Source organism: Xanthomonas sp. 1678 (assembly GCF_031455575.1).
Lineage (GTDB): Bacteria > Pseudomonadota > Gammaproteobacteria > Xanthomonadales > Xanthomonadaceae > Xanthomonas_A.
The window spans coordinates 115,343-173,013 of the sequence record NZ_JAVDSZ010000012.1; the positions used below are offsets into that span (position 1 = coordinate 115,343).

The following is a 57,671-nucleotide window of genomic DNA, read 5'->3' on the forward strand; positions in this document are numbered from 1 at the left end:
GATGCGGCGAAGGACCGCAGTGCTCGCCCGACACCGTAATCCAGATGGCGCACATGAAGAAGTGGGTGAATTTGGAGAGCGTCGTGCTCCGCTCGTCGCGACTGAAGTCGCTCCCACAATGACTCGCCGGTGACGAGAGGGCACCGTGGGAGGAGCTTCAGCTCCAATGCCGGTGGCAGCCATCGGCCAGCGCTGTTCTGCCCGATTGGTTTCTGCAAAGTGCAGCGCGTTGCCGTTGTCGGTGTCTCAGTTTCCGATGAGTGCCGCACCAGGACTTCCGGCCCACCCCCCGCCACGCCCGGAATGCGATCATCGGGATCCTGTTCCCACTGCCTGTCGCCGCCCATGCCGATCGCCAAGACCCCGCTGGCCGCTTCCCTGTTGCTCGCCCTCACGTTGGCCGCGCCGGCGCTGGCCGCGCCGCCAGCCGCAGCGCCGCCAGCGGCGGCCGCCGCTTCCGCTGCCGATGCCCGCTTCCAGGCCATCTACGAGAAGGAGTGGAAATGGCGACAGGCGCAGGTCGGCCAGGCCGACGAGGACAGCGACAGCAGCGGCGACAACCGGCAGCTGCCTGACGTCGGCGCGGCGGCGCAGGCGGCACGGCTGAAGGTGTGGGAAGACGTGCTGCGCCAGCTCGACGGTATCGACCCGGCGCAGCTGTCGGCCGACAACCAGGTCAACCTGGCGGTGTACCGCCCGCAGATCGAGAACCTTGCCGCCGCGGTGCGCCTGCGTGCCTATGAGATGCCGTTCAATTCCGACAGCTCGTTCTGGTCGGACCTGGGCTTCATGGCGCGGCGCAGCTTGCGCACGCCGGCCGAGTACCGCGCCTACATCGCGCGGCTCGACGACGTGCCGCGCTACTTCGCGCAGCAGACCGACAACATGCGCGCCGGGCTCAAGCGCGGCTTCAGCGTGCCGCGCGCGGTGCTGGAAGGCCGCGATGGCTCGATCGCCGGCGTCGCCGAACTGAAGGATCCCACCGCCGCCACGCTGTACGCGCCGTTCAAGCAGCTGCCGGCGCAGATCCCGGCCGCCGAGCAGCAGGCGCTGCGCGACCAGGCGCAGGCGGCGATCCGCGACAAGGTGATCCCGGCGTACGCGCAACTGCTGCGCTTCTATCGCGAAGAGTACGTGCCGCAGGCGCGCATCACGTTGGCCGCCGAAGCGATGCCCGACGGCAAGGCCTACTACCAGCAGCAGATCCGCGAATACACCACGCTGGAAATGAGTCCCGAGCAGATCCACCAGGTGGGCCTGCAGGAAGTGGCGCGGATCCAGAAGGAGATGGACGCGATCATCCGCCAGGTCGGCTTCAAGGCGCCGGCCGGCCAGCAGACGTTCCCGGCGTTCCTGCAGTTCCTGCGCAGCGATCCGCAGTTCTACGTCAAGACGCCGCAGGAACTGCTCGATCGGGCCGCGTGGATCGCCAAGCGCGTGGATGGCGAGGTCGGCAAGTTCATCGGCACGCTGCCGCGCGGACGCTTCACCATCGTGCCGGTGCCGGCCGACATCGCGCCGTTCTGGACCGCCGGCCGCGGAGGCGTCGGCACCTACTGGCTCAACACCTACGACCTGCCGTCGCGCCCGCTGTACAACCTGCCGGCGCTGACCCTGCACGAATCCTCGCCCGGCCATTCGCTGCAGGGTGCGCTGGCCGAGGAGCAGGGCGCGCAGCCGGCGTTCCGCCGCGAGAACTACATCTCCGCCTACGGCGAGGGCTGGGCGCTGTACACCGAGAAGCTGGGCAAGGAGATGGGCATCTACGAAACCCCGTACGAGGATTTCGGCCGGCTCAGCTACGAGATGTGGCGTGCCTGCCGGCTGGTGATCGACACCGGCGTGCATCACAAGGGCTGGAGCCGCGAGCAGGCGCTGGCCTACCTGCGCGGGCACACCGCGCTCAGCGAGCACGAGGTCACCACCGAAGTGGACCGCTACATCTCCTGGCCGGGCCAGGCGCTGAGCTACAAGCTCGGCGAGATCGCCATCGTCAAGCTGCGCGCCGAGGCCGAGCAGGAACTGGGCGCGGACTTCGACATCAAGGCCTTCCACGACGCAGTGCTGAAGCAGGGCTCGGTGCCGCTGCCGGTGCTGCAGCAGGAGGTGCGCGCGTTCATTGCCCAGAGCAAGCAGCACAAAGCAGCGTCTCCGAAGCCCGCCGCAGCCGCGCCCGAATAACTGGGCAAACAAAGCGCGCCTGCTCCCTTCTCCCACCGGGAGAAGGTGGCGCGCAGCGCCGGATGAGGGTACGGCCGCCAGTACAGCATGGCGGTGCATCGGCCAGTCCCGGATGAGAGTACGACCGCCAGTACAGCATGGCGGTGCATCGGCCAGTCCCGGATGAGAGTACGACCGCCAGCACAGCGTGGGAGTGCATCGGCCAGTCCCGGCTGAGGGTACGACCGCTAGCGAGGCTTTGAGGCAATAGCCGCAATGCCGGATAGAGGTGCGACCGCAAGAATGCGACCACTCCCGAGGATGCGGTGAACCGTCAGTGCGCGAGTGCAAACGAGACGGCGACCGCCAACGCCGGATCAGGATCAGGCGACGACCATCGACGCCGCATGAAGCCACGCCGGTCGCCGCTCGATCCGCTCTCGCCTCGCCTCATCCCCCCATCTGCGATTGTGTAACCCCGCCCGCATCGCTAGGCTGGCGCCATGTCCATCCGCCGTGCCCACCTGCTGCACCCGCTGCTGCGCCTGACGGTGCTGGCGCTGCTGGCGCTGAGCGTGCTGGTGGCGCCGGTGGCCTGCGCGTTGGGCGACGTGCACGCGCTGGCGCACGGCCAGGCGCATGTGGACGAAGACGCGTCGCACCACGCCGATGGCGAGGATGAACGCGATGGCGCCGGCTTGATGCATGCGCTGATGCACAGTGGCTATTGCCACGGACAGAGCCCGGCGCTGCTGCCGGCGCTGGCCTGGCAGGGAGTGCCGTTGCCGGCGCAGCTGCGCCCGGCCGCCGGGCACCAGGACTACCGCTCGCACCTGCTGGATACCCTGTTGCGGCCTCCGATCGCGGCTTGATGCACCGCCGGCGCCTGCCGGCCCGTCCATCGATCCCCGAATCCGGAGAAGTCCCATGTGGTTGCGACTGGCGGCTGTTGCCGCCTTCGCGGTCGCGCCCTGCGCGTGGGCGCAGGCCGTGCCGCCCGATGCTGTGCTCACCCTGGACGACGCCGTTGCCCGCGTCGCCCGCTCCCATCCCGATCTGCGCCTGGCCGACGGCCAGCGCCGCGTGCTCGCCGCCGAGGCCGAGCGCGACGCGCTGCGCCCGCCGCTGCGCCTGGGCGCCGAACTGGAGAACGCCTTCGGCAGTGGCGATGCGCGCGGCCTGGACCAGGCCGAGCTGACCGTCAGCCTGGCCGGCGTGCTCGAGCGCGGCGGCAAGCTCGACGCGCGCCGCACCCTGGCGCAGGCGCGCATCGACGCGCTGGCGCCGCAGCGCGAACTGGCGCGGTTGGACCTGCTCGCCGAGGTCGCGCGCCGCTATCTGGCGATCGCCGCGGCGGCGCAGCGCCAGGCCATCGCCAGCGCCGACCTGGCCCAGCGCCAGCGCACCGTCGCCGCGGCGCGGCAGCGGCTGCAGGCCGGCGCCTCGCCCGAATCGGTGCTGTTGACCGCGCAGGCGCTGCAGGCCCGCGCGGAGCTGGACCGCGACCGCGCGCAGCAGGAGCACGATGCCGCCCGCCGCCATCTGTCGGTGCTGTGGGGCGAGCGCGATCCCGCGTTCGCGCGCGTGGTCGGCGATCCGCTGGCGCTGCCGGCGGTGCCCGACTTCGGCGCACTGGCCGCGCTGCTCGATGCCACCCCGGAACTGGCGCGCTTCGTCGGCGAGGCGCGCGTGCGCGAGGCGCGGTTGCGCCTGGCGCGCAGCCAGGCGCGGCCCGACCTGGACTGGCAGTTCGGCGTGCGTCGGCTGCAGGACGGCGACGCCACCGCCCTGGTCGCCGGGATTTCGCTGTCGTTGGGCAGCGCGGCGCGCGCGCAGCCGGAGATCCGTGCCGCCGAGGCCGAGCGCGACCTGCTCGGCGTGGAGCGCGAGGCGCAGGCGTTGGCGCTGTATTCCACGCTCGCCGACGCGCACGGCCGCTACCGCGCCGCGCAACTGGAAGTGGCGCGCATGCGCGAGGACGTGCTGCCGAAACTGACGCGCGCCGAGGCCGCCGCCGAGCGCGCCTATCGCGGCGGCGCGATCAGCTATCTGGAGTGGGCGCAGCTGCAGGCCCAGCACGGCGATGCGCGGCAGCAACAGCTCGCCGCCGCGATCGAGGCGCAGACCGCGCTGATCGAGATCCAGCGCCTGACCGGACAGCCGTTCGTGGTCGCGGGCGCGGCGCAGGTGGCGCGATGAGCCGTCCACTGCTGTTGCGCATCCGCCACGCGCTGGCTGCACTCACCGCACCGACGCGCAGATATCTGTTGCCGTGGTCCGCGCAGCAAGGCGTCGGCAGCGTCACGCGTGCCTCGTGCCGCCGGTTGCGGACCAGCGCGACCGGCCGCGTTGCAGCTGCACTATGCCGCGCGCTGCGCCAGCACCGCGAGCGGCATGCAGCGATGATGCTGCGCGTCGCGCCGGCCGATTCCGGCCGCGCTGCGGGGACGGCGAGGGCCATCGTCGATCGCAAGTGGCCGCCGCCGGTCATGCCGCGGCGCGACGGGATGCGCGGCTTGCTCGACTCCAGCAGGAACACCGTGTCGAGCGGATTGTGTCCGGCCACCGGCACCGTGCCGAGCAGCGCGCCGCGCCACGCAGCGCCGGCAAACGCCATCGCTTTCGACCCCCTTCTCCCGACGCCTGGCGCCCGCCGCCGGCGTCTTTCAGGACTGCCTACGATGAACTTCAGATCTGCCGCGCTGATCGCGCCGCTGTTGCTTGGACTGCTGCTCGGCGGTTGCGCCGGTGCTGGCGACGGCGCCAGCCACGACGACGCCGACGCGCATGGCGACGCCGGCGACGCCCACGCCGAGGAAGCGCGCAAGGGCGCGCACGGCGGCCGCCTGCTCGAGCAGGACGGCTACGCGGTCGAACTGGCGATCGCCGAGGACGGCACGCCGCCGGCCTACCAGGCCTGGCTATACCGCGACGGCAAGCCGTTGCCGCCTGGTGCCGGCAGCGTCGAAGTGCAACTCAAGCGCCTGGGCGGAATCGCCGAGACCCATCGCCTGCGCGCGCGCGACGACGGCAGCCTGCTGGCCGACAGCGTGGTGTACGAGCCGCATTCGTTCGACGTGGAGGTGCGCGCCACGGTGCAGGGCAAAGCGCTGCGCTGGACCTATCCCAGCTACGAAGGCCGCACCGAGATCGCGGCGCAGATCGCCGCCGACGCCGGCATCCGCGTCGCGCCGGTCGGCCCCGGCAGCATCGCCGACGAGCACGAGGTGCAGGGCCTGCTGACCCCGGCCGAAGGCGCGCAGGCGCAGGCCACCGCGCGCTTCCCCGGCCCGGTGCGCAGCCTGCGCGCCAACGTCGGCGACCGCGTGAGCGCGGGCCAGGCGCTGGCCACGGTGGAGAGCAACCTGAGCCTGACCAGCTACACCGTCGTCGCGCCGATCGCCGGCACGGTGCTGGCGCGCAATGCCAGCGTGGGCAGCGCAGCCAGCGAAGGCCAGGCGCTGTTCGAGATCGCCGACCTGTCCACGCTGTGGGTGGACCTGCACATCTTCGGCGCCGATGCCGGGCACATCGCCGCCGGCGCGCCGGTGACGGTGACCCGGATCAGCGACGGCACGGTCGCGCAGACCACGCTGGAACGCGTGCTGCCGGGCACCGCCACCGCCAGCCAGAGCACGGTGGCGCGCGCGGTGTTGCGCAACGACGACGGCCTGTGGCGGCCGGGCTCGGCGGTGAAGGCGCGGGTGACGGTGGCGCAGCAGCCGGCCGAACTGGTGGTGCCGGTGGCCGCGTTGCAGACCTTCCGCGACTGGGAGGTGGCGTTCGTGCGCGTGGGCGATACCTACGAAGTGCGGCCGCTGCAACTCGGCGCGCGCGACGCGCGCCAGGTGCAGGTGCTGTCCGGGCTGAAGGCCGGCGACCAGGTGGTGGTGGAGCAGAGTTATCTGGTCAAGGCGGACATCGAGAAGTCGGGGGCATCGCATGATCATTGAGCCACGCATCGCGCCCTGGCACCCCTGTAGGAGCGGCTTCAGCCGCGACAGACATCCGAACGTAAACGCGATGCCGGCATATCGGTCGCGGCTGAAGCCGCTCCTACAGAAAAGCGGCAGGTCGCGCGCTGCGCACGGAGGCCGCTATGCTCGCTAACCTCATCCGCTTCGCGATCGCGCAGCGCTGGCTGATGCTGGCGCTGACCGGGGTGCTGGTCGCGATCGGCGCGTGGAGTTTCTCGCGCCTGCCGATCGATGCCACGCCGGACATCACCAACGTGCAGGTGCAGGTCAATACCGCCGCGCCCGGCTATTCGCCGCTGGAGGCCGAGCAGCGCGTCACCTTCCCGCTGGAGACGGTGCTGGCGGGATTGCCGGGACTGGAATCCACCCGCTCGCTGTCGCGCTACGGGCTGTCGCAGGTGACCGCGGTGTTCGCCGACGGCACCGACCTGTACTTCGCGCGGCAGCAGGTGGCCGAACGGCTGCAGCAGGTGAAGTCGCAACTGCCGCCGGAGCTGGAGCCGCAGCTCGGGCCGATCGCCACCGGCCTGGGCGAGATCTTCATGTACACGGTCGAGGCCAAGCCGAATGCGCGCAAGCCCGACGGTACAGCGTGGACCGCCACCGACCTGCGCACGCTGCAGGACTGGGTGGTGCGGCCGCAGCTGCGCAACGTGCCGGGCGTCACCGAGGTCAACACCATCGGCGGCTATGCGCGGCAGATCCACATCACCCCGGACCCGGCGCGGCTGGTCGCGCTCGGTTTCACCCTGGACGATGTGGCGCGGGCGGTCGAGGCCAACAACCGCAACGTCGGCGCCGGCTACATCGAACGCAACGGCCAGCAGTTCCTGGTGCGGGTGCCGGGGCAGGTTAGCGGCATCGACGAGCTCGGCGTGATCGTGCTGGATCGGCGCGAAGGCGTGCCGATCCGGGTGCGCGACGTGGCCCAGGTCGGCGAAGGACCGGAGCTGCGCACCGGCGCCGCCACCCAGGACGGCAGCGAGGTGGTGCTGGGCACGGTGTTCATGCTGGTCGGCGCCAACAGCCGCGCCGTGGCGCAGGCCTCGGCGGAGCGACTCGAACAGGCCAACCGCAGCCTGCCGCCGGGCGTGCAGGCGGTGCCGGTGTACGACCGCACCGCGCTGGTCGATCGCACCATCGCCACCGTGGCCAAGAACCTGGTCGAGGGCGCGCTGCTGGTGATCGCGGTGTTGTTCCTGCTGCTGGGCAATTTCCGCGCGGCGCTGATCACCGCCGCGGTGATCCCGCTGGCGATGCTGTTCACCCTCACCGGCATGGCCCGCGGCGGCGTGTCCGGCAATTTGATGAGCCTGGGCGCGCTGGATTTCGGGCTGATCGTCGATGGCGCGGTGATCATCGTGGAGAACTGCCTGAGCCGCTTCGGGCAGGCGCAGCAGCGGCTGGGCCGGGTGCTCAGCGCCGCCGAACGCTTCGAGCTGACCGCGCAGGCCACCGCCGAGGTGATCCGTCCCAGCCTGTTCGGCGTGGGCATCATCGCCGCGGTGTACCTGCCGGTGTTCGCGCTGACCGGCATCGAAGGCAAGATGTTCCACCCGATGGCGATCACCGTGGTGCTGGCGCTGACCGGGGCGATGCTGCTGTCGCTGACCTTCGTGCCGGCGGCGATCGCGTTGATGCTGGGCGGCAAGGTGGCCGAGCACGAGAACCGCGCCATGCGCTGGGCGCGGCAGGCGTATGCGCCGTTGCTGGACGGCGCGCTGCGCCACGCGCGCTGGATCGGTGCGGGCGCGCTGGCGCTGGTGCTGCTGTGCGGCGTGCTGGCCACGCGGCTGGGCACCGAGTTCATTCCCAACCTCGACGAAGGCGACATCGCCCTGCACGCGCTGCGCATTCCCGGCACCAGCCTGGAGCAGGCGATCGCCATGCAGGCCACGCTGGAGCGGCGGATCAAGCAGTTTCCGGAAGTGGCGCACGTGTTCGGCAAGCTCGGCACCGCCGAGGTCGCCACCGACCCGATGCCGCCGTCGGTGGCCGACACCTTCCTGATCATGAAGCCGCGCGCGCAATGGCCCGATCCGCGCAAGCCCAAGGCGCAGCTGCTGGCCGAGATCGAGGCGGCGGTGCAGCAGTTGCCCGGCAACAACTACGAGTTCACCCAGCCGATCCAGATGCGCATGAACGAGCTGATCTCCGGTGTGCGCGCAGACGTGGCGATCAAGCTCTACGGCGACGACCTGGACACGCTGGTCGAGGTCGGCCGGCGCATCGAGGAGGTGGCCCGCCGCGTGCCCGGCGCGGCCGACGTCAAGCTCGAGCAGGCGACCGGCCTGCCGATGCTGAGCGTGGTCCCGGACCGCACCGCGCTCGCCGGCTACGGGCTCAATCCCGGCGTGGTGCAGGACACGGTGGCCGCCGCGGTGGGCGGGCAGGACGCCGGGCAACTGTTCGAAGGCGACCGCCGTTTCGACATCGTGGTGCGCCTGCCCGAAGCGCTGCGCCAGGATCCGGCGGCGCTGGCCGACCTGCCGATCCCATTGCGCGGCGACGGCGAGCGCGGCGACGCCGACGAGTCCAGCCGCGCGCCCGGCTGGCGCAGCGGCGCGCCGATCACCGTGCCGCTGCGCGAGGTGGCCAAGGTGGAAACCGTATTGGGGCCGAACCAGATCAACCGCGAGGACGGCAAGCGCCGCATCGTGGTCACCGCCAACGTGCGCGACCGCGACCTGGGCGGTTTCGTCGCCGAGCTGCAGCGGCGCGTGCAGGCCGAGGTCGAACTGCCCAGCGGCTACTGGATCGGCTACGGCGGCACCTTCGAGCAGCTGATCTCGGCTGGGCAGCGCCTGGCCTGGGTGGTGCCGGCCACGCTGCTGTTGATCTTCGCGCTGCTGTACTGGTCGTTCGGCTCGCTCCGCGACGCGGCGATCGTGTTCAGCGGCGTGCCGCTGGCGCTGACCGGCGGCGTGGTCGCGCTGGCGTTGCGCGGCATCCCGCTGTCGATCTCCGCCGGGGTCGGCTTCATCGCGCTGTCCGGGGTGGCGGTACTCAACGGGCTGGTGATGATCGCCTTCGTGCGCAAGCTGCGCGAGGACGGCCTGGCGCTGGAGCAGGCGCTGCGCGAGGGCGCCTTGGCACGGCTGCGGCCGGTGCTGATGACCGCGCTGGTGGCGGCGCTGGGCTTCGTGCCGATGGCGTTCAACGTCGGCGCCGGCTCGGAAGTGCAGCGGCCGCTGGCCACGGTGGTGATCGGCGGCATCGTCTCCTCCACGCTGCTGACCCTGCTGGTGCTGCCGGTGCTGTACCGCTGGCTGCATCGGCGCGACACTGCCGAACCGGCGTCCGCGGTGGCCGCCGCCCCGACCCTCGCGAGGTGAGCCATGGCCGACAGTTGCTGCGGGTGCGGCAAGACCGTGGACGTGGCGGCGCTGCACGCCCGCCAACGCCGCGTGCTGTGGTGGGTGCTGGCGATCAACGCCGGCACCTTCGCGATGATGCTGGGCAGCGCCTGGCACAGCGGCTCGGCCTCGCTGCTGTCCGGCAGCCTGGACAACCTCGGCGACGCGTTGACCTATGCGCTGAGCCTGGCGGTGGTGGGCGCGAGCCTGGCGGCGAAGGCGCGCGTGGCGCTGCTCAAGGCCGCGCTGATCCTGGCCGCGGCGCTGGCGGTGGCCGCCGGCATCGGCTGGAAGCTGCTGCACCCGCAGCTGCCGCTGTTCGAGAGCATGGGTGTGGCCGCGGCGTTGAACCTGGCCGCCAACCTGCTGTGCCTGCGCCTGCTGTGGCCGTATCGCCGCGGCGACATCAACCTGGCCTCGGCCTGGGCCTGCTCGCTCAACGACGTCTACGAGGGCGGCGCGGTGATCCTGGCCAGCGTCGCGGTGTGGGCGTTCGGCGCCGGCTGGCCGGACCTGCTGATCGCCGCGGCGCTGTTGCTGCTGTTCCTGCGCTCGGCCTGGCGGGTGGCGCGGCGCGCCTGGGCGGAACTGCGCCAGGCCCGCGCGCTGCCGGTAAGTGCTTGCGACACAAGGGAAAGCCGTGCATAATGCGCGGCTCGCTGTGCCCGGCTCCGGTCGGAACGGCGGCCGGATACGCGATCTCCGGCCGGCCTTCCCCAGCGTAACTGCTTGATTTCCCACGTCGCGTGGTGGCCGCAAGGCTGCCGGGGCCGCCGTCTCCCAGGCTATGGGCGACTCAAACTTTCTATCGAGGTGCGTAATGTCCCGCGTATGCCAAGTGTCCGGCAAGCGTGTGCAGACGGGTAACAACGTCTCCCACGCCAACAACAGAACCCGTCGCCGCTTCCTGCCCAACCTGCACGAGCGCCGCTTCTGGGTCGCCAGCGAGAACCGCTGGATCAAGCTCCGTGTTTCCGCGCATGCGTTGCGCACCATCGACAAGAACGGGATCGATGCCGTTCTGAAAGAGCTGCGCGCGCGCGGCGAAAAGGTCTGAGGAGTAAGCAATCATGGCAGGCAAGCGTGACAAGATCCGTATGATTTCCTCGGCCGCCACCGGCCACTTCTACACCACGGACAAGAACAAGAAGAACACTCCGGGGAAGATGGAAATGATGAAGTACGACCCGGTCGTGCGTAAGCACGTGATGTACAAGGAAGGCAAGATCAAGTGATCGACTGATCGCTGGATCGCGTTTTCGAGGTCGACACGGAACCCGCCGCAAGGCGGGTTTCGTGCGTCTGGGGTCCGCACATGTTGTCCTGCTGCACGCCGTCGCCGCTGCGCGAGGCACACGCCCGGCGCGCGCCGCCGGCCGCGGCACCGCACGCGACGGTTGCGTTTGCCGCCGCAGCCCGCAGAATCGGGCGACTTGGCTTGCGAAGGGTCGCGATGCTGCCGTTCTGGTTGGAAGGCACCTGGTTGCTGGCGTTGGACTGGCTGATCCGGCTGGTGGCGTTGCTGTGGATCCCGGCGCGGACCACGCCCGGCGCGGCGCGCAGCTGGCTGCTGCTGGTGGGCTTCGTGCCGGTGCTGGGACTGCCGCTGTACCTGCTGCTCGGCCATCCGTGGCTGTCGCGCGAGCGCATCCAGCGCCAGGCGCAGGCCTCGCAGGTGATCCGCGAGCAGCAGGTGCCGCTGACCGCGTTGCGCTGGACTGCGCCCGCCGATACCGCGATCGCCGAGGTGGTGCCGCTGATCGAGCGCCAGGGCGACTTCATGCCGACCCATGGCAACACGGTGGAACTGCTGGACCGCTATGCGGTGTCGCTGCAGGCGCTGATCGACGACATCGACGCGGCCGTGGAGCGCGTGCACCTGCTGTACTACCTGATGTTCGACGATGCGGTCGGCGAGGCGGTCGTGGCCGCGTTGCTGCGCGCCGCCGCGCGCGGCGTGCGCTGCCGCCTGCTGCTCGATGCGCGCGGCGGACGCCGCGGGCTGCACCGCTACCGCAAGCGCCTGCGCGCGGGGGGGGTCGAGGTGCAGGCGCTGCTGCCGGGCGGGCTGCGCTGGCGCCGCAGCGGGCGCATGGACCTGCGCAACCACCGCAAGATCGCGGTGATCGATAACCGCGTCGGCTACATCGGCTCGCAGAACCTGGCCGCGGCCGAGTTCGTGCGCGGCCATCCCAACCGCGAGCTGGTGGCGCGGGTGCAGGGGCCGGTGGTCGCGCACCTGGAGGCGGTGTTCGCCAGCGACTGGTTCATCGAGACCGGGCAGCGCCTGCGGGTGACCGAGGTGACCGCGGTGCACGGTGCCGACACCGCCACGCAACTGCTGCCCAGCGGCCCGGCCTATCCGTTCGAGAACGCGCGCGATGCGGTCAATGCGCTGATCCACCTGGCGCGGCGGCGGATCGTGATGGTGACGCCGTACTTCGTGCCCGACGAGGCCACGCTCAGCGCGTTGCGCATCGCCGCGCTGTCCGGGGTGGACGTGCAGCTGATCCTGTCGGAGAGCAGCAACCAGCGGCTCACCGCCTGGGCGCAGGAGGCCTACTACGACGAACTGCTGCGCAGCGGGGTCAAGATCGCGCTGTACCGGCCGTGCTTCCTGCACGCCAAGCACCTGAGCGTGGACGAGGGCATCGCCTTGGTTGGCTCGATCAACCTGGACATCCGCTCCTTCGCGCTGAACGCGGAGATCGGCGTGCTGTGCTACAGCGCCGAGGTGGTGCAGCGGCTGCGCGTGGTAGAGGCGGACTATCTGGCCGATGCGCGCACGCTGTCGCTGGAAAGCTGGCGCAAGCGGCCGACATGGCGGCGCAGCCGCGAAGGCATCGCGCGCCTGGCCGATGCGTTGATGTGAGTCGCGCACATGGACGTGACGGCATGATGTCGCGGCCATGCGCGATCTTTGTCGCGACATGCGCGATGGTTCTCAGCCGCAGGCCGAGCCGGCGAGGGCATCCCTTACAATCGCCGATATGAGCGAACTCCTGCCCACCGCGTCCGATGGCGACTGCGACTGCGATATCGCCATCGTCGGCGGCGGTGCGGCCGGCACCCTGGTCGCGCTGCAGTTGCTGCGGCAGGCCACGCGTGCGCTGCGGCTGCAGCTGATCGAGCCGCAGGCCGCGCTGGCGCAGGGCGTGGCCTATGCCACGCCCTGCGCGGAGCACCTGCTGAACGTGCCGGCCGGGCGCATGAGCGCTTTCCCCGAGCTGCCCGACGATTTCCTCGACTGGTTGCAGCAGCAGGCGCTGTATCCGGCGCTGCAGCGCGCCGCGCTGGCGCAGGCCTACGTGCAACGCCGCCATTACGCCGAGTACCTGCGCGCGCGCCTGACGCAGGCGCAGGCCGCAAGTCCGGCGCAGCTGCGATGGCGGCAGGCGCGGGTGGTGGCGCTGGATCGCGACGATCGTGGCCAGGCGTTGCGGCTGCAGGACGGCCCGGCGCTGCGTGCGCAGGCGACGGTGCTGGCGCTGGGCAACAGCCTGCGTCCGCTCCCGGCGCGCGGCGCGTCCAGCCTGCCCGCGCAGGCGCGCGTGGACGCCTGGAACCACGCACAGCTGCGTGCGATCCCGCGCGAGGCCACGGTGTGCATCGTCGGCGCCGGCCTGAGCATGGTCGACAGCGTGCTGACCCTGCTCGCCAATGCGCATCGCGGCCCGGTGCACGTGATCTCGCGGCATGCCTTGCTGCCGCTGCCGCATGTCGCGCACGGCGAGCACGCAGCGGCCGATTTCGACCCGCAACCGTTGCTGGCCTTGCCGTTGCGCCAGCGCCTGCGCGCGCTGCGCCGGCATGCGGCCGCGGCGCAGGCGCGCGGCCTGCCGTGGCAGAGCGTGATGGACCGGCTGCGGCCGTTGGGTCAGGCGCTGTGGCAGTCGCTTTCGGCTACCGAGCAACGCCGCTTCCTGCGCCATGCGGTGCGCTACTGGGACGTGCACCGGCACCGCATCGCCGCGCCGGTGTTCGCTCAATTGCAGGCGATGCGCCAGGTCGGCCAGCTGCGCGTGCACCGCGCGCGGCTGGACACGGTGTTCCCGGTCGGCGCCTGCGTGCAGGTCAACGCGGTCGGTCCCGACGGCTTGGCGCTGCAACTGGACGCCCATTACCTGGTCAACGCCACCGGTGTGGAACTGCGCGCGCAGACCATGCGCAGCCCGCTGCTGCACCAACTGCTGGGCTGCGGCCACGCCATGCCCGGCCCGCACGGCATCGGCGTCGCCACCGCGCCCGACGGCGCCCTGCTCGACGCCGACGGCCATGCCGATGCGCGCATCCGCGTGCTCGGCAGCCTGCGCATCGGCAGCCTGTGGGAAAGCCTGGCGATCCCGGAACTGCGCGTGCAGGCGCAGCAGCAGGCGCAGGCGTTGTTGGGCGAACTGCCGGCCAATCCCGACGCGCAATGACGGCATGCCGGGCTGCCGTTGTGGCGCCCAAGCGCTGCAGGCAGACGCGTCACTGTAGGAGCGGCTTCAGCCGCGACAGGCGTTACCAGTGATGCCTGTCTAGGCCCTGACCTCCACGGAATGTCGCGTCGTCCGCCCCAGCAGCAGATAGATCGCGACCGCCGACATCGCCGTGATCGCCGCCAGCGTGCGCGCCAGCACCGCGAACCCGTCGACATAGGCCTGGCGCAACTGCGCCATGGACGCGGCGCTGCCCGCATGCGCGGCTTGCGCCAGGTCGCCCGCGGCCAGGCGTTGCGCGGTCTCGGCCAACGCGGCGCTGGTCGCCGCCGGCGCCGTGGCCGCCAGCTGCCACTGGATCAGTCCGGCCAGTAACGCGGCCACGCTCGCCAGTGCGATGCCTTCGCCGGCCACGCGCAAGGTGCCGAAGATGCCGGCCGCCATGCCGGCGCGTTCCTTCGGTACCACGCTGACCGACAGTGCGTCCATCAGTCCCCATGGCAGCGCGGTGCCGGCGCCGATCAGCAACAGTGCCGGCAGCGCCTGCGCGGGAGGGCGTGCGCTCAGCCAGTACAGCCCGACAGCGGCCAAGGCCAACCCGGCCGCGGACAGCAGGCGCGGGGCGATGCGCTGCGCCAGCGCCGCCGCCACGCGCGGCACCACCAGCATCGGCGCCGACAGCGCCAACAGGGTCAGCCCGGCGTCGCTGGCGCGCTGGCCGTCCACCCCGATCAGCCGCAACGGCAGCAGCACCAGTAGCACCACATAGCTGTAGCAGGTCGCCACCGGCAACAGTTGCACGCCGACGAAGCGCCGGTAGCGGAACAGGCTCAAATCCAGCATCGGCCGATGACAGCGCCGCTCGATCCGCACGAAGCCGAGCAACAGCGCCGCCGCCGCCCCCAACAGGGCCAGGGTCGGCACGCTGTGCCAGCCGCTGTGCGGCCCCTGGATCAACCCCGCGGTGAACGCTGCCAGCGCCGCACTGAAGCATAGGGCACCGGCGCGGTCGGCCGGTCCCGGGGCGGGATCGCGCGACTCGCGCAGACAGCGCGCACCGACCGTCCAGGCGAGCGCGGCCAGCGCCGCCAGGCCGAAGAAGATCGCGCGCCAGCCGACGCGTTCGATCAGCACGCCGGCCGCCAGCGGGCCGAACGCCAGGCCGGTGCCGAAGGTGGTGCCGAGCAGGCTGAACGCACGCGCCCGCGCGGCGCCGTCGTACAGCTGCGCCAGCGCCGCGGTGCCGCCGGCCAGCGCGGCGGCCGCGCCCACGCCCTGCAGCGCCCGCAGCAGATCGATCGCGACCACCGAGCCGGCCAGGCCGACGCCCAGCGAGGCGGCGGCGAACAGGCCCAGCCCACCCAGGAACACGCGCTTGCGGCCGTGCCGGTCGGCCAGGGCGCCGGCGGCGAGCAGCAGGCTGCCGAAGCTGAGCATGAAGGCATTGGTGATCCAGGCCAGCGCCAGCGCGCTGCCGCCCAGCGCTGCGCCGATCGCCGGCGTGGCGACCGCGCCGCCGGAGAAGTTCAACGGCAAGACCAGGGCGGCCAGGCACACCGCGGCGAGCGCGGCGCCGCGTCGCGCGGGAGCGGCAGGGGAGGAATCGGAGGAATCGGAGGAGCGGAGGGTCATCGCGAGCGGCTCGGCCGGCGGCTGCCGGGATAGCGACTAGAGATAACGCGGCAGGAGTGATCGAAAAAGGCCGTCGATCTCCACGGATAGCGGAGAAGAATTCCGTAATATCCCTATATGGATCGTTTGACCGGCATCGTCGCCTTCGTCCGCGCCGCCGAACAGCTGAGTTTCGTCGGTGCCGGCCGCGTGCTCGGCATCTCGGCGTCGGCGGTGGGCAAGAGCGTGGCTGCGCTGGAACGCGAACTGGGCGTGCGCTTGTTGCAACGGACCACCCGGCGCATCGCGCTGACCGCTGAAGGGCGCCTGTTCTTCGAGCGCTGCCAGCGCGTGCTGGAGGAACTGCGCGAGGCCGAGAGCGTACTGGCGCAGACGCTGCAGGCGCCGCGCGGGTTGCTGCGGCTGGGCCTGCCGACCATCGGCTACCGCTTCCTGCTGCCGCTGCTGCCCGCGTTCCGCCAGCGCTATCCCGAGGTGGAGCTGGAACTGGAATTCGACGACCGCCTGGTCGACGTGGTCGAGCGCGGCCTGGACGCGGTGATCCGCAGCGGCACGCAGGCCGATTCGAGCCTGATGTCGCGGCGCCTGGGGCCGTTCCGCTTCTGCATCTGCGCCGCGCCGGACTACCTGCGCCGCCGCGGCGTGCCGCAGACGCCGGCGCAGCTGGCCGCGCACGACACCCTGCGCTTCCGTTTTCCCACTACCGGCAAGCTGCACGAGTGGCCGTTGTCCACGCCGGCGCCGCTGCCGCGGGCGGTCCTGACCTGCAACAACATGGAAGCGCTGCGCGCGGCGGCGATCGGCGGCATGGGCATCGGCTGCATGCCGGAGTTCCTGGCCCGCGAGGCGCTGGCCGACGGCCGCCTGCAGGCGCTGCTCGATGCCGAGTTGAACGACAGCGGCCAGTTCTTCGTGTTGTGGCCGTCCAGCAGGCAACTGTCGCCGAAGCTGCGCGCGTTCGTGGATTTCGTAGCCGAACGCCTGTTCCCGGCGGCTTGACCGCGCGCTGGCGAAGTTTTTGCGGCGCCGCGCCTGCCGTCGCAGCCGATGCGCCGCCGCAACCGGTAAAATGTCCGGGTGGATGTCTCCCATTTGCTCGATGATCTGAACCCCGCCCAGCGCGAGGCCGTCTCCGCACCGTCCGGCCATTACCTGGTCCTGGCCGGCGCCGGGTCCGGCAAGACGCGCGTGCTCACCCACCGCATCGCCTGGCTCAACGAAGTCCATGGCGTGCCGGTGCACGGCATCTTCGCGGTCACCTTCACCAACAAGGCGGCCGGCGAGATGCGCCACCGCACCGACCTGCAGCTGCGCAACGGCAGCCGCGGCATGTGGATCGGCACCTTCCACGGCCTGGCGCACCGCCTGCTGCGGCTGCACTGGCAGGACGCGAAGTTGCCGGAAAGCTTCCAGGTGCTCGACTCGGACGACCAACTGCGGCTGGTCAAGCGCGTCGTGCAGCAGCTGGAGCTGGACGAGGGCAAGTTCTCGCCCAAGCAGATCGTGTGGTGGATCAACCAGCAGAAGGACGAGGGCCGGCGCGCGCAGCACATCCAGCCCGAGCCGCGCGACGAGTGGACCACCACCCTGCGCAGCGCCTACGCGCTGTACCAGGAGCGCTGCGACCGGGCGGGCCTGGTCGACTTCGCCGAACTGCTGCTGCGCGCGCACGAACTGCTGCGCGACAACCCGGCGCTGCTGGCGCATTACCGCAGCCGCTTCGGCGAGATCCTGGTCGACGAGTTCCAGGACACCAACGCCATCCAGTACGCGTTCGTGCGCGTGCTCGCTGGCGACAGCGGGCGTGTGTTCGTGGTCGGCGACGACGACCAGGCGATCTACGGCTGGCGCGGCGCCAAGGTCGAGAACGTGCAGCGCTTCCTGAAGGATTTCCCGAACGCGCAGACCATTCGCCTGGAGCAGAACTACCGTTCCAGCGCCAACATCCTCAACGCCGCCAACGCGGTGATCGCGCACAACCCGGACCGCATCGGCAAGCAGCTGTGGACCGATTCGGGCGACGGCGACCCGATCGACCTGTACGCGGCCTACAACGAGATCGACGAGGCGCGCTACGTGGTCGAGCGCGTGCGCCAGTGGGTGCGCGACGGCGGCAGCTACAGCGAGGCGGCGGTGCTCTACCGCAGCAACGCGCAGTCGCGCGCGTTCGAAGAATCGCTGATCGCCGAACAGGTGCCGTACCGCGTCTACGGCGGCATGCGCTTCTTCGAGCGCGCCGAAATCAAGGACACCCTGGCCTACCTGCGGCTGGTCGCCAACCGCGCCGACGACGCGGCGTTCGAGCGCGCGGTGAACACGCCCACCCGCGGCATCGGCGACCGCACCCTGGACGAAGTGCGGCGCCTGGCGCGCGCGCAGTCGCTGTCGTTGTGGGCCGCCGCGCAGCAGGCCGCGCAACAGGGCGGCGACCTCGCCGCGCGGGCGCGCAACGCCCTGGCGCAGTTCCTGGGCCTGATCGAGCAGCTGTCCGCCGAAGTGGCCGGGCTGCCGCTGCCCGAGCAGATCGACCAGGTGCTGGCGCGCTCGGCATTGCGCGACCACTGGAGCAAGGAAAGCCGCGGTGGGCTGGATTCGGAATCGCGCACCGACAACCTCGACGAACTGGTCTCGGTGGCCTCGCGCTTCGTGCGCGCCGACGGCGACGAGGACGCCGACGAAGGCCGCCAGGCGATGACCGAGCTGGTCGCGTTCCTGGCCTACGCCTCGCTGGAGGCCGGCGAAGGCCAGGCCCAGGCCGGCGAGGACGGCGTGCAGCTGATGACGCTGCATTCGGCCAAGGGCCTGGAATTCCCGCTGGTGTTCCTGGCCGGCATGGAAGACGGCCTGTTCCCGAGCGCGCGTTCGCTGGAAGAGAGCGGGCGGCTGGAGGAAGAGCGGCGCCTGGCCTACGTCGGCATCACCCGCGCCCGCCACAAGCTGGTGCTCAGCTATGCCGAATCGCGGCGCATCCACGGCCAGGACAACTACAACGTGCCCTCGCGCTTCCTGCGCGAGATCCCGCGCGAGCTGCTGCACGAAGTGCGGCCGAAGGTGCAGGTGTCGCGCAGCGCCTCGCTCGGCGCGCAACGCAACCTCGGCCACAGCGTCATCGAGGCGCCGGCGATCAAGCTCGGCGCCAACGTGCAGCACCCCAAGTTCGGCGGCGGCGTGGTCGTCGACTACGAAGGCAGCGGCGCCCACGCGCGCGTGCAGGTGCAGTTCGACGAAGTCGGCGCGAAGTGGCTGGTGATGGCGTACGCGAATCTGACGGTGATCTGACGCGCGCTGCTCGGCGGAGGGCTGGGATAGCGGCACGCCTGTCGCAGTATCGCTTCACCTCATACCTGTCTCTCCGAAGCGGAGCTGTGTTGTTCGGCCTGCGGCATCCATGCGTGCCGCGTACCGCCATCGTTGCCGCCGTCATCCTTTTTCCGTGGCAACAGGGTCCGAACCGGCCGCCACCGGGTCGACTGATCCGCTGATGGATCAATGCTTCATGGTGAGTCGATCGCCGCTATGGTTCGGCACGAGACACGACGAAATGCGGTGATGATTCGAAGGACCGGATGCGGTCGGAAAGATGCACGTGATCGTAGGTGGCGGCCATCCTCTCCATCTCCTCCGCACAGTCCAAGAGGAAGCGGGCAATTTGTTTCAGTTCGCTTGGATCGGCGCACAGGGTGATCTCCGCAAGCTCTTCCGGCCGAATGCTTTCGACTGGCGCATTCGTGGGGGCGTATCCATAAAGTTTCATGCGATGAACCGAGCGTTGGGCGAAGTGGCGTTCGGTCCTAGCTTATCTGAGCAGTGCTCTCTAAATTTCATGCTCAGATGGGGCATGACTTGAGCGGCGCCCAAGCTTGGCGCCAACGTGCAGCATCCCGAGTTCGGCGGCAACGGCGCCTACGCCGGTGTGCAGGTGCAGTTCGACGAGACGTCGTAAAGTGGCTGGTGATGGCTTGCGCGAATCTGAAGGTGATCTGACGCAGCGGGTGGCAGCGCTGTCCCCTGATGGCCTTCAGGGAGTGCGCGTGTAGCGATGCAGATGCCGTTAGTATCTGCGTTGTCCTGATCGCACAGCGTCGAACAGCGCTCGCCGGGCACCGACCAAGCCTCGGCGATGATCGCGCATTGTGCGATGGTCTGCTGCAGATCGCTCGCCGAGTGCCACCCGCACCCCATCGTCGGCGGCCCGACGCGGTATAGCGCGATCGCGTCGTCACCTGCCACCAGGATGGCTAGCTGGTCCTGCTCACTTTGGAAGAAGGCACTGGCCTGCTGCGGGGACGTGCAACGCAATTCCAGCGCCGTGACGCCGACTGCATCGGGAACGATGCGAAGCGCATCCTTGCGGTAGTCGATATGCGCCGCGCCGCGGTCCACGCAGGTCGTTTTCGGGCCATGTCGGGTCGAGGAAACCAGAATCCGGTCTTTTTCCCGCGTCGCAGACGTACAGGAAAGCCCCGTCCAGACCTGGGGCGGATCGGTGCGCGACCCGGCTGATGGCGGTGGCGCCAAACCACACGCGCAAAGCAGGCTTGTCAACGCGAGCGCGATCGACATCCGCTGCAAGGGACGCATCGGATCGGCCGCCGCCATCACTGCCCCGCAGGCGGTTCCCAAAGCTCCACCTTGTTGCCTTCCGGGTCGATGACCCAGGCGAATTTCCCGTATTCGGAATCGTCCACGCGATCGAGCACGTTGCAGCCTTCCTCGCGCAATACCTCGACCAGCGCGTGCAGATCCTCGACCCGGTAATTGATCATGAAGGGCGCCGTGCTGGGTGCGAACTGCTCGCCTTGCGCCGAGCCGATCGACCAGATGGTGCTGCCGGCGAGCGGCTCGCCCGCGGCGTCGGTCCAGGCGAACGCGGTGCCGCCCCATTCCTGCACATCGATGCCCAGATGGCGCTTGTACCAGGCCTGCAGCGCCGCAGCGTCGTTGGCCTTGAAGAAGATGCCGCCAATGCCGGTGACGCGCTTCATGTCATGGTGTCCTTCGCCGATGCATGCGCGCGACGCTATCACCCGGCGCCCACCGCCAACAAGCGCTACGCCTGGGGCGGTGCGGCCGGTGCCGCGCGCCGCCGGCGCACTTCCAGTGCGGCGTAGCCGGCAGTCGCCAGCAGCAGCGGCCCCAGGTAGTAGAACGCGCGATAGGCGAGCAGGGCGGCGAGCAGTTGCGACTGCGGCGCCTGGTGGCCGAGCATGGGCAGGAACACCGCCTCCATCACGCCGATGCCGGCGGGGATGTGGGCGATGGCCGAGGCGACCGCCGCCACTAGCAGCGTGCCGAGCACGGAGACGTAGTCCACGCCGGGGGGCATCAGCACGAACAGCAACGTGCCCATCAGCGTCCAGTTGGCGGCGCCCAGCGCCAGCTGCAACACCGCCAGCGGCAGCGGCGGCAGATGCAGGGCGTGACCGCGGACCTCGAGCGCGCGTCCGTGCGCCAGGTGGCACGCCAGCAGATACCCGGCCACGGCCAGCAGCATCGCCGCGCCCAGCCACGGCAGGCTCGCGCCGCTCACCGGCCAGTGCGGCGGCGTGCGCAAGCGGCCGGAAGCGAACAGCGCGCCGGCCAGCAGCAGGTAGCCCATCCAGTTGGTGCCGATGGTGAAGGCGACGATGCGGCCGATGGTCCCCAGCCGCAGCCCCTCGCGTGCGTACAACCGATAGCGGAAGCCCGCGCCGCCGACCAGCGCGCCGACATTGAGGCTGAAGGCGTAGGCGATGACCGCGATCGCCATCACCCGCGGCGTCGCCAGCGGGTGCCGGGTGTAGCGGCGTGCGCCCAGGTCGTAGCAGGCGTACAGCGCGTAGCTGGCCAGGGTCAGGCCGGCCGCCAGCGCCAGGGTGCCGCCGCCGTAGCCGGCCAGCGTCGCGCCGACCTGCGCCCAGTCCACCGAGCGTCCATAGCGCACCAGCAGGAACGCCACCAGCGCCAGGAATGCCAGGTACGCGATGCGGCGCACGCGGCGCCAGCGCCGGCTGCGGGCGGGCGCGGCCGTCACGGCGACGGCCCGCGGTGATGCGGTGGACGCAGCAGCGCCGTGCGCGGCGTGCGTGCGGGCAGGCGGCTGGCCCATTGCGGGAAATTGCGCAGCACATGGAACAGCACCGGGCGCAGCAACGGTTGCCAGAAGCGCCCCCGCGGCACGCTCGCCGGCTCGACCCGGCGGCAGTGCGTCTCCATCAGGCGGTGCAGGCAGCCGTGCAGTTCGCGCGCGAACGCCGCGTCGCGGATCAGCAGGTTGGCTTCCAGGTTGAGCGACAGGCTCAGCGGATCCAGGTTGCTGGAGCCCACCGTGCTCCATTCGCCGTCGATCACCGCCACCTTGCCGTGGAACGGGCGTTCGCAGTATTCGAAGATGTGCACGCCCGCGTCCACCAGGTGGCGGTACAGGGCGCGCGCGGCGATCAGCGCCAGCGGCGTATCCGGCTGGCCCTGGAACAGCATGCACACGGTGACCCCGCGCCGGGCGGCGGCGCACAGGTCACGCAGGAAGCCGTAGCCGGGGAAGAAGTACGCGTTGGCGATGACGATCTCACGCTGCGCCTCGCGGAAGGCCTGCCGGTAGGCGCGTTCGATGCTGCGCGAGCGGCGCCCGTTGTCGCGCGGCAGGAAGCACACCTCGGCAGGGCCGGCGGCGCGGTGCGGCTCAGGCAGTTCCTGCGGCTCCCAGCCCTCGCCGGTGCCGTGGGTCTGCATCGCGCGGCGCATGAACGAGACCATGTCCGCCACTACCGGGCCTTCGACTTCGACGGCGTAGTCCTGCTTGGCCTCCGGGCCGAAATCGGTCAGGTGATCGGCCGAATAGTTGATGCCGCCGACCATGCCGATCGTGCCGTCGACGACCAGCAGCTTGCGGTGCATGCGCCGGAACACATTGAGGCGGACGCCGAGCAGGGTCGGCTGGCGGTCGAACATGCGCAGTTCGACGCCGGCCTCGATCAGCTCGCGCACGAATTCCGGCGACAGGTCCGGCGAGCCGAACGCGTCCACCAGTAGGTGCACGCGCACGCCGCGCCGCGCCGCCGCGACCAGGCGCTCCTTGAGCGGAATGCCCACCTTGTCCTCGAACCAGATGAAGGTCTCCAGCAGCACTTCGTGCTGCGCGGCGTCGATGGCCGCGTAGACGCGCGCGAAGTAGACGTCGCCATTCTCCAGCAGGCGCAGGCGGTGGCCCTGGCGCCAACGCGAATCGATCGCCTGCGACCGCTTCACAACGCGATCCTCGCCAGCAGCGGCGCGTGGTCGGACAGGTGCGACCACGGCCGCCCGGTCAGTACGCGTGCGGCGTCGATGCGCGCGTTGCGCAGGTAGATGCGGTCGACCGGCAGCAGCGGCCAGCGCGAGGGGAAGGTCCGCGCCACCCGCCCATGCAGGTGATCGAAGGCTTCCACCAGCCCGCAGCGGCGCAACAGCCGATGGCCGCGCACGCGCCAGTCGTTGAAGTCGCCGGCCACGATCAGCGGCGCCTCCGGCGGGATCTCGTCGGACACGATGCCGCACAGCAGCCCGATCTGCTTGCGCCGGTGCGCCTCGCGCAGGCCCAGGTGCACGCAGACCGTGTGCACGTCGGCATCGAAACCGGGCACGCGCACCACCGCATGCAGCAGCCCGCGCTGTTCGTGGCCCTGTACCGACACGTCGCGGTTGACCGACGAGGCGATCGGGAACCGCGACAGCATCGCGTTGCCGTGGTGGCCGTGCGGATAGACCGCGTTGCGCCCGTAGGCGAACTGCGGCCACAGCGTATCGGCGAGGAACTCGTACTGGGTCTGCGCCGGCCAGTCGGCGTGCCGTCCCGCATGCAGTACGTGTTCGCCCAGCACCTCCTGCAGGAACACCATCTCGGCGGACACGGAGCGGATCGCCTCGCGCAATTCGGGCAGCACGAAACGGCGATTGAGCAGGTTAAAGCCCATGTGCACGTTGACGGTCAGCACGTTGATCGAGGGCATGCGCGATGCGGACGGAGAAAACCGTCCTCCATTCTGCCCACGCCGTGCGTGCGGCGCGTGAGGGTGCGGGGAACGATGGTGCGTCGCGACGGGCCGATGAACGGGTTGGTGTCGGCTTCGCCGATCAAGGCCGCCGGTGGGGCCACCTCCGGTTCCGCCCGATGCCGCGCTTGGGTGAGCGCTGCGCGACTCCTGCCGGGTCGTGCGCCGGCGCCGAATGTTCGCCGCATCGACGCGGCCAATGCCGGTCGCGCGTCGAAGGACTCGCTGTGCCTAGGCGGTGCGGTTCGCACTGTCCGGCGACCCATCAGGCGGGAACTGGGCGGCGGCTGGAGCCGCCGGCCAGAACATGCCGCCCGGAATCTGCCTCACTCCTTCAGCGTGCCGTCGCTCGGATCCGTGGCGGCATACATGGAGGAGTGCAGTTCGGCGTCGTGCGGGTGGCGCAGCGCTTCGCGGACCTGTTCGGGCAGCCGCTCCACGGCGAGGAGCACCTTGCCGGAGTGAATGTCCTTCACCGCGTCCAGCGGCAGCACGAAGTCGCCGCCGTTCTGGATGTTGACGACGAATTCCCCTGACTCGGTGCGCACTTCGCGCACGGCGCCGACGCCGAGTTCGCCGTCGACGACGAACACCATCTGCCCCACTTCCACTCGCTCTGACATCGCGCACCGCCTTGTTGGGAGAAAACGTCCGCATGGGCTGGCTGCTGGGCTCACGCCAGCGGACACGGCGCATGATGCGGCGCGGCGTCGTCGAGGAGGGGTGAATGTGCGTTACCACGTCTTGCCATCGCCACGCCGCACCGCCGCTCAGCGCGCAGCGACCAGCGCTTCGGCCGGCAGCGCGGCGGAACGGCCGCTCAGGCGTTCGAACTCGCCGACGTCGTGCGAGCAGAACATCGTGACCGCGCCGGCGTGCTGCCGGTTCAGTTCGCGCAGGCGGCGCTGGTTGTGCAGGCGCGACCTGCGGTCCTTCTCCATCATCCATTGGTAGAAGCGCAGGCCGGGCGTGCAGTGCGGCCGCAGCGAGTCCATCTCTCCCGGGTGGAAGTAGGCGTCGCCGGCCAGCAGGTGCCAGCGTCCGTCGCTGCGCACGGCCACGCCGGCATGGCCGAAGGTGTGCCCGGGCAGCGGCACCAGCAGGATCTCCGGCGGCAACCCGTGCAGGACGCGGATGCAGTCGAAACCCATCCATGGGTCGCCTTCCGCGGCGGGATAGGTGCGCCAACGCGAACGATCGTTCCATTGCTGGGGACGGAAACGCTGGCGGTCCAGCCACGTGGCCTGGCGCAGGGCGTGGTCGCGCTCGCTGGTGAGCAGATGCACCTGCGCGTGCGGAAAATCGTCCAGGCCGCCGGCGTGATCGAAATCCAGGTGGGTCAGCACGATGTGGCGCACGTCGCGCGGATCGAAGCCGAGCCGCTGGATCTGCCGGATCGCGGTCATCTCCTCGCGGAACTCGGGTCGCACCAGGCCCAGGAAGAACGCGCTGAGGCGGCTGCGCGGGTCGGCCACGTCGCGCAGGCCGAACCCGGTGTCGACCAGCACCAGGCTGTCGCCGGTTTCGATCAGCAGGCAATGGCAGGCCAGGTGGCCGCGCTGCAGGATGCTCGCGCTGCGTCCATCCATCAAGCGGCCGCCGAGTGGGCAGGTGGAGATGCAATTCAGATGATGCAGGCGCATCGCTGATCCTCGCCACGGCGGTCCAGCGTTGCAGGGGGGCGGTGGTGGCCGGGTGACCCGGGCGTCAACGGCACGTTGTCGCCCGGCAGTGCAACTGGACATCCGCCACGCCAGGCCGGCCGACGGCATTCGCTGGCCGTGGCGGCGACGTGCAGCGGTCGCCGCGGCACACGTGCGGCGCGGCCGGGCAGCGCGGTGCGCCAGTGCGGTTTCGTGCCGCGGCGCTGGCGCGTCGCCATCGGCGGATGGCTCGCCATCGCCGCCAATGCGATGATCCGTCTCTTCCAGACCAAGCGGGAGCGCACGATGCGCAGCGAAAAAGACAAGATGCTGGCCGGCGAGCCGTATCGCCCCGGCGATGCGCAGCTGCAGGCCGACCAGGCCGCGGCCAAGGCATGGATGGTGCGCTACAACGCGGCGCTGGCCGAATCGCCGGCGCAGCGGCGCGCGTTGCTGGGCGAGCAGTTGGGTGCGGTCGGGCGCGGCGCGGTGGTGCGGCCGCCGTTCCATTGCGACTACGGCTACAACATCCACTTGGGCGAGGACGTGTTCCTCAATTTCAACTGCGTGATCCTGGACGTGGCGCCGGTGCGGATCGGCGACGGCACGCAGATCGGGCCGGCGGTGCAGCTGTATGCCGCCGATCATCCGCGCGATGCGGCGCAGCGCGCGGCAGGACTCGAACTCGGGCGGCCGCTGACGATCGGCCGCAACGTCTGGATCGGCGGCGGCGCGATCGTGCTGCCCGGGGTCACGATCGGCGACGACGCGGTGATCGGCGCCGGCAGCGTGGTCACCCGCGACGTGCCCGCCGGCGCGCGCGTGGCCGGCAATCCGGCGCGGCCGTTGGCGCCGCAACCGCCGGGAGATTGATCCGGGTCAAGGCGCGGGATTCGCGCCGGGTGTGCAATGTGCCGGTGCCGCCGCGGGCGGCGTTACCGGAGCACGCACATGTACCAGCGCATCCTGATCGCAATCGATGGTTCCGAATTGTCCGCCAAGGGCTTGCAGCAGGGCCTGGCGCTGGCCGCCAGGCTCGGCGCGGAAGTGGATATCGTCACCGTGTCCGAGCCCTGGGCGATGGGCATGTACGACGCGATGGGCTGGAGTGTGGGCTACGAGGCCACACCCGAATACCGCCAGGACCGGGAAGAAGGCGCGCAGAAGATCCTGGCGCCGGCGCTCGCCGCCGCCGCGGCCACCGGCGTGACCGCGCATGGCTGCCATGTGCTCGATCGCTACCCGGCCGAAGGCATCATCGACATCGCCACCTCGCACCGCAGCGACCTGATCGTGATGACCTCGCACGGTCGCCGCGGCATGAGCCGGGTACTGCTCGGCAGCCAGACCGCCGAGGTGCTGGCGCGCAGCCAGGTGCCGGTGCTGGTGATCCGCTGAGATTGGACGCGTGCCGGCGGCGGCGGCGCCTGCAGGAGCGGCTTCAGCCACGACAGGATCTTGCCGGGAACGGTCGCGCGGGGAAGATTTCGGTCGCGGCTGAAGCCGCTCCTACAGGGAGCGGCGGCGGCTATTGCGCCGTCGCCGATTCGGTCGGTGCGTACACCGGCGCGTCGTCGACCATCGAGGTGCGGCACAGCTCGCGGATGATCCGCCACATCGGGATATAGGGTCCGCGACGCTCTTCCTTGGGCTGGCATGGCGCCGCCCGGCACGCCTTGCGCCACTGCGCCGGCGACATGCCGAAGCGCGCCTGGAACGCGCGCTGGAACTGCCGTTCCGAGGCGAAGCCCATTTCGTACAACAACCAGGTCAGGCTGCACTGCGGGTGCAGCTGCAGGTAGCGGTGCGCGGTGCGCAGGCGCTGCTCGCGAATGTAGCTGGCCACGCCGCCGCGTGCCTGGAACAGCCGGTACAAGGTGGCGCGCGATAACGGGAACGCGGCCAGCAGCATGTCGCTGCCCAACTCCGGTTCGCCGATGTTCTCTTCGATATAGGCCAGCAGGTCGATCAGCAGCGGTTCGCCGGCGTCGGCCAGGAGCGCGCGCGTCTGCATGCGCGCCGGTACGGTGATGCTGCGGGACGTGGTCATCGGCGGCGGTCGCGGCCCACCCCACGGGGCCTGTCTCCGATACAACCGGAAGAAGCGGGGCGAACCCATCACCCTTTTCACGTTTTGTGCACAGGCGTAGACGCGGCCGTGGCTGAGACGAAATGTCGGGTGGCCGTTCGGCGCCATTCCTAGACTCGCCGCATCGCTGAAAAGCGTCGTGCAGGGGATGCGCCGGGGAATCGGCGCCACGCACGGCATGCGATGCCCGGTGTGCGGCGATCTGCCCGCGCGCCGACGGCGCAAGGGGAACGTGGAGGCGGAACGGCGGCGAGCGCGCGATGGGGGAGCGCCGCCGGCGTTTCGCGTCGGCGTCCCGGGGATCAACCGGCGGCAGGTGCGCGGCCGGTCTGCACGGCATTGCGGGCAGGCCGGATCGAAAAGCTCAATCGGAGACGAGGCAATGGCAAACAGTCAGAAGTTCATCGCGCGCAATCGGGCGCCACGGGTACAGATCGAGTACGACGTGGAGGTCTACGGCGCGCAGAAGAAAGTGCAGATCCCGTTCGTGATGGGAGTGATGTCGGACCTGTCCGGCGCCAATGCCGGCGAGCTGCCGTCGCTGGAGGAACGCAAGGCGCTGGAAATCGACGTGGACAACTTCGACAGCCGCCTGCAGTCGATGCGCCCGCGCGCCACCTTCAAGGTGCCCAACACGCTCACCGGCGAAGGCGAGCTGGCGGTGGACATCACCTTCGAGAGCATGGACGACTTCTCGCCGGCGGCGGTGGCGCGCAAGGTCGAGCCGCTGGCCAAGTTGCTGGAGGCGCGCACCCAGCTCGCCAACCTGGACACCTACATGGACGGCAAGGCCGGCGCCGAGAACCTGATCGCGCAGGCGCTGCGCGACCCGGCCCTGCTGCAGTCGCTGGTCTCGGCGGCCAAGCCTGCCGACCCGAAGGAGGGCTGAGCCATGGCGAGCGAACAACTGGCCGAAGCCGGCAGCGGCACCCAGGTCCTGGAAGCCGGCGATTTCGCCGCGCTGCTGAACCGCGAATTCAAGCCCAAGAGCGAACGCGCCAAGGAAGAAGTGGAGTCCGCGGTGCGCACGCTGGCCGAGCAGGTGCTCAGCCGCAGCGACGTGGTCAGCGAGGACGTGTCGCAGACGATCAAGGCCTACATCGCCGAGATCGACCGCAAGCTCAGCGAGCAGCTCAACCACATCCTGCACCACGCCGACATGCAGCAGCTGGAAGGCGCCTGGCGCGGCCTGCACTACCTGGTCAGCAACACCGAGAGCGACCAGCAGCTGAAGATCCGCGTGCTCAACATCTCCAAGAAGGAGTTGGGCAAGGTGCTCAAGCGCTACAAGGGCACCGCCTGGGACCAGAGCCCGATCTTCAAGAAGGTCTATGAGCAGGAATACGGCCAGCTCGGCGGCGAGCCGTATGGCTGCCTGGTCGGCGACTACTACTTCGACAACAGCCCGCCGGACGTGGAGCTGCTCAACGGCATCGCCCAGGTCGCCGCCGCCGCGCACGCGCCGTTCATTTCCGCGGCCGCGCCCAAGCTGATGGGCATGGACAACTGGAACGAGCTGTCCAACCCGCGCGACCTGGCCAAGATCTTCTCCACGCCCGACTACGCCGCATGGCGTTCGCTGCGCGAGTCGGAGGATTCCAAGTACATCGGCCTGGCGATGCCGCGCACGCTGTCGCGGCTGCCGTACGGGGCCACCACCAATCCGGTGGAGGAGTTCGATTTCGAGGAAGAGACCACCGGCGCCGATTCGGCCAAGTACACCTGGCAGAACGCGGCCTATGCGATGGCGGTGAACATCAACCGTTCGTTCAAGCAGTACGGCTGGTGTTCGCGGATCCGCGGCATCGAATCCGGCGGCGCGGTCGAAGGTCTGCCCACGCACACCTTCCCCACCGACGACGGCGGCGTGGACATGAAGTGCCCGACCGAGGTGGCGATCACCGACCGCCGCTCGGCCGAACTGGACAAGATGGGGCTGATGCCGCTGGTGCATCGCAAGAACTCGGACATGGCCGCCTTCATCAGCGCGCAGTCGCTGAACAAGCCCGACGAGTACGACGACCCGGACGCCACCGCCAACGCCGCACTCGGCGCGCGCCTGCCGTACATGTTCGCCTGCTGCCGCTTCGCGCATTACCTGAAGTGCATCGTGCGCGACAAGATCGGCTCGTTCAGCGATCGCGAGCAGATGCAGGCGTGGCTGACCCGCTGGATCACCCAGTACATCGATGGGGATCCGTCCAACTCCAGCGAAGACACCAAGGCGCGCAAGCCGCTGGCCGCGGCCGAGGTGGTGGTGGAGGAAGTGGAGGGCGCGCCCGGCTACTACACCTCCAAGTTCTTCCTGAAGCCGCATTACCAGCTGGAAGGGCTGACCGTGTCGCTGCGACTGGTGTCGCGGCTGCCGTCGGCCGCCAAGGCCTGACCGGCGCCACCGTGCCACGGCGTCGGCGCGCGATGCGCGCCGTACGCCGACCATCGTTGTCCGTTTTTCACTAGAGGAGCAGTTCCATGGCGTTCGACATGCATATCAAGTTCGGCAGCGGCAAGGTCAAGATCGAAGGCGCGTCCAACCACAAGAAGCACAAGGGCGAGGTGCCGATCCTGGCGTGGTCGTGGGGCGCGAGCAATTCCGGCGACCTGCATACCGGTGGCGGTTCGGCCAGCGGCGGCAAGGCGCACATCCAGGACATCTCCATCACCAAGTACGTCGACGGCTGCTCCAACGCACTGCTGGATGCCGTGTGCACCGGCGCGCGCGTGGACACGGCGTGGCTGTACGTGACCAACGCCACCGGCGAACAGACCGACTTCCTGACCCTGGAACTGAGCGAAGGCGTGCTGATCACCTCGCTGTCCACCGGCGGCTCGGGCGGCGAGGATCGCCTGACCGAGAACGTGACCCTGCACTTCGGCAAGTTCAAGTACAGCTTCCAGCCGCAGGACGACAAGGGCATCGCGCAGGGCGGGGCGAAGGAATTCACCTACGACATCCAGGGCGTGGCCAAGGCCTGACCGCGGCGGCGGCTACGGCCGCCGCCCACCCGGCGCCGTCGTTGCGACGGCGCCGCACCATTCCCTTCGTGCGGACAGGCCATGGACACCACTCCCGAACTGCTGCTGCGTCACGGGCGTCCGGACGAAGCGCTGAAACTGCTGACCCAGCGCGTGCGCCAGCATCCGGCCGACGCGCGCCAACGCGTATTCCTGTTCCAGCTGCTGGCGGTGCTCGGCCAATGGGACCGCGCCCGCGCCCAGCTCGACGCCTGCCGCGAACTCGATGCCGACAACGCCGCGCTCGCCGCGACCTACGCGATCACCGTGCAGGCCGAGCGCCAGCGCGCCGCGGTGTTCGCCGGGCAGGCGTTGCCGACCGTGCTGGGCACGCCCGAGCCATGGCTGGCGCTGCTGTTGCAAGCGCTGCGGCTGTCGGCCGAGGGCGCCACCGCGCAGGCCGCCGAGCTGCGCACGCAGGCGTTCGAACAGGCCCCGGCCAGCGCCGGCGAACTCGACGACGCGCGTTTTTCCTGGATCGCCGATGCCGATCCGCGCTTCGGCCCGTGCCTGGAGCTGGTGGTCAACGGCGGCTACGCCTGGGTGCCGTTCGCGCAGATACAGGCCTTGCGTTTCGAGGCCCCGGCCGACCTGCGCGACATGCTGTGGGCGCCGGTGGCGGTGACCTGGCGCAACGGCGGCGAGGCCTTCGGCTTCGTGCCGGTGCGCTACCCCGGCACCGAGCGCAGCGACGACGGCCAGCTGCTGCTGGCGCGGCGCACCGACTGGAGCGGCAGCGACGGCGACGTCGGCCTGGGCCAGCGCCTGTGGGCCACCGACGCCGGCGAGCACGCGCTGCTGGACGTGCGCCAGATCCTGTTCGATCCGGCCTGAGCCGAGCCGCTGCGATGGCCGAACTCACCACCCAGGAACGCCTGCAGCCCTCGCTGCTGGACCGGCTCAGCGACGACGAGCCGCTGCGCCAGGAGGAGAGCCGCGACAAGCGCGTGATCTCCGCCGCGCGCCTGCGCGAGTGCGTGATGCGCGACCTGTCGTGGCTGCTGAACTGCGTCAACCTGGCCACCGACCAGCCGCTGGACGCGTATCCGGACGTGCGCCGCTCGGTACTGAACTTCGGCATCCCCGACCTGGCCGGCGTGGCCATGTCCGGCATCGACGCGGCGGCGCTGCAGCTGCGCCTGCGCGAGGCGATCCTGGCGTTCGAGCCGCGGCTGATCGCCGACACCCTGCGCGTCACCGTGCAGGCCGACGCGCGGCGCATGGACCGGCGCTCGCTGGTGTTCTTCATCGAATCGGAGATGTGGGCGCAGCCGCTGCCGCTGAACCTGTACCTGAAGACCGAACTGGACCTGGAGACCGGGCGGCTGGACCTCAGCGAGGGCTACGCCTGATGGATCCGCGCCTGCTCGGCTACTACAACCGCGAACTGCAGCACGTGCGCGAGATGGGCGGCGAGTTCGCGCGCGAGTTCCCCAAGATCGCCGGACGCCTGGGCCTGGAAGGCTTCGAATGCGCCGACCCGTACGTGGAGCGCTTGCTGGAAGGCTTCGCGTTCATGGCCGCGCGCGTGCAGCTCAAGCTCGACGCGCAGTATCCGGTGTTCACCCAGCACCTGTTGCAGATGGTGTACCCGCACTACCTGACACCGATGCCGTCGATGGCGGTGGTGCAGCTGCAGCCGGAACTGAAGGAAAGCGCGCTGGCCGCGGGCCACACCGTGCCGCGCCACACCACGCTGCGCAGCCTGGTCGCCGGCGGCGAGCGCACCGCCTGCGAATACCGCACCGCGCATGCGCTCACGCTGTGGCCGCTGGCGCTGCGCGAAGCCAAGTACCTGGAGACGCCGGCGGCGATCGCCGCCGCCGGGATCGGCCTGCCGCCGGCGCAGGCCGCAGCCAGGCCGGTACGTGCCGCCTTGCGCCTGCGTTTCGAAACGCTGGCCGGGGTGCAGGCCAACATGCTGGCACTCGACACGCTGCCGCTGTTCCTGGCCGGCGCCGACGACCTGCCCACGCGCCTGTACGAACAGCTGCTCGGCCACGCCGCCGGCTTCGTGATCCGCGGACAGGACGCGGCCGGCGCGGCGCTGGAGGTGCAACGCGGCCGCAGCGAGCTGCGCGCGCGCGGTTTCGCCGACGACGAGGCACTGGTGCCGTACGACGGCCGTGCCTTCAGCGGCTATCGCCTGCTGCAGGAATACTTCGCCTGCCCGCAGCGCTTCCTGTTCGCCGAACTGGGCGGGCTGCGCGCGGCGCTGCGCAAGCTCCACGGCACCGGGTTCGAGATCGTGGTGCTGCTGGAGCGCAGCGTGGCCAGCCTGGCGCAGGCGGTGAGCGCGGACAACTTCCGCCTGTTCTGCACGCCGGCGATCAACCTGTTCCCGCGCCGCGCCGACCGCCTGCACCTGGCGCCGGGCAAGACCGAATATCACGTGCTCGCCGACCGGACCCGGCCGATGGATTTCGAGATCCACAGCCTGGGCGAGGTCGAAGGCTTCGGCGACCGCCAGGAACCGGAGCAGCGCTTCCTGCCGTTCTACGGCGGCGACGCGCACACCTGGCACGCGCGCCATGGCGCGTTCTACACCATGCGCCGCGAACCGCGCCTGCTGTCGGCACGGCAGCGCCGCCAGGGCGCGCGCTCCAGCTATGTCGGCAGCGAGGTGTACGTGAGCCTGGTCGATGCCGACGACGGCGCCTACGCCACCTCGTTGCGCCAGCTCGGCCTGCAGCTGCTGTGCAGCAACCGCGACCTGCCGCTGCACATGCCGGTCGGCAAGGGCGCCACCGATTTCACGATGGATGCCGGCGCGCCGGTGCACAGCGTGCGCTGCGTGGCCGGACCGACCAAGCCGCGCCCGGCGTTGAGCGATGGCGAGACCGCGTGGCGCCTGCTCAGCCATCTGCAACTGAACTACCTGTCGCTGTTCGAGGACGGCCAGGACGGCGCCGCCGCGCTGCGCGAGATGCTGACCCTGTACTGCGATCCGTTCGACGCCGCCGCGCTGCGCCAGATCGAGGGCATCAAGCAGGTGCGCGCGCAGCCGATCGTGCGCCGCATCCCGGCGCCGGGCCCGATCACCTTCGGCCGCGGCCTGGAGATCACCCTGACCTGCGAGGACAGCGCCTTCGAGGGCAGCGGCGCGTTCCTGCTCGGCGCGGTGCTGCAGCACTTCTTCGCCCGCTACGTCTCGGTCAATTCCTTCACCGAGACCGTGCTGCGCACCAGCGAGCGCAACGAGATCGCGCGCTGGCCGGCGCAGCTCGGCAAGCGGGCGCTGCTGTGAGCGCCGCCGACCTTCCCGCACTGGAGCGGGCGCTGCGCGAGCGGCCGCAGGACTTCGAGTTCTTCGCCGCGCTGCGCGCGCTGGAACGCGCGCATCCGCAACAGCCGCGGCTGGGCCGTTCCACGCGCCCGTCCGACGATCCGGTGCGGCTGCGGCATACGCCGTCGCTGGCGTTCGCGCCGCGCTCGATCGACCGCTACGTGGCGGGCGCCGGTACGCAGCCGGGCAAGCTGTACGGGCTGTTCCTGGGCCTGTTCGGGCCGAACGCGCCGCTGCCGCTGCACCTGACCGAGTACGCGATCGAGCGCCAGGCGCAGGCCAAGGACCCGACTTTGGCCGCGTTCGCCGACCTGTTCCATCACCGCATGCTGAGCCTGTTCTACCGCGCCTGGGCCGATGCGCAGCCGACCGTGCATGCCGACCGCCCGCACGAGGACCGTTTCCGCGGCTACCTGGATGCGCTGAGCGGCATCGCCTCGCCGCACCTGCGCGACCGCGATGCGCTGCCCGACGACGCGCGCCGGCATTTCGCCGGGCGCCTGCTGCCGGTGGCGCGCAATGCCGAAGGCCTGCGCGGCCTGCTCGAGCAGCTGTTCGCGGTGCCGGTGCAGGTGCTGGAATTCGTCGCCGAATGGATGCGCCTGCCCGACGATGCGCACCTGCGCCTGGGTGCCTCGCCCGAGGTCGCCACGCTCGGCCACAGCACCGTGCTCGGCGCGCATGCGCGCGGCGCGCAACAGCGTTTCCGCTTGCGGCTCGGGCCGCTGTCGCGCAGCGCCTTCCAGCGCTTCCTGCCGGGCGGAGAAGCCTTGCGCCAGCTGGCCGCGGCGGTGCGCAGCTACGTCGGCGACGAAAAAGGCTGGGATCTGCAACTGCTGCTGCAGTCCGACCAGGTGCCTGCGACCACGCTGGCGCGCGGCGGACGCCTGGGCCTGGACACCTGGCTCGGCCAGCGCAGCTGGGACATCGCCGACGCCGACGACGTGGTGCTGCGGCCGTCCGGCTGACCGCGCCCTCCACTTTTCCTCTTCCGCATTCGCACAAGGAATCACCGCCATGGCCGAGATCAGTCGCAGCGCCCTGTTCGGCAAGCTCAACAAGCTCGCCTACCGCGGCATCGAAAGCGCCACCGTGTTCTGCAAGTTGCGCGGCAACCCGTACGTGGAACTGGTGCACTGGCTGCACCAGATCCTGCAGCTGCAGGACTCGGACCTGCACCGCATCGTCAAGCGCTTCGAGCTCAACCCGTCGAACCTGGCGCGCGACGTGACCGAGGCGCTGGACCGGCTGCCGCGCGGCTCCAGCGGCGTCACCGACCTGTCCGGCAACGTCGAGGAAGCGGTCGAGCGCGGCTGGGTGTACGCCTCGCTCAGCTTCGGCGAAGCGCAGGTGCGCACCGGCTACCTGATCGTCGGCGTGCTCAGCGTGCGCACCTTGCGCCAAGCGCTGCTCGGCATCTCCAAGGAGTTCGAGAAGATCAAGCCCGAGGCGCTGAGCGAGCGTTTCGCCGAGATCGTCGCCGGCTCGCCGGAGGATGGATTGCTGCCCAGCGACGGCTTCCAGCTCGGCCAGGCCGGCGCGCCGGGCGAGGCCAGCGGCGCGATCGCGCCGGCCGCGCTGGGCAAGCAGGAAGCGCTGAAGAAGTTCACCACCGACCTGACCGCGCAGGCGCGCGACGGCAAGCTCGACCCGATCATCGGCCGCGACGACGAGATCCGCCAGGTGGTGGACATCCTGATGCGCCGCCGCCAGAACAATCCGATCCTGGTCGGCGAGGCCGGCGTCGGCAAGACCGCGGTGGTCGAGGGCTTGGCGCAGCGCATCGCCCGTGGCGACGTGCCGCCGGCGCTGAAGGACGTGGAGCTGCGCACGCTGGACGTGGGCCTGCTGCAGGCCGGCGCCAGCATGAAGGGCGAGTTCGAGCAGCGCCTGCGCGCGGTGATCGACGAAGTGCAGGCCAGCGCCAAGCCGATCATCCTGTTCGTCGACGAGACCCACACCCTGGTCGGCGCCGGTGGCGCCGCGGGCACCGGCGATGCGGCCAACCTGCTCAAGCCGGCGCTGGCGCGCGGCACCTTGCGCACGGTCGGCGCCACCACCTGGGCCGAGTACAAGAAGTACATCGAGAAGGACCCCGCGCTGACCCGCCGCTTCCAGGCGGTGCAGGTGGACGAGCCGGACGAGGCCAAGGCGGTGCTGATGATGCGTGGCGTGGCCAGCACCATGGAGCAGCACCACAAGGTGCAGATCCTGGACGAGGCGCTGGAGGCGGCGGTCAAGCTCAGCCATCGCTACATCCCGGCGCGGCAGCTGCCGGACAAATCGGTGAGCCTGCTCGACACCGCCTGCGCGCGTGTGGCGGTGAGCCTGCACGCCACCCCGGCCGACGTGGACGACAGCCGCCGCCGCATCGAATCGCTGCAGACCGAACGCGGCATCATCGAACGCGAGCGCGCGATCGGCATTCTGGTGGACGAGCGCGATCTCGCCTGCCGCGCCTTGCTCGACGCCGAGCAGCTGCGCCTGGCCGATCTGGAGCAGCGCTGGAGCGCAGAGAAGGCGCTGGTCGACGAACTGCTGGCGCTGCGCGCGCAGCTGCGCGCCGGCATTGCGCCGATCGAAGGCACCGGCAGCCCGCTGGAAGCGGCGGCACAGACGCTGGCGCAGCAGGAGCCGGCACAACAGATGCAGGACATGCCGGCACCCGGCGCCACCGGCAACGAACGCGACGCGCTGCTGGCGCGCTTGCGCCAGGTGCAGGCGGAGCTGAGCGCGCTGCAGGGCGAGAACCCGCTGATCCTACCGACCGTGGACTACCAAGCGGTGGCCGCGGTGGTCGCCGACTGGACCGGCATCCCGGTCGGGCGCATGGCGCGCAACGAGATCGACACCGTGCTGCGCCTGCCCGAACTGCTGGCCAAGCGCGTGATCGGCCAGGACCACGGCATGGAGATGATCGCCAAGCGCATCCAGACCACCCGCGCCGGGCTGGACAACCCGCACAAGCCGATCGGCGTGTTCATGCTCGCCGGCACCTCCGGCGTCGGCAAGACCGAGACCGCGCTGGCCCTGGCCGAAGCGCTGTACGGCGGCGAGCAGAATCTGATCACCATCAACATGAGCGAGTACCAGGAAGCGCACACCGTGTCCTCGCTGAAGGGCGCGCCTCCGGGCTACGTCGGCTACGGCGAAGGCGGCGTGCTGACCGAGGCGGTGCGGCGCAAACCCTACTCGGTGGTGCTGCTGGACGAGGTGGAGAAAGCGCACCCGGACGTGCACGAACTGTTCTTCCAGGTCTTCGACAAGGGCGTGATGGAAGACGGCGAAGGCCGCCGCATCGATTTCCGCAACACCCTGATCATCCTCACCACCAACGCCGGCACCGAGCTGATCGCCAGCCTGTGCAAGGACCCGGAACTGATGCCGGACCCGGACGGCATGGCCAAGGCGCTGCGCGAGCCGCTGCTGAAGATCTTCCCGCCGGCCCTGCTCGGCCGCCTGGTCACCATCCCGTACTACCCGCTGAGCGACGCGATGCTGGGCGAGATCGTCAAGCTGCAGTTGAACCGGATCAAGAAACGCGTGGAAGCCCGCTACAAGATCCCGTTCGATTACGACGAGGACGTGGTGAAGCTGGTGGTCAGCCGCTGCACCGAGAGCGAATCGGGTGGCCGGATGATCGATGCGATCTTGACCAATTCGATGTTGCCGGAGATTTCGCGGGAGTTTTTGAATCGGATGATCGAAGGAGTGCCCATCGAGCGCGCGCGAATGAGCGTGGAGGGCGGCAACCTCTCCTATCAGTTCTGATGCGGCTTGGTGTGGCGTTATCCCAAGGAGGTGACACGTGGCAAGGTGTTCGGAATGCGGCCAGGATCTGACCCTCGATGGCATCGGGCATGCGCGCGGCTGCGCGAAGCTGGAGCTGCAACGATCGGCTAGGCGCCGCGTGACTCCAGAGCAGGCGGAAGTGCTACGTGCGCAGCAGCGCAATCGCGAGGCCGCGCAGCGCGAGCGCGATGCCGAGCTACGCCGGGAGGTCGTGCGCAGCGCGCGCGAGGCGTTGCTAGGCAAGGCTCCCACGACCAATGCCCGGCGCTCTGAACTGGACGACGTGGCCTATAACATCCATAACGCCTACAACTGGCAAGGACGCGGCGACCAATGCGTTACCGCGGTGGTCGAGAAGCGCAACGGGCGCCGTGTGGTGTTCCCCCAGCGCTTCATGTCGGTGATGGAGGAATACGCGTTGCTTCATTACGCCGGCCATGGCCTCGTATTCAGGCCAGGCGGAGGTGCCCATCTGCACGCGGAAATGTACGTAGTGCTGCACTACCTGCTGCGTGAAAAGAACCCAGGTCTGGAAATAAAGCGCATCGGCGTCAGCAAGCCGATCTGCCCGTTGTGCCAGGCGGTGCTGGCCTACCTGGGCATCGGCTTCTCGGAAGGATGGGTGACCAGCGAGCCGAGCACCTTCTGGATCGACCCCTGGAGCCTGCTGCCCAGCACCTGCAAGCCTGCCGTCGATCATTGGCGGAAAAAAGGTGGCCCGGATGACGATGCGGGGGTGGGAGGCGGGGGGGGATCCTCCAGAGCGTCGATTGCCGTGTGAGGTTCATCCTCGGCTGGGCCATCGCTGACCGGACGCCGCCGCCTGCCATGGGGTCGCGTCCTGCAGCGAACGAACACGTTCCGCTCTGTCGCTCGCCGAGCCGGAATCGGAAGTTGCCGCCCCGCAGGGTTCTGGGGCGGTTGATCAGTCTGCCGAAGACCATGGAGTCCCCGCATCATGATGTTCCTAGCGATCGAGAATATGGCAAGCGCCTATGGGTACAAGCAGAACAATACGCACGGTGGCGGCAAGAAACATAAGAAGAACAAGAAGAAGGGTCAGGCGGCAGCGCGGAAAGACGGCAAAGACAAAGTATACGAAGCCAGGCGGGCGCTGGCCAAGGCTGTGGACTTCGATCCGGAGAATGACGATTCGGTCGGGGACTTTCTCTTTCGCGTGAAGATGTTTGCAGAAAAAAACCAGGACAGGTGCCGCTACGGCATCGCCGGTTCATTAAATAGCCTTCTCAAGCGGATTGCGATCGAATGTGAAAATGGCGGGATGACGTTCGACACGCTGGTATTCGCCGGGCATGGAAATACCGGGGTGATGACCGTTGGCATGGGATGCACACCGCTCGGAAAGATGGAGCAACTGAAGCAGTCCAACCATCAGAAAGCGCTTGCCGGATTGGAAATGGACCGACGCATGATCAACGTGCAGAACATCCAAACCTGGCAAGACATGTTCAGAGCCCATCGCGAGTGCTTCGCTCCTTCCAGGTTGGATGAAACATTCCACGTGATATTCGCCGGATGCAGCACGGGCAACATGAGCGAATCAAGCTGTCGGCACCTCACGCACGTGGTAGCGGAACAGCTGTCGTCGGTGCTCGGATGCAAAGTGAATGCTTACGGTACGGACAACGAAATAGTCAATGACGACATCGACGATATTCTCAAGAACATGAAGGCGATCAAGGCATCCGCGACGGGTGCTAACGGATCGTACCTACTCCAATCGCGTGTGTCGTTGGACTGGATAAAGAAGGGATAGGGCCCGCCAGCGGCATGTTGAGCACAGATCGAAAGCCGTCGGCGTCGATGTACGCCGCGGCCAACCGACCGGATGCTCGCTCGGGTAGATCGGTTACGGATCGTCGGTTGCCACGCATGCACGCAGCGTGTGGCGGTCATCGTTAGCGGGAAGGTATCTATATCGCAGAGATAGGGAGACGGGATATGGGAAGGACGCACGCAAAAAAGATCAAGAATCGCGCCCGCAGGCTGGGCGCCAGGTTTCGCTCCTCAAGGGTGCGACTGAAGGATCTGGAGAGGAAAAAAGTCAGCTGGCTGTCGAAGAAGATCCTGACCTCGATGGGTGTTCCGGCCAAACCGGGACCCGGATCGATCTGCCCCAGGTGCGGGGCCGCGTCCGCGGCGTTCGAGCTGGACCATATGGGGCCCTGGCGGCAATACGTGGCTGCGATGGCCGGTCCCCATCTGATCAATGGCAAGATCAAGCTCTCCTATGTGCGAGCGCTCTACAATGATCCGGAGAACCTCTGGTGGATCTGCAGGTCTTGCAACGGAAGGAAGAGCGACTACATATCCGAGGACGGTAGCTTTCCCGTATCCGGCGTGAGGGGACGGGATGTGGATCTGGATGATATCGCCTCCTAGCGAACGAGCGCCCGCTCACCCGGCGGGAGCCGACGCGAGCGCGGATGCTCGCGCCGAGTCCCACGTGTCTCCGCGGCAGGGCTAGGAGTGAAAGCATGGTTGTCCCGGCTTGCGTGGGGGAGCGCGCCTCGGCGCTCCTGCGCCGATGCTACGGAGGTCGTTCGGTCTGCTTGCCCCCTCGCGCCGGGAATGAGCGCGGGAGTGACGCAATCTCGCCGACATGCGTGATACTGGGCCGTCATCTTCGCCATGCGGCCGGCCATGCCTCACGTCCCGCTCAGTCCGATCCTCGCCGGTCGGCCTGCTTCGATTGCGCGCTTTCCGCCCCCAAAGCGAAGGGGCGCTGCCCGGGCCGGCATTGCGCCGGACCGTAGACCGACCGTCCCCCCATGCCCCTGAATCCCGCCACCTGGCAACGCCTGCAGGCACTGTTCCACCAGGCCTGCGCACTCCCCGAGGCGCAGCGCACGGCCTTCGCGCAGGCGCAGGCCGGTGACGATCCGGAGCTGCTGCACGAGCTGCTGGGCCTGCTCGAGGCCGACGTGCGCGCCACCCAGTTGCCGCGCCCGGGCCTGCTCGGCAGGCTGCTCGGCGGCGAGGCCAACGCCGCGGAGTTGCCGGCGGGCACCCGCTTCGGCCCGTGGGCGATCGATCGGTTGATCGGCCGCGGCGGCATGGGCCAGGTCTATCTGGGGCACCGCGCCGATGGCGCCTACGAGCGCCAGGTGGCGATCAAGCTGATCGCGGCCACCGCGTTGGATGCGCAGCAGCGCGCGGTGTTCGAGTTCGAATGCCGCCTGCTTGCGCAGATGCAGCATCCGGCGATCGCGCAGATCCACGATGCCGGCACCGATGCGCAGGGCCGGCCGTACCTGGTGATGGAGTACATCCGCGGCGAGCCGCTGACCCGTTGGTGCGCGCAGCGCGGGTTGCCGCTGCGGGCGCGGATCGAACTGCTGGTGCGGGTCGGCGAGGGCGTGCAGCACGCGCACCAGAAGGGCGTGATCCACCGCGATCTCAAGCCGAACAACGTGTTGGTCGGCGAGGTCGATGGCCGCCCGGCGCCGAGCATCATCGATTTCGGCATCGCGGTGGAAACCGCGCAGCCCTCGCGCAATCCGGCCGGCGCGAGCGGTACGCCCGGCTATATGAGCCCGGAGCAGGCGCAGGGCGACGACGGTGGCGTGGACGCGCGCAGCGACGTGTATTCGTTGGGCGCGCTGCTGTACGAGCTGATCTGCGGGGTGCGCCCGGAGCTGTTCGAGGCGGGCGTGCCGGAAGCGCCGTCGCGCTGGATCCAGGCGCAGCCGCAGCCGCAGCAGCGCGAACTGGCGCTGCTGCGCGGCGTGTCGCCGGCGCAACTGCTGCGTGGGCTGCACGACGGCCTGGATGCGATCGTGCTGCAGGCGATGGCGCCGGACCGCGCGGCGCGCTATGCATCGGTGTCGTCGCTGCTGGACGATCTGCGCCGCTGGCTCGGCGACTATCCGCCGCGGGCGCTGCGCCGCTCGCGGCGGCGCGAGGTGCGCAAGTTCGTGCAGCGCAACCGTGGTGCGGTGCTGGCTTCGCTGCTGGTGCTGATCGCGCTGTGCGGCGGCCTGGCCAGCACGCTGTGGTCGCTGCGCAACGCGCAGCGTGAGGCGCAGCGGGCGCAGGTGACCGCGGACTTCCTCGGCTCGCTGCTGTCCAGCGTGGACCCGGCGGTGGCGCAGGACAAGGACAAGACCCTGCTGCTGCAGGTGATGGACCAGGCGTCGCAGCGGGCCACGCGCGAACTGGCCAGCCAGCCGCAGGCGCTGGTGGAGGTGGAGCTGACCATCGGTACCAGTCTGATCGCGCTGGGCGAGTACAAGCGCGCGGTGGCCCAGTTGGACGTGGCGCGGCGCCATGCGCGTGCGCATCTGGGCGCGTACAGCGCGGACGAGTTGCAGATCATGCGTCTGCTCGGCGAGGCGCTGGTGAACCTGGGCCAGCCGCAACGGGCAGCCGCGATCCTGCGCGAAGGGATCGTGCAGGTACGCCTGCACGGCGGCGCCGATGCGCCACTGGCCTACGACATGCAATCGCGCCTGAGCTGGGCGCTGCGCGCGCAAGGCGAAGCGAAGGCGGCGCTGCGCGAGAGCCGGGAGGCCTACGCGGGCATGCTGCGGGTGTTGCCGGCCGACGACCAGAGCGTGCTGAGCGCGGGAGATCGCTACGCCGCCATGCTGGCCGATGGCGGCGACTACGACCAGGCGATCGCCTTGATCCGCAGGCTGATCGCGCGCCGCGCCTCGCGCCTGGGCGCGGAGCATCCCTTGACCCTGTCGATGCGCAACAGCCTGGCGGTCTATCTGCTGATGAAGCGCGACTACCCGGCCGCGGAGCGGGAGTTGAAGGCATTGCAGCCGGTCATGATCCGTCTGTACGGGGTGAACGGCGCCGATACCCAGATGATCTACAACAATCTGGCCGGGGCGCTGCGCCAGCAGGGCAAGGTCGCCGAATCCGGCCCGTACTACCGCAAGGCGCTCGACAATGCGCGGGCGCTGTACCGCGAGGACCATCCCACCACCATCATGGCCCGCACCAACCACGCGTTCTGGTTGCTCGACGACGGCCAGGCGCGGGCCGCCGCGGCCGAGCAGCAGGCGGTGCTGGCCGATGCCGAGCGGGTCCTAGGAGGCAAGCACGAGGTGACCGCGGAGATCCTGCGTGGCCTGGCCGAGGCGGAGATCGCGCAAGGCCAGCGCGTGCAGGCGCGCACGCATGCCGAACGCGCACGCGACATCCTGACCGGCCTGTACGGCGATGCGCCCGGGCCGCTGGCGCAGGTGCGCGAGACGCTGGCCAAGCTGGACGCGCCGGATGCGCCGCGCTCGGCGTTGGTGGCTGAGACGAAATGACGGGTTGCGCGCCGCGGGGCGCGCCAAGCTGGATGCCTGGCCACTGCGCTATCGGCTCCGCATGCAACCTGCTGCCCGCCTCACCGATCTGCACGTCTGCCCGATGGTCACGGGGGTGGTGCCGCATGTGGGCGGACCGATCCTGGCGCCCGGCGCGCCGACGGTCCTGATCGGCGGGTTGCCGGCGGCGCGGATCGGCGACATGGCGGTGTGCGTGGGGCCGCCGGACAGCATCGTCTCGGGGGCGCCGACCGTGCTGATCGCGGGCATGCCCGCGGCGCGGCTGGGCGACAGCACCGCGCATGGCGGGGCGATCGTGCTGGGGTGTTTCACCGTGTTGATCGGATAAGGGGAGCGGGGCGATGCAGCAGGCGGGGGCCGCGGTGGCGCGGCGCGGGGAAGCGGAGGCGGTCGCGGCCGGCATGGGGATGCCGGTCGCGCCGACGCTGGCGCTGACGATCGCCGCGCACCGGGCCGGGGACCTGGACGCGGCCGAGCGCGGCTATCGCGCGGTGCTCGCGCAGCAGGCCGCGCACGCCGACGCGCTGCACTTCCTCGGCGTGCTGTGCCACCAACGTGGGCGCAGCGACGAAGCGCAACAACTGATCGAGCGTGCATTGGCACTGGTCCCGGCCTACCCGGACGCGCACAACAATCTCGGCAACGTGCACAAGGAATGCGCGCGCCTGGCCGAGGCCGAAGCCTGCTACCGGCGCGCGCTGGCCTGCGCGCCGTCGCACCACAACGCGCTGAGCAACCTGGCGGTGGTGCTGGAAGCGCAGGCGCGCCTGGACGAAGCCTTCCTGGCCTATGCGCAGTTGTTGCAGCAGGTGCCTACGTTCGCCCACGGCCACTACCTGCTCGGCGTGTTCCTGCGCAACCATGCGCAGCACCACGAACACCTGGAGCAGTCGGCCGAGTGCTTCCGCAGCGCCTGCGAACTGGACCCGGCCAACCTGCGCGCGCTGGAGGCGCTGGGCACGGCCTGGTACCTGCTCGGGCGCCACGACGAAGCGGTGGCGGTGTATCGCGACTGGCTGGCGCGCGATCCGCACAATGCGGTGGCGCGGCACATGCTGGCCGCCTGCGGCGGCAGCGACGCGCCTGCGCGTGCCGACGATGCCTATGTGCGCGAAGTGTTCGACGGCTTCGCCGAGAGCTTCGACGAGCAACTGCTGAACAACCTCGATTACCGCGCGCCGCAGCTGCTGGCCACGGCGCTGGCGCAGGTGCTACATGCGCCGGACGCGACGCTGGACGTGCTCGATGCCGGCTGCGGCACCGGCCTGTGCGCGCCGCTGCTGCGGCCGCACGCGCGGAGGCTGGCCGGCGTGGACCTGTCCGGCGGGATGATCGACAAGGCGCGCCAACGTGGCGGCTACGACGCGCTGGTGGTCGGCGAACTGACCGCGCATCTGCAGGCGCAACCGCAGGCGTGGGACGTGGTGGTCTCGGCCGATACCCTGGTGTATTTCGGCGACCTGCGCGAAGTCTGCGCGGCCGCGCACGCCGCCTTGCGCGGCGACGGTTGGCTGGCCTTCACCGTGGAGGCGCTGGACGAGGCGGACGACAAAGTGCAACTCGGCTCCAGCGGGCGCTACCGGCACAGCCGTGCGCACGTGCAGGCCGCGCTGGCGCAGGCCGGCTTTGCCCGCGTGCAACTCCGTGCCGACCAACTGCGCAAGGAAGGCGGCATGCCGGTGCAGGGTTGGGTGGTGCTGGCGCGGCGTTGAGGCCATGCCGCGCTCGGCGCGGACGTAATCCTGATGGTTTTTGATGCGCCGGCTTCGGGTGCGGCGCAAGCCTGCCGGCGGCGTCCGGCATGGCCGTGGCGCGCGCTGCCAGACAAGGCCGGGACGCGCATCGGCAGCGGCCGAAACGCTGAGACGAAATGTCGGCTTTCGCTTCCGGCGCCATGTGAGTATCGCCTTGCCGGCGGCGCACAGGGGTGGCGGGGCCTGCGTTGCACACCGCTCCGCGAACGCCGCTTGCGATCGCCGGCCAAGGTCCGCATTGCGCGGCGATCGACTTCCCGGACACCACGATGCCCACGCCCATGATCACGCTGCACTCGGACCTTGGCGATGCGCTGCTGTTCTGGCGCATGCAGGCGACGGAAGCGTTGGGCGAGCTGTTCGACTATCGTTTGACCGTCCTCAGCACGCAGCCGCGGCCCGACCTGCGCGCGCTGCTCGGCACCTCGATGGCGGTGCAGCTGAAGGCCGGCGAGGGCCATGTGCGCTGGTACCACGGCATGGTCGCGCACGTCGCGCAGACCGGCTTCCATGTCGTCGACAGGCTCAGCTACGCGGTGCTGGAGGTGACCCTGGTGCCCAAGCCGTGGCTGCTGACCCAGCGCCGCGACTGCCGCATCTTCACCGGGCAGAGCGTGCCGGAGATCGTGCGCACGGTGCTCGACGGCATCGGCTATGGCGACGTGACGCTGAGCCTGAGCGGCACCTATCCCAAGCGCGACTATTGCGTGCAGTACCGCGAGGACGATTTCAATTTCATCAGCCGCCTGCTTGAGCAGGAAGGCATCTATTACTTCTTCACCCATGGCCAGGCCGTGCACACGCTGGTGCTGGCCGATGCGCTGGGCGCGCATGCGAGCAGCAGCGGCTTCGAGACCCTGCCGTACGTGCCGCCGGGCCAGCATGCCAACGTGATGGGCGCCACCGTCAGCCAGTGGCAGCTGGCACGCAGCGTGCACACCGGCGCGCACCAGCTCACCGACTACGATCCGCTGCGCCCGCGCTTCTCGCTGGCGGTGGACGAAGAGATCGGCCACGGCGGCGACCTGCATGCGATCAGCGGGCTGAACGCATTCGACTATCCCGGCACGCACGTGCAGCTCGCCGACGGCAAGCGCTATGCGCAGGTGCGTGCGGAAGCGCACAACGTGCAGCGTTCGCGCTATCGCGGCGATACCGATGCGCTCGGCCTGCGCGTGGGCGCGCTGTTTTCGCTGAAGGCGTTCCCGCGTCCGGAATGGAACCAGGAATACCTGGTGACCGGCGCGCGGACCGCGCTGGAAGCGCCGGGCTATGCCTCCGGCGCCGGCAGCGGCGCCGCGCCGTTCGCGTGCAGCTTCGAGGCGATCGAGAGCAAGTTGCCGTTCCGCAATGCGGCGCGCGCGCGGCAGCCGCTGATCGCCGGCCTGCAGACCGCGGTGGTCACCGGCAGCGACACCGACGAGGACATCGTGGTCGACCAGTACGGCCGCATCCAGGTCACCTTCCACTGGAACACCTCGGCGCGCGACGGCAACAAGCCGTCGTGCCCGGTGCGGGTGGCCTCGTCGTGGGCCGGCAAGGGCTGGGGCGCGATGAGCCTGCCGCGGGTGGGGCAGGAAGTGGTGGTGAGCTTCCTGGAAGGCGATCCGGACCGTCCGCTGGTGATCGGCAGCGTCTACAACGCCGACCACATGCCGCCGTTCGCGCTGCCGGACAACAAGACCCAGAGCGGGGTGCGCAGCCGCAGCGCCGGCGGCGGCGCCGCCGACTTCAACGAGATCCGCTTCGAGGACAAGCTCGGCAGCGAGGAGCTGTTCGTGCACGCGCAGAAGGACCTGCGCGAGGAAGTCGAGCACGACCACTTCGCCACCGTCGACAACGACCAGACCAGCACCGTCAAGCACGACCGCAAGCACAAGGTCGACAACGACGAGACGCTGGACGTCGGCAACAACGCCACGCACACGATCGGCAAGACGTTCAAGCTCAGCGCCGGCACCCAGATCGAACTGGTCACCGGCCTGTCGAGCATCGTGATGAAGAGCGGCGGCGAGATCGAGATCAAGGGCGTCACCGTCACCGTCACCGGCAGCAACGCGGTCAACGTGGAGGGCAAGGTGCAGGTGGCGATCAAGGGCGGGGCGACCGTGGACATGGGCGCCGGCGCCAGCGTCAAGGTGCATTCGGACGCGATGCTGGCGCTGGAGGGCGGGGCGATGGGCACGCTGAAGGCGCCGATGCTCAGCCTCAAGGCCGATGCGCTGCACCAGATCGGCGGCGCGCTGATCATGATCGGTTGAGGACGCGGCGATGAATGCGATCGAGAAGGCCTGCGTGGAAATGGAACTGTCGGCGCCGGCGCGCGCGCAGCTGGACACCGCGCAGCCGGCGCAGGCCGCGGTGCGCGTGCTGCTCGACGGCGGCCAGCCGCAGGATGCGCTGAAACTGCTGGCGCGGCTGCTGCCCAAACGCTACGTGGTGGCCTGGCTGTGCCAGTGCGCACGCGGCGAGACGCTGTCGCCGGAAGACCGCGCCGGCGCCGCGCTGGCCGAGAAATGGGTGCGCGAGCCGAACGAGGCCAATCGTCGCGCCGCGTTCGCCTTCGCCCAGGCCGGCGGCTATGCCTCGTTGGGCGCGTGGCTGGCGGCGGCGGTGGCCTGGTCCGGCGGCAGCCTGGCGCCGCCGACCCAGGACACGCCGGTGCCGCCGGCCGAGCACCTGACCGCACGCGCGGCGGTGGCGGCGATCAACCTGCTCGCCGCGCAGCAACCGGCGCAGTTCGAGGCGCGGCGCCATGGATATGCGCTGCATGCGCTGGAACTGCTGGCCGGCGGAGCGGCGGCATGAGCGCCATCGTGTCGCGGCAGCGCATGCGCGCCGCCTCGCATTGCCCATCCGTAACCGCGCGGTCGCGGCCGCGCCGCGCCATTCGAGTCGAAGGAAGCGCCACGTGTCCCTACCGTCCAAACTGACCCTCACCGTCGCCGGCCAGGCCGCCGCCCAGTTCGGCGCGCGTGCGCAGATGGCGTTCGCCCAGCGCGGCGGCAGCATCGGCCGCGCCGACGACAGCGACTGGGTGCTGGCCGCGCCCGGCGTGTCGCGCACGCATGCGGTGGTGCGCTATCTCAACGGCATGTATTTCATCGAGGACCGCAGCACCAACGGCATGTTGCTCAACGGCGCCGCCTTGCAGCGCGGCGATCCGGCCGCGCTCGGCGACGGCGACCGTCTGCAGCTGGACAGCTTCGAGATCCAGGTGCAGCTGCAGGCCGAGGCGCCGGCCGCACCGCCGCCGCCTGCGGTGGCGATGCCCGACGATGCGTCGGACCTGACCCAGGTGGTGCCGGCGTCGTTGCCGCCGCGCGCGGCCAGCAGTGCGCCCGGCGCCGGCGGCGACGCGTTCGATTTCGATTTCGGCCTGCCTGGCTTCGGCAGCGCCGCCGCGCCTGCCGGCGGCGCCTACGACGACGCGCTGCTTGGCGATCTGGGCGTGCCCGGCGCCGCCGGCGAACTGGACCCGCTGCGCCTGCTCGATCCGTTGCCGGCGCCGTCGGTGCCGCCGCAGCCGACGCACAGCTGGAACCACAGCGATGCGGGCCACGACCATTTCCGCGTGCCCGCGCCGCCGGCCGCGGCCGCGGCGCGCAGCTTCGAGCTGCCCGAAAACTGGGATCTGACCACCGGCGATTTCGCGCCGGCGACGCCGCCGGCGGCGAGCGCACCGGCAGCGCCGACAACGTTCGCGACGCCACCCGCGCCGCCCACGCCATCGACGCAGATGCCGGACGAGATGGCGCGGATCTTCGAGATCGTCGTCGATGGCGTGATGGAGGTGCTGCGCGCGCGTGCCGAGATCAAGAACACCTTCCGGCTGCCGGTGACGGTGATCCAGCGCTCGGAGAACAACCCGCTCAAGTTCGCCGCCACGCCCGAGGACGCACTGCAGAAGCTGCTGGCGCCGCCGAGCCCGGCATTCCTGTCCGGCGTGGCCGCGTTCGACGACGCGTTCGACGACATCCGCTGCCACCAGATGGCGATGCTGGCCGGCATGCGCGCCGCGTTCGAATCGATGCTGTTCCACTTCAGCCCCGACCGGCTGGAGCAGGAGGTGGACGCCAGCGGCAAGCGCCTGGCCTTCGCCGGCAAGGGCCGCTACTGGGAGCGCTACCGCGACAACTTCCAGGTCCTGGCCAAGGATCCGGACGAATGCTTCCGGCGCCTGTTCGGCGACGAGTTCGCGCGCGCCTACGAGGCGCAGCTGGCGCGGCTCAAGTCGGCGCGGCGCGCGGGGAAGCGAGGCTAGCCGGATGCGTTCGCGGTCCAGGTAATGCCACTTGTGGGAGCGACTTCAGTCGCGACGGGCCTTCCCGGTAAAGCGCGTCGCGACTGAAGTCGCTCCCACAAAAGCGGCATCACGACATCCCTGCCGCCCTGAGACGAATTGTCGGGTAGCGCACCGGCACGCTGGCCACACTGCATCCCGCCAGCCTGGACTGCGCGCGCCGCGCGCCGCGTCCGGGCCGTCGGCAAGGGGATCGCACATTGGGGTCGGCTGCTGCGTCCAACGCCGCGGCCGCATCGCCATCGACAGCAGCGGACACGGCGGATCATGCACAACAACAAGGTCGTCTGGAGCGAGGGGCTGTTTCTGCGCCCCCAGCATCTGCAGCAGCAGGAGCGCTACCTGGAGCGCTACGTGGAACTGCGCGCCGGCGGCCTGCAGGCGCAGGCCTGGGGCTTCTCCGAACTGGAACTGGAAACCGACCTGCTGGCGATCGGCAAGCTCGGCATCCGCCGCGCGCGCGGCGTGTTTCCCGACGGCACCCCGTTCGCGATGCCGGGCGACGATCCGCTGCCGCCGGCGCTGGACGTGGAGCCGAACTGGCGCGACCAGACCGTGTACCTGACCCTGCCGCTGCGCGCCGCCGCGCAGGCCGATGTGGGCCGCGCCGAAGCGCCGCCGGACCAGCTGTTCCGCTACCGGGTGCGCGAAACCGAGGTCGACGACGCGTCCGGCAGCATGCAGGGCGCGGTGCTGATGGAAGTGGGCGGGATGAGCACGCGTCTGTTGCCGCAGTCGCAGCCGCTGGAAGGGCTGACCCGGATCCCGCTGGCGCGCATCGTCGAATCGCGCGCCGATCGCCAGGTAACCCTGGACGAGGCCTTCGTGCCGACCGCGCTGGCCTGCCAGGCGGCACCGCGGCTGGCCACGTTCCTGGTCGAACTGCTCGGCCTGCTGCACCAGCGCGGCGAAGCGCTGGCCGCGCGGGTGTCGGTGGGCGACCGCGGCGGCGCGGCGGAGATCGCCGATTTCCTGCTGCTGCAGGTGGTCAACCGCTGGCAACCGCTGACCGCGCACTGGTCGTCGGCGCCGCTGCTGCATCCGCAGGACCTGTACGCCGCGCTGCTGGCGCTGGCCGGCGAACTGAGCACCTTCACCACCCCGGGCAAGCGCCCGCCGGCATGGCCCGCGTATCGCCACGATGCGTTGCAGCCGAGCTTCGAGCCGGTGATCGCCAGCCTGCGCAGCAGCCTTAGCGCGGTGCTGGAACAGACCGCGCTGCCGATCCCGGTGCAGGCGCGCAAGTTCGGCGTGTGGGTGGCGATGGTGCCCGACGCGGCGCTGTTCGACAGCGCCGCGTTCGTGCTCGCGGCCAAGGCCGACGTGCCGGCCGAAGAGCTGCGCCGGCAATTGCCGCTGCAGGCCAAGATCGGCCCGGTAGAGAAGATCCGCGACCTGGTCAATCTGCAGCTGCCCGGCATCGCGGCGATGCCGATGCCGGTGGCGCCGCGGCAGATCCCGTACCACGCCGGCTACCTGTATTTCGAATTCGACAAGCAGTCGCCGCTGTGGCGCACGTTGAAGGGCTCCGGCGGCATCGCGTTCCACTTCGGCAGCGAGTTCGCCGGGCTGGACCTGCAGCTGTGGGCGATCCGGAGCTGAGCGCATGAATCCACGACCGCCCGCCGATCCGTTGAGCGATGCCACCATCATGCGTCCGCAGCGCGGCAGCGCAGCGCCGGCCGCGGCCGCGGCCGCGAACGCGGCGACGCCTGCGCCCGGCGACGCCGACATCAGCGAATTTCTCGGCCGCAGCGTCAACCCGCTGGTGCAGGCCGCGAGCCCGCTGTTGCTGCTGGCGGTACAGCTGCGCCACAGCGCGGCGCTGCCGGACGTGGCGCGGCTGCGCGAGCAGGTGACCGCGCAGGTGCGGCGCTTCGAGCAGCGCGCGCGCGACGGCGGCGCGGCGCCGGAGGCGGTGACCGCGGCGCGCTACGTGCTGTGCGCGATGCTCGACGAGGCGGTGCTCAATGCGCCGTGGGGCGAGCACAGCGGCTGGTCGCAGAAGACCTTGCTGGTGGTGTTCCATGGCGAGTCCTACGGCGGCGCCAAGTTCTTCCAGATCCTGGAGCGCCTGTGCGCGGACGTGCCGCGCCACGTCGACCTGATCGAGCTGATGTACCTGTGCCTGGCGCTGGGTTTCTGCGGCCGCTACCAGATCGAGGCCGGCGGCCGCGCCAAGCTGGCCGAGATCCAGGACGACCTGTACCGGCGCATCCGCGCCCAGCGCGGCGCCGCCGCGGAGACGCTGGCGCCGCATTGGCAGGGCGTGGACGACCGGCGCCGGCGCCTGGCGCGCTATCTGCCGTTGTGGGTGGCCGCGCTGGGCATGGCCTGCATCGTGCTGCTGGCGTTCGCGTGGTTCAACGCGCGGCTCAATGCGCTGTCGGCGCCGATCAGCGCCGCCGCCGCGCAGATCGGCCTGCAGCGCGGCACGCCGCCGGACGCGCTGCGCCCGCCGCCGCGGGTCACGCTCAAGCAGTTGCTGGAACCGCAGGAGCGCGCCGGCCTGCTCGGCGTCGAGGAGCAGGCCGACGGCCAGGCGCGGGTGCGGCTCAACGCCAACGCGATGTTCGCCTCCGGCGGGGTCGAGGTCGATCCGGACCAGCTGCCGCTGCTGGGCAAGATCGCCGCGGCGCTGGAGCAGTTGCCGGGGCGGGTGATCGTGGTCGGGCATACCGACGACCAGCCGCTGCGTTCGCTGCGTTTCAAGGACAACTACGCGCTGTCGGCCGCGCGCGCCGAGGCCGTGGCGCAGTTGCTGGGCCAGCGCCTGTCGGTGCCGGGCCGGATCGAATCGGCCGGCGCTGGCGATTCGCAGCCAGTGGCCGTGCCGCCGGACCTGGCGGCCAACCGGACGCGCAACCGCCGCGTCGAAATCCTGTTCCAACCGGGGGAGTGAGCGCCGTGGGCAAGCTGCTGGGAATGCTGCGATCCGGCTGGGTCGTGACCATGGTCGGGCTGCTGCTGGCGGCGCTGCTGATCTGGCTGATCGGCCCCTACGTCGCCATCGCCGGGCACCAGCCGCTGGCCGGCGCGGTGCCGCGGCTGCTGCTGATCCTGCTGCTGGTCGGCGCGTGGGCCGGCTGGCTGCAGTGGCAGCAGCTGCGCGCACGCCGGCAGAGCCGCCAGCTGGCCACCGAGATGGCCACGCCGTCGGCGCTGGACGCGCTCGGCGACGACCGCCAGGCGCGCGGCGCCGACGAACGCGAGCAATTGCAGGCGCGCTTCCACGAGGCGGTGCAGATCCTGCGCAAGCGCCGCGGCGGCGGCGACCTGTACACGCTGCCGTGGTACGTGGTGATCGGCCCGCCCGGCTCGGGCAAGAGCACCTTGCTGCAGCATTCCGGGCTGCATTTCCCGCTCGCCGCGCGCTTCGGCCAGCAGGCGCTGCGCGGCATCGGCGGCACCCGCAACTGCGACTGGTGGTTCACCGACGAAGCGGTGTTCCTGGACACCGCCGGCCGCTACACCACGCAGGATTCCGACCGCCAGGTCGACGCCGGCGCATGGATCGATTTCCTGCGCCTGCTGCGCCGCTATCGCCGCCGCCGCCCGCTTAATGGCGTGCTGGTGACGATGAGCATGTCCGACCTGCTGCTGCTCGACGACGCCGAGCGCGACCTGCACGTGCAGGCGATCCGGCGCCGCCTGGACGAGCTCAGCGAGCAGCTGAAGATGAGCGTGCCGGTGTACCTGGTGTTCACCAAGTGCGACCTGATCGGCGGCTTCGGCGAGTTCTTCGACGACCTCAATCCGGAACAGCGCGCGCAGGTGTGGGGCGTGTCGTTCCCGCTGCCGCGCAGCCTCGACGGCACGGCCGCGCGCGGCTTCGCCGACGAGTACGCGCTGCTGCAGGAACGGCTCAACGCGCGCCTGTTCGAACGCATGCACGTGGAGCGCGACCGCGCCCGGCGCGCGGCGATCCTGTCGTTCCCGCAGCAGTTCGCCGCGCTCGGCGAAGCCGCGCGGCAATTCGTCGAAGGCGTGTTCGCCGGCACCGCCTACGGCACGCCGCCGCTGTTGCGCGGCGTGTACCTGACCTCCGGCACCCAGGAAGGCACGCCGATCGACCGCATGATGGGCGCGGTGGCGCGCACCTTCGGCCTGGCCGAGGCCAGCGTGCAGGCACCGGGCGCGCAGCGCCGCACCTTCTTCGTCGAGCGCCTGCTGCGCCAGGTGCTGCTGCGCGAATCCGGCCTGGCCGGGCGCGCGCCGGCGCTGGAGCGGCGCCGCGCCTGGCTGCAGGCGGCCGGGTATGCCGGCATCGCGCTGCTCGGCGTGCTGCTGCTGGGCGGGCTCACCGGCAGCTATCTGGGCAACCGCGCCTACCTGCAGCAGGTGCGCGCGGCGCTGGATGCGCGTCCGCACAGCCCGGATCCGGACAGCGCGGCGACCACGCCGCAGTACTTCGCGCTGGCGCTGCAGCAACTGGAAGGCACCCGCGCGCTGGCGCAGGTCGCGCAGCAGTACCGCGACGGCGCGCCGTGGTCGATGCGCATGGGCCTGTACCAGGGCGATGCGGTCGGCGAGGAACTGCACGACGCCTACCTGCGCCAGCTCAACGGCACCCTGGTGCCGGGCGTGGCGCTGCGCCTGCGCCAGGGCATGGCCGAGAACGCCGGCGCGCCGCAGGCGCTGTACTACTACCTCAAGGGCTACCTGATGCTGGGCCAGCCGCAGCACCTGGACGCGCAGCAGCTGACCGCGCTGAGCGCGATCGAATGGCGCAAGCTGTTCCCCGGCGACAGCGTGCTGCAGCAGGCGCTGGCCGGCCACTTCCAGGCGCTGCTCGACGCGCCGGGACGGCTGCGCGCCTTGTCGCTGGATCCGGCGCTGCTGGAGCAGGCGCGCAACACGCTGCGCTCGGCCGACCTGGCCACGCTGGTGTACGGCAACCTCAAGCTGTCGCAACCACAGGCCGGCGCCGAGCCGTTGCAGCTGGACAAGGCGCTGGGCCTGCTCGGCAACGTGTTCCAGCGCAAGAGCGGCGCGCCGCTGTCCGAACCGCTGCCGGCGCTGTACACGCAACCGGTGTTCGCCGCGCTGGCCGCGCAGGGCATCGGCGAGGCGGTCGAACAATTCGTGCGCGACGACTGGGTGTTCGGCCCGCGCCGCATCGACGCGCTGGGCAAGGCGCGGCTGGCGCAGCAGGTGCGCGTGCTCTACGAACAGGACTACATCCGCTACTGGGACGGCCTGCTCGTCGACCTGCAACTGCAGCCGGCCGCGGACCTGCAACAGGCCAGCACGATCGCGGCCAAGCTGGCCGGGCCGAGTTCGCCGCTGCGGCTGCTGCTCGGCGTGGTCCGCGACAACACCCAGCAATTGCTGCGCGCGCCGCCGCCCAAGCCCGGGCAGGACGCCGCCACCGCGGCGGCGAGCAAGGCCGGCGCGAAACTGGCGGCCAAGCTGCCCGGCGGCAACGCGGCCATGGCCGCGGCGCTGGCCGCCAGCGGCGACGCCGGCGCTGCCGCGGCCACACCGCCTGGCGCCGCCATCGCCAGCCACTTCGCCGCGCTCAACGCCCTCGCCGACGGCGCGCCCGGCGCCACGCCGCTCGACCACTTGCTCGGCGTGCTCGACCAGCTCGGCAAGACCTTGCTGACCATGACCGATCCGGCCACCGCCCCGGCGCAGCCCAATGCGCAACTGCTGCTGGCGCAGCAGGAAGCGGCGCAGTTGCCGCCGCCGCTGTCGACCTGGCTGCAGGCGCTGGCCGGCAGCAGCGCCGCGCTGATGGCGCGCGGCGCGCAGACCGCGCTGGACGCGCAGGTGCAGCAGGCGGTGGGCGTGGTCTGCGGCGAATTCGTCAAGGGCCGCTATCCGTTCGATCCGGCCAGCGCGCAGGAGATCCCGTTGCAGAACTTCGGCGAACTGTTCGGCGTCGGCGGCCGCTTCGACGCGCTGTACCGCGACGCCTTGCAGAAGCTGCTCGACACCAGCGGCCGCGACTGGCGCTGGAAGCGCGGCCCCGATGCGCTGGCCGGCGCGCCAGGGTTGCCGGCGCAGCTGCAGCTGGCCGAACGCATCAAGCAGAAGTACTTCCGCGGCGCGGCGCAGCCGGAGGTCGGCTTCACCGTGCTGGCGCCGACCCTGGACCCGGAGGTGACCCGGCTGACCGTGGACATCGAAGGCCAGCGCTTTGACTACACCGCCGGCGGCATGGACAGCATGCCGATGAAGTGGCCCGGGCCCACGCCCGGCCACGTCAGCATCGCCGCCTTCGGCGCCGACGGCGCCGCACTGGGCCGGCTCGACTACCAGGGCGACTGGGCGCTGTTCCGCGCCCTGCAGGCCGGCGACCTGCAGAACCCGTCGGACCTGCGCTTCGTCGCCCATTTCGACGTCGGGGGGCACGCGGTGCAACTGCCGTTGCGAGCCGGCAACCTGCGCCATCCCTTCCTCGACGCCGACGTGCGTCGTTTCGCGTGTGGAGGTTGAGGATGCAGCCGATGGCATTGCCCGGATTCTTCGGCAAGCTGCCCAGCGCCGGCGATTTCGTGCAGCGGCGCTTGCCGCCGGCGTTCGTCGAACCGTGGGACCGGCACTTCTCGCAGCTGATCGCCGGCGCGCGCGCGCAGCTCGGCACGCAATGGGCGCCGGCCTACCGCGGCAGCGGCCTGCACGCGTTCGTGCTCGGCAGCGGGCTGTGCGGCGGCGTGGCCTGGGCGGGCGTGCTGGGGCCGGGCGAGGACCGCGTCGGCCGTTGCTTCCCGCTGGCGATCGCGCTGCCGCTGGCGCAGGCCGCGCCGGACCGCAGCTGGTATGCGCGTGCGGCCACGCTGCTGGGCCAGGCGCTGGCCGATCGCACCATGGGCGTGGAGGCGTTCGACGCGCAGCTGCAGGCGCTGGCGCCGGATCCGGACGCCACCGCCATTCCCAATGCGCCGCGTGCGTTGGCCGGGCAAGCGTTGTGGTGGAGCGGCGACGGCGTGGTGCAGCACAGCGTCGGCCTGTTGTCCGCGCACGACTACCTGGGCTGGCTGGCGCCGGCCGCGCTCGCGCTGCCGGAGGCCGCGCGCTGATGGCCGCGCTGCACTACCGTTCCGCCGGGCGAACCGAAACCGGCAAGGTGCGCCGCCACAACGAGGACGCGTTGCTGCTGCGCGACGACGCCGGCCTGTGGGTGGTCGCCGACGGCCTCGGCGGGCATGCCGCCGGCGACTACGCCAGCGGGCTGATCGTCGAGCGCCTGGCGACGCTGCCGCGCGCGACCGACGTGTGCGACTTCATCGAGGCGATCGAGGACGCGCTGGCGCAGATCAACACCGAACTGCTGCACTGCGCCGAGCAGCGCCAGGTCGACATGATCGCGTCCACTGTGGTGCTGCTGGTGCACGATCCGGACTTCATGCTGTACGGCTGGGTCGGCGACAGCCGCGGCTACGGCCGCGTCGGCGGCGCGTTGAGACAGCTCACCCGCGACCACGTGCACGGAGTCAAGGACGACGCCACCCAGTTCGGGCAGGCCGGCGCCGGCGCCGAGCCGGCCGCCAACGCCGGCGTGCTGACCCGCGCGGTCGGCGCGCAGGAGCCGCTGTTCGTGGACTGGGTGCTGGCGCCGAGCGTGTCCGGCGCGCAGTTCCTGCTGTGCAGCGACGGCATCAACAAGGAAATCCCCGACCCGGAGCTGGACGTCGAGTGCCGCCTGCATGGCGAGCCGCAGGCGCTGCTGGCGCGGTTGTTCGAATTGGCGATGGGCCGGGCGGCGCGCGACAACGTCACCGCCGTCGTCGTCCGCCTGCAGGAGTGAAGGACGTGCATGAAGATACCGCTACCGTCGTCGAGCTGGTCGCCGCGATGCGCACCGGCGAGCTGGACCTGAAGGCCGTGCTCGACGCATTGGCCAAACGCAGCGCCGTGCCCGAGGCCGACTACCGGGCCGGGGTGGAAACGCTGTGGCAGCTGCGCCAGCAGCAGGTGCTCGACGACGTCACCGTGACCACGCTGGTGACCCGCCTCGACGCCTTGCGCGCCGACGCCGGCGCCGCGCCGGCCGCGCCGATCGACGACGACGCCACCGTGGTGATGCCGCGCCGCGCCGTGCCGCCGCCCGCGGCCGTCGAGGACGACGCCACCCGCGTGCAGCCGGCGATGCCGCTGCCGCAGGCCGGTACCGACGGCAACGCGGCGACCGGCACCGGCGGCGCGACCGGCACCGCGGGCACCGCCAGCCTGTCCAGCTGGCAGCGCCTGGCCGATGCCGCCGGCGGCGATTACGCCACCGTCGGCACGCTGCTGAAGGGCCGCTTCTACCTGGAGCGCGAACTGGGCCGCGGCGGCATGGGCGTGGTCTATCTGGCGCGCGACGAACGCAAGGTCGAAGCGCGCGACCGCGACCCGTGGCTGGCGGTGAAGGTGCTCAGCGACGAGTTCCGCCGCCATCCCGATTCGCTGGTGGCGCTGCAGCGCGAGGCGCGGCGCTCGCAGAAACTGGCCCACGACAACATCGTGCGCGTCTACGACTTCGACAAGGACCGCACCCTGGTCTTCATGACCATGGAGTACATCGACGGCTGCGACCTGAAGACGCTGATCCGCGAACAGGCCTACAACGGCATGTCGCTGGCGCGCGCGCGATCGCTGATCGAGGGCATGGCGCGCGCCCTGGCGCGGGCGCACGCGGCCGGCGTGGTGCATTCGGATTTCAAGCCGGGCAACGTGATGGTCACCCGCGACGGCGTGGCCAAGGTGTTCGACTTCGGCATCGCCCGTGCCGGCAAGCACGCCGCCGACATGGCCGGCGAGCAGACCGTGTTCGACGCGGCCACGCTCGGCGCGCTGACCCCGGCCTACGCCAGCCTGGAGATGATCCGCGGCCAGGAACCCACGCCGGCCGACGACATCTACGCGCTGGGCTGCGTGTGCTTCGAACTGCTCACCGGCAAGCATCCGTTCGACAAGCTCAGCGCCGAAGTGGCG

47 protein-coding genes and 1 pseudogene (2 of these 48 running past the window's edge) are annotated in these 57,671 nt (G+C 70.2%); 38 read left to right on the forward strand and 10 right to left on the reverse strand.

Translation table 11 applies throughout. From position 1 onward, the window contains the following. The 11 genes from J2Y70_RS18755 to J2Y70_RS18805 all read left to right on the forward strand — a co-directional run. Positions 1–39: the final stretch of a transposase gene (locus J2Y70_RS18755; RefSeq protein ID WP_309921101.1), read on the forward strand. Its footprint begins 459 nt before the window's first position; only the last 39 of its 498 coding nucleotides appear in the window; the start codon falls outside the window, past its left edge; its stop codon occupies positions 37–39. 306 nt (positions 40–345) lie between these two features. Further along, on the forward strand, positions 346–2,181 hold the full coding sequence (locus J2Y70_RS18760) for a DUF885 family protein (protein WP_309920973.1): 1,836 nt from the start codon (positions 346–348) through the stop codon (positions 2,179–2,181). Between the two features lie 482 nt (positions 2,182–2,663). Then, entirely contained in the window at positions 2,664–3,032 is a 369-nt protein-coding gene (locus J2Y70_RS18765) for a hypothetical protein (RefSeq protein WP_263396628.1), read from the forward strand. A 55-nt stretch (positions 3,033–3,087) separates the two neighbouring features. Further along, entirely contained in the window at positions 3,088–4,359 is a 1,272-nt protein-coding gene (locus tag J2Y70_RS18770; protein ID WP_309920976.1) for a TolC family protein, read from the forward strand. Positions 4,360–4,841: 482 nt separating this feature from the next. After that, the gene (locus J2Y70_RS18775) at positions 4,842–6,113 is read left to right on the forward strand and encodes an efflux RND transporter periplasmic adaptor subunit (protein ID WP_309920980.1); all 1,272 of its coding nucleotides are present in this window, start codon (positions 4,842–4,844) and stop codon (positions 6,111–6,113) included. 146 nt (positions 6,114–6,259) lie between these two features. Further along, on the forward strand, positions 6,260–9,472 hold the full coding sequence (locus tag J2Y70_RS18780; protein ID WP_309920983.1) for a CusA/CzcA family heavy metal efflux RND transporter: 3,213 nt from the start codon (positions 6,260–6,262) through the stop codon (positions 9,470–9,472). Positions 9,473–9,475: 3 nt separating this feature from the next. Further along, positions 9,476–10,141, forward strand: a complete 666-nt coding sequence (locus J2Y70_RS18785; RefSeq protein ID WP_263396632.1) for a cation transporter — start codon at positions 9,476–9,478, stop codon at positions 10,139–10,141. 172 nt (positions 10,142–10,313) lie between these two features. Further along, positions 10,314–10,550 (forward strand): 50S ribosomal protein L28, encoded by a 237-nt coding sequence (gene rpmB / locus J2Y70_RS18790; RefSeq protein ID WP_003467012.1) that lies wholly within the window; start codon positions 10,314–10,316, stop codon positions 10,548–10,550. A gap of 10 nt (positions 10,551–10,560) precedes the next feature. Continuing rightward, positions 10,561–10,728: a 50S ribosomal protein L33 gene (rpmG, locus tag J2Y70_RS18795; RefSeq protein WP_170874102.1), complete on the forward strand. Its 168-nt coding sequence runs from the start codon at positions 10,561–10,563 to the stop codon at positions 10,726–10,728. Between the two features lie 218 nt (positions 10,729–10,946). Then, positions 10,947–12,365, forward strand: a complete 1,419-nt coding sequence (gene cls / locus J2Y70_RS18800) for a cardiolipin synthase (RefSeq protein WP_309920988.1) — start codon at positions 10,947–10,949, stop codon at positions 12,363–12,365. 118 nt (positions 12,366–12,483) lie between these two features. Next, positions 12,484–13,914: an FAD/NAD(P)-binding protein gene (locus tag J2Y70_RS18805; protein ID WP_309920991.1), complete on the forward strand. Its 1,431-nt coding sequence runs from the start codon at positions 12,484–12,486 to the stop codon at positions 13,912–13,914. Positions 13,915–14,013: 99 nt separating this feature from the next. On the opposite strand, the gene J2Y70_RS18810 is transcribed toward J2Y70_RS18805, so the two are convergent. After that, the gene (locus J2Y70_RS18810) at positions 14,014–15,546 is read right to left on the reverse strand and encodes an MFS transporter (RefSeq protein WP_309920994.1); all 1,533 of its coding nucleotides are present in this window, start codon (positions 15,544–15,546) and stop codon (positions 14,014–14,016) included. Positions 15,547–15,663: 117 nt separating this feature from the next. Between J2Y70_RS18810 and J2Y70_RS18815 the strand changes: the two genes are divergently transcribed. Next, positions 15,664–16,545: a LysR family transcriptional regulator gene (locus J2Y70_RS18815; protein WP_309920997.1), complete on the forward strand. Its 882-nt coding sequence runs from the start codon at positions 15,664–15,666 to the stop codon at positions 16,543–16,545. A 78-nt stretch (positions 16,546–16,623) separates the two neighbouring features. After that, positions 16,624–18,825, forward strand: a complete 2,202-nt coding sequence (uvrD, locus tag J2Y70_RS18820) for a DNA helicase II (RefSeq protein ID WP_309921000.1) — start codon at positions 16,624–16,626, stop codon at positions 18,823–18,825. A gap of 235 nt (positions 18,826–19,060) precedes the next feature. Here uvrD and J2Y70_RS18825 read toward each other — a convergent pair whose 3' ends face one another. From J2Y70_RS18825 to J2Y70_RS18860, 8 genes are all read right to left on the reverse strand, one after another. Beyond that, positions 19,061–19,300, reverse strand: coding sequence for a hypothetical protein (locus tag J2Y70_RS18825; RefSeq protein WP_309921003.1), 240 nt, complete (start codon positions 19,298–19,300; stop codon positions 19,061–19,063). Between the two features lie 149 nt (positions 19,301–19,449). Beyond that, complete coding sequence (locus J2Y70_RS18830; RefSeq protein WP_309921005.1) at positions 19,450–20,145, reverse strand: hypothetical protein; 696 nt, start codon at positions 20,143–20,145, stop codon at positions 19,450–19,452. Beyond that, positions 20,145–20,531 carry a VOC family protein gene (locus J2Y70_RS18835; protein WP_309921008.1) on the reverse strand — a complete coding sequence of 129 codons (387 nt, stop codon included), beginning with the start codon at positions 20,529–20,531 and terminating at the stop codon, positions 20,145–20,147. Before J2Y70_RS18835 ends, J2Y70_RS18830 begins: the two co-directional genes overlap by 1 nt. A gap of 65 nt (positions 20,532–20,596) precedes the next feature. Then, complete coding sequence (locus tag J2Y70_RS18840) at positions 20,597–21,559, reverse strand: lysylphosphatidylglycerol synthase domain-containing protein (RefSeq protein ID WP_309921009.1); 963 nt, start codon at positions 21,557–21,559, stop codon at positions 20,597–20,599. Next, positions 21,556–22,773, reverse strand: coding sequence for a cardiolipin synthase ClsB (gene clsB / locus J2Y70_RS18845; RefSeq protein WP_309921012.1), 1,218 nt, complete (start codon positions 22,771–22,773; stop codon positions 21,556–21,558). Before clsB ends, J2Y70_RS18840 begins: the two co-directional genes overlap by 4 nt. Next, complete coding sequence (locus J2Y70_RS18850; protein ID WP_309921013.1) at positions 22,770–23,513, reverse strand: endonuclease/exonuclease/phosphatase family protein; 744 nt, start codon at positions 23,511–23,513, stop codon at positions 22,770–22,772. Before J2Y70_RS18850 ends, clsB begins: the two co-directional genes overlap by 4 nt. 368 nt (positions 23,514–23,881) lie before the next feature. After that, positions 23,882–24,151 carry a hypothetical protein gene (locus tag J2Y70_RS18855; RefSeq protein WP_309921016.1) on the reverse strand — a complete coding sequence of 90 codons (270 nt, stop codon included), beginning with the start codon at positions 24,149–24,151 and terminating at the stop codon, positions 23,882–23,884. Between the two features lie 174 nt (positions 24,152–24,325). Then, entirely contained in the window at positions 24,326–25,198 is an 873-nt protein-coding gene (locus J2Y70_RS18860) for an MBL fold metallo-hydrolase (protein ID WP_309921018.1), read from the reverse strand. Between the two features lie 306 nt (positions 25,199–25,504). Between J2Y70_RS18860 and J2Y70_RS18865 the strand changes: the two genes are divergently transcribed. After that, positions 25,505–26,071, forward strand: coding sequence for a maltose acetyltransferase domain-containing protein (locus tag J2Y70_RS18865; RefSeq protein ID WP_309921021.1), 567 nt, complete (start codon positions 25,505–25,507; stop codon positions 26,069–26,071). A 78-nt stretch (positions 26,072–26,149) separates the two neighbouring features. Further along, complete coding sequence (locus J2Y70_RS18870) at positions 26,150–26,596, forward strand: universal stress protein (RefSeq protein WP_309921024.1); 447 nt, start codon at positions 26,150–26,152, stop codon at positions 26,594–26,596. Positions 26,597–26,786: 190 nt separating this feature from the next. Here the strand turns inward: J2Y70_RS18870 and J2Y70_RS18875 are convergent. Continuing rightward, positions 26,787–27,212: pseudogene (locus J2Y70_RS18875) on the reverse strand (helix-turn-helix domain-containing protein); the annotation flags it as partial. Positions 27,213–27,669: 457 nt separating this feature from the next. On the opposite strand from J2Y70_RS18875, the gene tssB reads away from it, so the two are divergent. The 23 genes from tssB to J2Y70_RS18990 form a co-directional block, all read left to right on the forward strand. After that, on the forward strand, positions 27,670–28,176 hold the full coding sequence (tssB, locus tag J2Y70_RS18880; protein ID WP_145704028.1) for a type VI secretion system contractile sheath small subunit: 507 nt from the start codon (positions 27,670–27,672) through the stop codon (positions 28,174–28,176). A gap of 3 nt (positions 28,177–28,179) precedes the next feature. Then, on the forward strand, positions 28,180–29,673 hold the full coding sequence (tssC, locus tag J2Y70_RS18885) for a type VI secretion system contractile sheath large subunit (protein ID WP_185821500.1): 1,494 nt from the start codon (positions 28,180–28,182) through the stop codon (positions 29,671–29,673). A gap of 86 nt (positions 29,674–29,759) precedes the next feature. After that, a complete protein-coding gene (locus tag J2Y70_RS18890; RefSeq protein WP_263396648.1) occupies positions 29,760–30,263 on the forward strand; it encodes a type VI secretion system tube protein Hcp in 504 nt (167 codons plus the stop codon). An 81-nt stretch (positions 30,264–30,344) separates the two neighbouring features. Beyond that, on the forward strand, positions 30,345–31,136 hold the full coding sequence (locus J2Y70_RS18895; RefSeq protein WP_309921033.1) for a type VI secretion system accessory protein TagJ: 792 nt from the start codon (positions 30,345–30,347) through the stop codon (positions 31,134–31,136). A gap of 14 nt (positions 31,137–31,150) precedes the next feature. Beyond that, complete coding sequence (tssE, locus tag J2Y70_RS18900) at positions 31,151–31,654, forward strand: type VI secretion system baseplate subunit TssE (RefSeq protein ID WP_309921036.1); 504 nt, start codon at positions 31,151–31,153, stop codon at positions 31,652–31,654. Continuing rightward, positions 31,654–33,549, forward strand: coding sequence for a type VI secretion system baseplate subunit TssF (gene tssF / locus J2Y70_RS18905; RefSeq protein WP_309921038.1), 1,896 nt, complete (start codon positions 31,654–31,656; stop codon positions 33,547–33,549). The genes tssE and tssF overlap by 1 nt, the downstream gene beginning before the upstream one ends. Next, positions 33,513–34,556 (forward strand): type VI secretion system baseplate subunit TssG, encoded by a 1,044-nt coding sequence (tssG, locus tag J2Y70_RS18910; RefSeq protein WP_309921104.1) that lies wholly within the window; start codon positions 33,513–33,515, stop codon positions 34,554–34,556. Before tssF ends, tssG begins: the two co-directional genes overlap by 37 nt. A 49-nt stretch (positions 34,557–34,605) precedes the next feature. Further along, complete coding sequence (tssH, locus tag J2Y70_RS18915; RefSeq protein WP_309921041.1) at positions 34,606–37,359, forward strand: type VI secretion system ATPase TssH; 2,754 nt, start codon at positions 34,606–34,608, stop codon at positions 37,357–37,359. A 37-nt stretch (positions 37,360–37,396) separates the two neighbouring features. After that, positions 37,397–38,161, forward strand: a complete 765-nt coding sequence (locus J2Y70_RS18920) for a hypothetical protein (RefSeq protein WP_309921045.1) — start codon at positions 37,397–37,399, stop codon at positions 38,159–38,161. A 177-nt stretch (positions 38,162–38,338) separates the two neighbouring features. Further along, positions 38,339–39,157, forward strand: a complete 819-nt coding sequence (locus J2Y70_RS18925) for a hypothetical protein (RefSeq protein WP_309921048.1) — start codon at positions 38,339–38,341, stop codon at positions 39,155–39,157. Between the two features lie 185 nt (positions 39,158–39,342). Beyond that, a complete protein-coding gene (locus tag J2Y70_RS18930) occupies positions 39,343–39,783 on the forward strand; it encodes a hypothetical protein (RefSeq protein WP_309921050.1) in 441 nt (146 codons plus the stop codon). A gap of 389 nt (positions 39,784–40,172) precedes the next feature. Beyond that, positions 40,173–42,668: a serine/threonine-protein kinase gene (locus tag J2Y70_RS18935; protein ID WP_309921053.1), complete on the forward strand. Its 2,496-nt coding sequence runs from the start codon at positions 40,173–40,175 to the stop codon at positions 42,666–42,668. A 61-nt stretch (positions 42,669–42,729) separates the two neighbouring features. Continuing rightward, entirely contained in the window at positions 42,730–43,017 is a 288-nt protein-coding gene (locus tag J2Y70_RS18940) for a PAAR domain-containing protein (RefSeq protein WP_185814486.1), read from the forward strand. 73 nt (positions 43,018–43,090) lie between these two features. Continuing rightward, positions 43,091–44,401 (forward strand): tetratricopeptide repeat protein, encoded by a 1,311-nt coding sequence (locus J2Y70_RS18945; RefSeq protein ID WP_309921112.1) that lies wholly within the window; start codon positions 43,091–43,093, stop codon positions 44,399–44,401. Positions 44,402–44,712: 311 nt separating this feature from the next. Then, complete coding sequence (tssI, locus tag J2Y70_RS18950; RefSeq protein WP_309921055.1) at positions 44,713–46,704, forward strand: type VI secretion system tip protein TssI/VgrG; 1,992 nt, start codon at positions 44,713–44,715, stop codon at positions 46,702–46,704. 10 nt (positions 46,705–46,714) lie between these two features. Continuing rightward, positions 46,715–47,251 carry a hypothetical protein gene (locus J2Y70_RS18955; RefSeq protein ID WP_309921057.1) on the forward strand — a complete coding sequence of 179 codons (537 nt, stop codon included), beginning with the start codon at positions 46,715–46,717 and terminating at the stop codon, positions 47,249–47,251. A 103-nt stretch (positions 47,252–47,354) separates the two neighbouring features. Further along, on the forward strand, positions 47,355–48,707 hold the full coding sequence (gene tagH, locus J2Y70_RS18960; protein ID WP_309921061.1) for a type VI secretion system-associated FHA domain protein TagH: 1,353 nt from the start codon (positions 47,355–47,357) through the stop codon (positions 48,705–48,707). Positions 48,708–49,013: 306 nt separating this feature from the next. Further along, complete coding sequence (tssK, locus tag J2Y70_RS18965; protein WP_309921064.1) at positions 49,014–50,348, forward strand: type VI secretion system baseplate subunit TssK; 1,335 nt, start codon at positions 49,014–49,016, stop codon at positions 50,346–50,348. A 4-nt stretch (positions 50,349–50,352) separates the two neighbouring features. Further along, on the forward strand, positions 50,353–51,648 hold the full coding sequence (icmH, locus tag J2Y70_RS18970) for a type IVB secretion system protein IcmH/DotU (protein ID WP_309921066.1): 1,296 nt from the start codon (positions 50,353–50,355) through the stop codon (positions 51,646–51,648). A 23-nt stretch (positions 51,649–51,671) separates the two neighbouring features. After that, the gene (gene tssM / locus J2Y70_RS18975; RefSeq protein ID WP_309921070.1) at positions 51,672–55,190 is read left to right on the forward strand and encodes a type VI secretion system membrane subunit TssM; all 3,519 of its coding nucleotides are present in this window, start codon (positions 51,672–51,674) and stop codon (positions 55,188–55,190) included. Between the two features lie 11 nt (positions 55,191–55,201). Continuing rightward, positions 55,202–55,774: a type VI secretion system-associated protein TagF gene (gene tagF / locus J2Y70_RS18980; protein WP_309921071.1), complete on the forward strand. Its 573-nt coding sequence runs from the start codon at positions 55,202–55,204 to the stop codon at positions 55,772–55,774. Next, positions 55,774–56,502: a serine/threonine-protein phosphatase gene (locus J2Y70_RS18985; RefSeq protein WP_309921074.1), complete on the forward strand. Its 729-nt coding sequence runs from the start codon at positions 55,774–55,776 to the stop codon at positions 56,500–56,502. Before tagF ends, J2Y70_RS18985 begins: the two co-directional genes overlap by 1 nt. Before the next feature lie 5 nt (positions 56,503–56,507). Then, a protein-coding gene (locus J2Y70_RS18990) for a protein kinase (protein ID WP_309921077.1) crosses the window boundary here: on the forward strand, positions 56,508–57,671 show its 5' end (the start). The gene runs 2,472 nt beyond the window's last position; the window shows 1,164 of its 3,636 coding nt (coding positions 1–1,164); the start codon lies at positions 56,508–56,510; its stop codon lies off the right edge, out of view.

What these genes read in the sequence shown, in the direction of transcription:
- J2Y70_RS18760 (WP_309920973.1), top strand. Translation starts at nt 346, where the DNA reads ATGCCGATCGCCAAGACCCCGCTGGCCGCTTCCCTGTTGCTCGCCCTC.
- J2Y70_RS18765 (WP_263396628.1), top strand. Translation starts at nt 2,664, where the DNA reads ATGTCCATCCGCCGTGCCCACCTGCTGCACCCGCTGCTGCGCCTGACG.
- J2Y70_RS18770 (WP_309920976.1), top strand. Translation starts at nt 3,088, where the DNA reads ATGTGGTTGCGACTGGCGGCTGTTGCCGCCTTCGCGGTCGCGCCCTGC.
- J2Y70_RS18775 (WP_309920980.1), top strand. Translation starts at nt 4,842, where the DNA reads ATGAACTTCAGATCTGCCGCGCTGATCGCGCCGCTGTTGCTTGGACTG.
- J2Y70_RS18780 (WP_309920983.1), top strand. Translation starts at nt 6,260, where the DNA reads ATGCTCGCTAACCTCATCCGCTTCGCGATCGCGCAGCGCTGGCTGATG.
- J2Y70_RS18785 (WP_263396632.1), top strand. Translation starts at nt 9,476, where the DNA reads ATGGCCGACAGTTGCTGCGGGTGCGGCAAGACCGTGGACGTGGCGGCG.
- rpmB (WP_003467012.1), top strand. Translation starts at nt 10,314, where the DNA reads ATGTCCCGCGTATGCCAAGTGTCCGGCAAGCGTGTGCAGACGGGTAAC.
- cls (WP_309920988.1), top strand. Translation starts at nt 10,947, where the DNA reads ATGCTGCCGTTCTGGTTGGAAGGCACCTGGTTGCTGGCGTTGGACTGG.
- J2Y70_RS18805 (WP_309920991.1), top strand. Translation starts at nt 12,484, where the DNA reads ATGAGCGAACTCCTGCCCACCGCGTCCGATGGCGACTGCGACTGCGAT.
- J2Y70_RS18810 (WP_309920994.1), bottom strand. Translation starts at nt 15,546, where the DNA reads ATGACCCTCCGCTCCTCCGATTCCTCCGATTCCTCCCCTGCCGCTCCC.
- J2Y70_RS18815 (WP_309920997.1), top strand. Translation starts at nt 15,664, where the DNA reads ATGGATCGTTTGACCGGCATCGTCGCCTTCGTCCGCGCCGCCGAACAG.
- J2Y70_RS18825 (WP_309921003.1), bottom strand. Translation starts at nt 19,300, where the DNA reads ATGAAACTTTATGGATACGCCCCCACGAATGCGCCAGTCGAAAGCATT.
- J2Y70_RS18830 (WP_309921005.1), bottom strand. Translation starts at nt 20,145, where the DNA reads ATGGCGGCGGCCGATCCGATGCGTCCCTTGCAGCGGATGTCGATCGCG.
- J2Y70_RS18835 (WP_309921008.1), bottom strand. Translation starts at nt 20,531, where the DNA reads ATGAAGCGCGTCACCGGCATTGGCGGCATCTTCTTCAAGGCCAACGAC.
- J2Y70_RS18850 (WP_309921013.1), bottom strand. Translation starts at nt 23,513, where the DNA reads ATGCCCTCGATCAACGTGCTGACCGTCAACGTGCACATGGGCTTTAAC.
- J2Y70_RS18855 (WP_309921016.1), bottom strand. Translation starts at nt 24,151, where the DNA reads ATGGTGTTCGTCGTCGACGGCGAACTCGGCGTCGGCGCCGTGCGCGAA.
- J2Y70_RS18860 (WP_309921018.1), bottom strand. Translation starts at nt 25,198, where the DNA reads ATGCGCCTGCATCATCTGAATTGCATCTCCACCTGCCCACTCGGCGGC.
- J2Y70_RS18865 (WP_309921021.1), top strand. Translation starts at nt 25,505, where the DNA reads ATGCGCAGCGAAAAAGACAAGATGCTGGCCGGCGAGCCGTATCGCCCC.
- J2Y70_RS18870 (WP_309921024.1), top strand. Translation starts at nt 26,150, where the DNA reads ATGTACCAGCGCATCCTGATCGCAATCGATGGTTCCGAATTGTCCGCC.
- tssB (WP_145704028.1), top strand. Translation starts at nt 27,670, where the DNA reads ATGGCAAACAGTCAGAAGTTCATCGCGCGCAATCGGGCGCCACGGGTA.
- tssC (WP_185821500.1), top strand. Translation starts at nt 28,180, where the DNA reads ATGGCGAGCGAACAACTGGCCGAAGCCGGCAGCGGCACCCAGGTCCTG.
- J2Y70_RS18890 (WP_263396648.1), top strand. Translation starts at nt 29,760, where the DNA reads ATGGCGTTCGACATGCATATCAAGTTCGGCAGCGGCAAGGTCAAGATC.
- J2Y70_RS18895 (WP_309921033.1), top strand. Translation starts at nt 30,345, where the DNA reads ATGGACACCACTCCCGAACTGCTGCTGCGTCACGGGCGTCCGGACGAA.
- tssE (WP_309921036.1), top strand. Translation starts at nt 31,151, where the DNA reads ATGGCCGAACTCACCACCCAGGAACGCCTGCAGCCCTCGCTGCTGGAC.
- tssF (WP_309921038.1), top strand. Translation starts at nt 31,654, where the DNA reads ATGGATCCGCGCCTGCTCGGCTACTACAACCGCGAACTGCAGCACGTG.
- tssH (WP_309921041.1), top strand. Translation starts at nt 34,606, where the DNA reads ATGGCCGAGATCAGTCGCAGCGCCCTGTTCGGCAAGCTCAACAAGCTC.
- J2Y70_RS18925 (WP_309921048.1), top strand. Translation starts at nt 38,339, where the DNA reads ATGATGTTCCTAGCGATCGAGAATATGGCAAGCGCCTATGGGTACAAG.
- J2Y70_RS18930 (WP_309921050.1), top strand. Translation starts at nt 39,343, where the DNA reads ATGGGAAGGACGCACGCAAAAAAGATCAAGAATCGCGCCCGCAGGCTG.
- J2Y70_RS18935 (WP_309921053.1), top strand. Translation starts at nt 40,173, where the DNA reads ATGCCCCTGAATCCCGCCACCTGGCAACGCCTGCAGGCACTGTTCCAC.
- J2Y70_RS18940 (WP_185814486.1), top strand. Translation starts at nt 42,730, where the DNA reads ATGCAACCTGCTGCCCGCCTCACCGATCTGCACGTCTGCCCGATGGTC.
- J2Y70_RS18945 (WP_309921112.1), top strand. Translation starts at nt 43,091, where the DNA reads ATGGGGATGCCGGTCGCGCCGACGCTGGCGCTGACGATCGCCGCGCAC.
- tssI (WP_309921055.1), top strand. Translation starts at nt 44,713, where the DNA reads ATGCCCACGCCCATGATCACGCTGCACTCGGACCTTGGCGATGCGCTG.
- J2Y70_RS18955 (WP_309921057.1), top strand. Translation starts at nt 46,715, where the DNA reads ATGAATGCGATCGAGAAGGCCTGCGTGGAAATGGAACTGTCGGCGCCG.
- tssK (WP_309921064.1), top strand. Translation starts at nt 49,014, where the DNA reads ATGCACAACAACAAGGTCGTCTGGAGCGAGGGGCTGTTTCTGCGCCCC.
- icmH (WP_309921066.1), top strand. Translation starts at nt 50,353, where the DNA reads ATGAATCCACGACCGCCCGCCGATCCGTTGAGCGATGCCACCATCATG.
- tssM (WP_309921070.1), top strand. Translation starts at nt 51,672, where the DNA reads ATGCTGCGATCCGGCTGGGTCGTGACCATGGTCGGGCTGCTGCTGGCG.
- tagF (WP_309921071.1), top strand. Translation starts at nt 55,202, where the DNA reads ATGGCATTGCCCGGATTCTTCGGCAAGCTGCCCAGCGCCGGCGATTTC.
- J2Y70_RS18985 (WP_309921074.1), top strand. Translation starts at nt 55,774, where the DNA reads ATGGCCGCGCTGCACTACCGTTCCGCCGGGCGAACCGAAACCGGCAAG.